Genomic DNA, 56460 nt, shown 5'->3' with positions numbered 1-56460 from the left:
GGCTCCGGGCCGAGGGTGCCCCGGAGGTCGCGGTGAACGTGAGCGCCTCGCGGTAGTCGGCCAGGTGCGTGGGCAGCTCCCCCGCCGAGGCCCACGCCGTGTGCCACGGAAGCCCCAGCCGCAGCCGGGCGCCCACCCCCTCCAGGACGGTCCCGGTGGCGTCCCTCCGGCTCCCGCCCAGCACGGCCACGGCCTCCCCGAGGGGCAGGCCGGCGTCCAGCATGGCGGCGGTGAGCTCCACGAGGACGCCGGCGGAGACGTCCGTGCCGTGCGGCCGGCGGGCGGCCGGCCCGGACGTCCTCCGGAGCCGGGCGCGGGACGGGAGCACGGCCAGCACCGCGGCGGCCAGCAGGAGCAGTCCGGCGGCGGGTGCCGCGAGGGCGGTCATCGCGCCCCCACCGCCTCGGCGCGGCCGATCAGCGTGCGCGTCCACACCCGTCCGAGGCCCGTGAGCACCGCACCGCCGACGAGGGCGGCCAGCCCCCAGGGGGTGGTGAGGAGCGTGCGCAGCGGATCGACGCCCATGAGCATGCCCAGCCCGATCCCGAGCACCGGGAGCCACGTCAGGATCCGGACGGTGGAGCGGGGGCCGGCCAGGGCGGTGCCGCGTGCCGCCTCGGCGTCCAGCTCCGCCTCGAGGGCGTCGGCGAGGCCGCCGAGCAGCGCCGCGAGGGGCGCGCCGGTGCGCTCCGAGACCTCCCAGCACAGGCAGAGCTCGGCCGTGGTGGCGGCCGCCCGCCGCTCCAGCGGACGGTGGCCGAGCGCCGGGGCGGGCACCGCCGCCAGAGCGGTCGAGACGCCCAGCCCCAGCCGGGCGGCGGCCGCCACGGAGGCGCACAGCGTCCCGAGGTGCCGGCCGGTGCCCGTGCAAGAGCCCCCGTCCCCGGCGGGAGCCGCTCCGTCGAAGGCGGCCGCCGGGGAGCGGCCCGCCTGCAGCAGCGCCGCCAGCCGGCGCAGCAGCGCGACCCACTCGGCGGCCTCCGCCGCGGCGTCGCGCCGGAACCGGGCCCGCCACGGGACCGCGGGAATCGCGCCGGCGTGGGCCCGCGCGACCGACCGGACACGGTGGACCGGCCCGGCGAGCAGCGCCGCCGCGCCCCCGGCGAGGCACAGGCAGAGAGCCAGGGGGAGGACCGCGGCGGTGCTCACGGCCGCTGCCCCGCGGGTTCCTCGCCGGCGGCAGGCACACGCCCGAGCAGGGCGCACAGCCCGTCCCAGCCGGGACCGCGGCGCACCCGGTCGCGGTCCCGGACCGCCGCGGGCACCGTGACGAGGGCGTCGGCGCGGTCCTCGAGCAGGGACACCGCCCGCACCTCCCGGCGTCCTCCCGCGCGCGCCACGTGCACGACCAGGTCGAGGGCGCTCGCGGCCTGCAGCGTGACGGCCTCCCGGCTCATCCCGGCCAGGGCGCCGAGGGCCGCGAGCCGGGCGGGGACCGCCTCCGCGGAGTTGGCGTGCACGGTGCCCGCCCCGGCGTGGCCGGTGTTCAGGGCCGTGAACAGCTCGCGGACCTCGGCGCCCCGGCACTCCCCCACCACGAGCCGGTCCGGCCGCATCCGCAGGGCCTGCCGGACGAGCTCCGCCAGGTCGATGCCGCCCGCGCCCTCGGTGTTGGCGTGGCGTGCCTGCAGGCCGACCACGTGGGGGTGCTCGGGGCGCAGCTCGGCGGCGTCCTCGATGAGCACGATCCGCTCGTGCTCGGGGACGCAGGAGAGCAGGGCGTTGAGCACGGTCGTCTTCCCCGCCCCGGTGGCGCCGCTGACCAGGAAGCCGGCGCCCGCGCGCACGGCGCCCACCAGCAGCTCGGCGGTGCCGGGGTCGACGGTCCCCGCGGCCACGAGGTCCGGCAGGGACAGGGTCCGCGTGCTCCGGAAGCGGACGGAGAGCAGGGTCCCTCCCGTGGAGACGGGCGGGAGCACGGCGTGCACCCGGTAGCCGGCGGCCGTCTGGACGTCCGCGCACGGGTGGGCGGCGTCGAGCCGCCGTCCCGCGGCGGTGACGAGGCGCACGGCCAGGGCGCGCACCTCGGCGTCGGAGCCGAAGGGGGACGGAACGCGCCGCACCCCGGACTCGGTCTCGAGCCACACCTGGTCCGGCCCGTTGACGTAGACGTCGGTGAGCCCGCGGTGCGGCAGCAGCGGCTCGAGCGGGCCGAGACCGGTCAGCTCGGCGCGCACGGCCTGCACCGCGCGCAGGGTGCCGGCGGCCCCGAGCACCCTGCCGCCGGCGCGCACGGCCTCGGCGATGTCGGCGTCCGTGACCGGACCGGGGGCGGACAGCAGCCGGTCCCGCACGTCGTCCAGCAGGGCGGGCGGCAGCGCGGGCGGCCGGCAGGGGAGCGCGGCGCTCACCGGGGGACCCCGACGGTCTCGAGCAGGTGCGCCACGTCCCGGGCGAGCCGGCGGGAGCGGCCCGCCTCGAGCAGGCGGCCCGTCTCGGCGGCCTCGGGCACCGCGCCGGAGAAGCGCACGGAGCCCGCGACCGGCAGACCGGTCGTGGCGGCGGCGAGGGCGTCGTCGACGTCGGCGACGTCGAGCCCCGCCGGGACCAGACGGGCCGTGGCGCCCGTCAGGAGGCCCGCGGCCCACCGGGCGGCCAGCACGCCGCGCACCGTCCGGGGCGTCAGCACGAGGACCTCGTCGCACAGGGCCGCGGTGTCCGCCGTGCCCGGCCCCGCCCGTCCCAGGTCCACGACGACGAGGGCCGCCGCCCGGCGCAGCGCCTCGAGCACGGCGGCGTACGGCGCGGCGGCCCCGTCCGGCAGGGAGCGGTCCCAGGACAGCCAGCGCAGCTGCCCCGTCCGGGCCAGGGCCGGCCACAGCTGCTCGGCGTGCACGGTCCCGGCGATCCGGAGCAGGTCCGGCCAGCGCAGACCGTCCTGGTCCTCGAGCCCCAGCAGGACGTCGATGCCGCAGCCCGCACGGTCCCCGTCCACGAGGACGGCCGGCCGGTCCTCGTGCGCGGCCCGGTCGGCGAGCCAGCACGCCAGCGTGGAGGCGCCGGCCCCGCCCACGGCGCCGAGCACGCCCAGCACCCGTCCCGTGCCCGCGGGGCCGGCCGACCCGCCCGGGCCGGCCGTGAGCAGGTCCGCGAGCCACCCGGCGGCGTCCGGCAGCACGGCCACGGCGCAGCCGCCGAGCTCGGCCGCACGGTCCCAGACCCCCGGGTCCTCGGGCCGGCCCACGAGCACCGTGCCGGGCCGGACCCGGCCCCGCACGGCGTGGCGCACGTCCACGAGGTCGACATCCGCGGTCGTGCCCGGCGGCGGCGCGCCGGGCGGGTCGGCCAGCAGGTCGGCGCCGGCGGCGGCGCAGACGCGCTCGACCGTGGCGCGCAGCCCGGCGTCGTCGCTGACGAGCCGCACGGTGCGGGCACGGGCTCCGGGGGCGGGCAGCGGAGGGGCCGGGGCGGGGAGGTGGGCGGCGGTGCTCATGGCCCCACTGTCGGGGCGGCCGGGGCCGGACCGTCGGGGGCCGGGGCGCCGCTGTGGACGGCGCACCGGGTCCCCGCGGGCCCGGGGGCGTGTGCAGTCCGGGCACCGGCCTAGCGTGACGGACCCGTGCAGGACAATGGGCGGATGCACATCGTGGTGGGACCAGCGCAGGACGGCGGCGGCGGGCACCGGGTCCAGCCCCTGACGGGCGCCGGCGCCCCGGACGGCCCCGGGATCGACGTGCCCGCCGGGGAGCTGGCGGCGTTCGTCACCGGGCGCGAGGAGACCGCCCGGCGGGACGGGTCCACCCCGCCGCGCTGGACCTGGGAGCGCACGGGCGCGGTCTATCCGCAGCTGCTGGCCGCCGGCGCCCGGGTGGAGCGCTGCCACGACCTGCGGCTGTGCCAGGCGATCCTGGCCACGGCCGCCACCGCCCACGGGTCCGGCGCCGAGGGCCCGCTGCCCTACGAGCCGGTGCTCGCCCCGCTGCCCGCCGACGAGGCCCCCGGGCTGCTCCCGCCGCCGTCCCCCGCCGAGGACCAGTCCAGCCTCTTCGACCTTCCCCGGGCCACGGGCCCCGGCACGGCGGTGCTGGTCGAGGAGCTGCGCGCGCAGCTCACCGCGGTGGCGGGCGCCGTGGACCCGCGCCGGCTGACCCTGCTCCTGGCCGCGGAGTCCCAGGGCGCGCTGATCGCCGCGGAGATGCAGCACGCCGGGGTGCCCTGGCGGGAGGACGTGCACCGGGCCCTGCTGGAAGACGCGCTGGGCCCCGAGCCGGCGCCCGGGGAGCGGCCCCCGCGGATGGAGGCGACCGTGGCCCGGCTGCGGGAGGCGCTGCACGCCCCGGGGCTGAACCCGGACTCCCCGCAGGAGCTGCTCAAGGCCATGCGGGCGGCGGGGATCGACGTGACGAGCACCCGGCAGTGGGAGCTCGTGGAGTGGGCGCGGGCCGTGCCCGGCCTGGCCGCCCGGCGCCAGGAGCTGATCGAGCCGGTCCTGGAGCACAAGAAGCAGGCTCGGCTGCTCAGCGCCAACGGGTGGCACTGGCTGGCCACGTGGGTGCGGGACGGCCGCTTCCGCCCGGAGTACGTGGTGGGCGGGGTGGTCACCGGACGCTGGTCGGCCCGCGGCGGGGGCGCCCTGCAGATCCCGCACGTGGTGCGGGACGCCGTGCGGGCGGACCCGGGGCGCGTGCTCGTGGTGGCCGACGCCGCCCAGCTCGAGCCGCGCGTGCTGGCGGCGCTGGCCCACGACGACGCCCTGGCCGCCGCGTCCCGCGGCCGCGACCTCTACCAGGCCATCGCGGACCTCGGCGAGGAGCGGGGCTCGGAGCTGACCGAGCGCCCGCAGGCGAAGGTCGCGATGCTGGGCGCGATGTACGGGGCCACCACCGGCCAGTCGGGCCGGCTCATGCCGCACCTGGCCCGGATGTTCCCCCGCGCCGTGGACTACGTGGAGCGGGCGGCGCGCGTGGGCGAGACGGGCGGGCAGGTGTGCACGCACCTGGGCCGCTGGTCCCCCCGGCCGGGCCCGGAGTGGGACGCGGCGCAGCGGGACACCGCCACCGCGGAGGCCGAGCGGCGCGCCGGGGCGATGGCCCGCGGCCAGGGCCGGTTCACCCGCAACTTCGTGGTCCAGGGCACGGCGGCCGAGTGGGCCGTGTGCTGGATGGGCGCCATCCGCTCGGCGCTGGCGCGGGAGGGCGTCGACGCGGAGCTCGTGTTCTTCCTGCACGACGAGGTCGTGCTGCACTGCGCACGGGAGGACGCCGAGCGGGCCGCCGAGCTGGTCCGCGGCTGCGCCGAGCAGGCGGCCCGGCTGGTGTTCGGGCGGATCCCCGTGGAGTTCCCCGTCAGCGTGGCCGTGGTGGAGTCCTACGCGGACGCGAAGTGAGCCGCCCTCGGCAGAGGACCCAGCAGAAGGCCCAGCACGGGACTCGGCAGAGGGGTCCGCAGAGGACGCAGCACGGGACTCAGCACAGGTCCTGGTAGGGGGCGCCCGTCACGTGCCGGCGCCACTCGTCCTCGGTGATGGGGTCGCCCCGGTTGCTGCAGATCGCCTCGACCGCGTCCTCGGTGTCGACCAGCCAGCTGCGCACCACGCCGTCGTCGCCGGTGGCGACCAGACGGTCCTCCACGAAGCGCACGTCGTTCATCCGGTCGCCGGCGGCGGACAGGGCCGCGTGGACCGCCAGGTCCGCGGCGCCCACGGTCCACATCCACACGAACTTGTCGCCGGAGGCGCCGGCCAGCAGGGTGCCGTCCTCGGAGAAGTGCAGTCCCTTGACGGAGGACAGGGCGTCCGAGGTCTCCGCCACCGGCCGGGGGGCGGCGGGATCCGCGACGTCCCAGAGGCGCACCCGGCCGCCCTCGGTGCCCACGGCCAGCAGCTCCGCCACCGGGGAGAACGCGATCGAGGTGGCGACGGAGTCGAGGGCCAGCTCCGCGGTGCGCCGCGGCGCGGCGGGGTCGGTGACGTCCCAGAGCTCCACGCCGTTGGCGTCGTCGGCGGCGGCCAGGAGCGTGCCGTCCGCGTCGAAGCGGGCGGCCTCCGTGCCGCCGAGCGGAATGCTCGCCACCCGCCGGACGGGTCCCTCCGGGGCGCGGCGCAGGAGGGCGATCTCGGTGCCGACCTCGGACCACGCCGCGATCGTGCCGCCGTCCGTCGTGACGTCGGCGCCGGTGACGCCCGCGCCGATGGCGTCGGCCCGCTCCGGCGCCTGCGGGCGCCCGTCCTCCAGGGGCCACACGAGGACGTCCCCGTCCTCCGTGCCCCCGGCCACGAACGAGGCGTCCGGGGCCACGGCCCCGGCGTACCAGAGGGCCTCCCCGGCGGGGGCCTCCGGGGGCGGCAGCGGCCGGGGGGACTCCTCCGTGACGTCGAAGAGGGAGACGATGTCGGGGCCGATGCCGACGGCGCTCAGCACGGTGTGCTCCCGGTCCACGGAGAGCTGGTAGACGGGTTCGCCCCGCCGTTCGATGACGGGTCCCCGCCGGTCCCAGGCGCGCGTGGTGCCGTCCTGGGAGGTGGTGAGCACCCGGTCGCCCACGCGCAGGGCGCTGGTGACCCGGGCGGCGGTGGGGAAGGAGTCCACGCGCGCGAGGTCGGAGAGCCGGTGCACGTAGGCGCTCTGGTCGAAGCTGGCGGCCACGACGTGCTCCCCGTCCGGGGTGAGGGCGACGTCGCTGATCCAGCTGCCGAAGTCCGTGATGGTCCCGGAGCGGGAGACCTGCTCCCCCTCGACGTCGTAGAGCCGCAGCTCGCGGGCGCTCAGCCCCGCGGCGAGGCGCGCGCCGTCGTCGCCGAGGTCCAGCGCCCGGACGACCCGCCCGGTCGGGACCGGGTCGAGGCGCTGCGTGCGGCGGCCGTCCGTGGCGTACCGGACGATCTCCCCGGACGTCCCGCCCGCGTACACCGTGCCGTCGGGCGCCGCCGCGAGGGCCAGGACGTCGGCGTCCTCCCCCAGCGCCAGGGGCGGCAGCCGCACGGGGGCGCGGGGGTCGTCGAGGGACCAGCGCAGCACCTCGCCGCGGGCCCCGGCGAGCAGCTGCCGGCCGTCGGGCGAGAGGACGAGCGCGTTGACCGGCGTCTCCGCGCCCACGGCGAGACCGCCCAGCCGGCGGGCCGGGCGGTCGGTGACGTCCCACAGGCTCACGTGCCCGCGCCCGCCCACCGCCGCGAGGACGCGGCCGTCCACCGCGCGGAGGTCCACGTCGCCGAGCCCGGGGGCGCCGTCGACCACGGCCAGGTCCTCCCGGTTCTCGTGCAGGCTGCTGCTGTCCCGCCACACGGACAGCCGGCCGTCCCCCGCGGCCCGGGCGACGACGGAGCCGTCGTCCAGCGCCGCGAGCCGGGACGCGCCGTCCGGGCCGAGCCACCGCTCCGGGGCGTTCACCGCGGTCGCGTCGATCAGGGCGGAGGTGCCCTCCCGCGTGGGGGCCATCCGGTAGGCCGCGAGGCTGAGCTGCGAGGCCAGGTTGGGCGACTCCCCGCGGATCCGTGAGGCCTCGAGCGCGGTCTGGCGGGAGAGCGCCTCGTCGCGGGCGGTCTCCGCGACGGTCTGGAAGCGCTCCGCCCGGAGGCCCAGGGCGCCCGCCACCACGGCCGCGCAGACGGCCAGCGCCAGCAGGACGAGGGCCACGTGGCCGCGCCGCTCGATCTCCCGGGCGCTGCGCTTCTGCCGCTCCAGGGCGTCCTCGTAGTGGCGTTCGCTCTCCTCCAGGTACTCGCGCTCGGCCGGGCTCAGCAGCGCCTGCTGGCGCGGGTCCCCGGTCCAGTCCCGGAAGGACGCGAGCTGGCCCAGCGGGATCAGCGCGAGCGGGTCCCGGTCGTTGGCCAGCCACATCTGCGTGGCGCGCTGCAGCTGCTGCCGGACGTAGAGGTCGCGGCGGCTGTCCTCGATCCAGCGGCTGAGCCGGGACCAGTGGTCCAGCAGGGTCTCGTGGCTGAGCTGGATCTCGTCCCGGTCGATGGTCAGCAGCCGGGCGCGGGCGAAGTCCTCGACCACCGCCGCCCCGCCCTCCGGCAGCTCCTCCCGGAGCACCGGGGTGCGCACGACCGTGGCGGAGGTCCCGGTGCCGACCACGCGCACCAGCCGCAGGAACACCGCCCGGGCCACCTCCCGCTCCCGCGGGCCCAGCCGGGCGTGCACCTCCTCGGCGCGGCGCTCCACGGCCTCCGTGATGCCGCCCGCCGCGTGGTAGTCGGCCACCGTCAGCTCCCGGGAGCGGGCGTGCTCCCAGGTCCCGAGCATCGCCTGGGAGAGCAGCGGGAGCAGGCCCACGCCGACCTCCGTGCCGCGGGGGGCGACGTCCCGCAGGACCACCTCCACCAGGTCCGGGGAGACGCGGGCGCCGACCGCGGCCGCGGGGCCCACCACGATCTGCTCGAGCTGCTCCCGGGTCAGCGCGCCGAGCAGCACCGGCCGCTCCAGGGCGGCGCGCAGCTCGGCGTGCCGGCTGGCCGTGCCGAAGAAGTCCGCCCGCAGGCCGACCACGACCACCCGGTCCCGGCTCGCCGCGGCGAGCCGGTCCAGGAAGCGCCCGGGCTCCTCGTCGTCCCGGGCGCCCGTCCAGAGCTCCTCGAGCTGGTCGACGACGAGCAGGTCCGGTGCCGTCCCGACGGCCTCCGCGAGCCGGTGCACGGGGTCGAGGCCCGGGGTGGTGGCCACGGCGCTCCATCCGTGCAGGGGCCCGCCCGCGGCCCGCAGCCGGCCGAGCAGTCCCGCGCCCAGCAGCGAGGACTTGCCTGCCCCGGAGGCCCCGACCACGGCCAGGATGCGGGGCCCGTCCGCGTCGGCGAGCCGGGCCACCCGCTCGTCGAGCACGGCGATCTCCGCGGCGCGGCCGAAGAAGTGCGCCTCGTCCTCGGGACGGTAGGAGCGCAGGCCCACGTACGGGGTGGAGTCCGGCCGGACGGGGGTGCGGGAGCGGTTGACGTCCGCCCACCACAGCTCGGCCGGGCGCTCGTCGGTCAGCCCGAGGGCGTCCAGCAGGGCCGTGAACTCCCCGCGCAGGGCCGGTCCGGGCAGGTGCGCCCCGCTGAGCCAGCCCTGGATGGTGCTGGCGGGGACCCGGCACGAGGCCGCCAGGGCGCGCACCGACAGGCCGCGGCGGCGGCGGGCGGCGCTGAGCTGCTCGGCGAGCCGGGGCCGTTCGGCGCCGGGTCGGGGCGAGGCCACCGGGAGCCTCCTGGGGGGTCGTGGACACGGGGGACCCTGGCATCGTAAGGCGGCTTGCCGGCGCACCGGCAATGTTGCGCGCCGGGGGCGTCATGGGCCCGGGACGTGCTAGAGCGGGGCGGGCCGGACCCGGCCTGCGTCCCAGGGCACGGCCCAGCCGAGCGCCGTGAGCACCCGGTCCAGGAGCACTCCGGTGAACCCCCAGACGGTCACGGTGGACGCGGTGCCGGCCACGGGGACCGTGAAGGCGGGCGAGCGGTAGGTCTGCCGCCCGCGCGTCACGGTGGCGGAGTGCCGGTTGGCCGGGTCGATGAGGTCCAGCACGGGGACGCGGAACACCAGGGAGGACTCGGCGTGGTCCACGACGTCCACCGGCGAGGACTCCCGCCACCAGCCCAGCACCGGGGTGACGAGGTGGTTGGAGACGGGCAGCGGCACCGGGGCGAGGGCGCCGAGCACCTCCACGCCCCGCGGGTCCAGCCCGGTCTCCTCCTCGGCCTCGCGGACGGCGGCGCGCACGTGGGCGGCGCTGACCTCTCCCCCGGGCACGGACAGCACCTCGTGCAGGTCCCCGTCCTCGGGGTCCAGCCGGCCGCCCGGGAAGGCCACCTGGCCGGGGTGGGAGCGCAGCGTCGCGGCCCGCTGGACGAGCAGGACGTCGAGGTCCCGCCCCACCCCCTCCCCGTGCTCGGCGGCGCGCGAGGGCAGGTCGTCGAGCGCCCCGAAGAGGATCAGCACGGCCGAGCGGCGGTAGTTCTCGTCGATCCTGCCGATCCGCCACGGCTCGCGGTCCTCCATCTGCAGCAGCCGGCCGTTGCGGGCCACCCGCAGCAGGTCCTGGTAGGCGTCGCCCGTGCGCCGTCCTCCCCGCCCGTCGGTGCCGCTCACGAGCTCAGGGGCCAGCCGTCGGCCTGCAGCTCGGCCCGGGTCCGGCCGGCGAGGAACAGCTCCAGCAGCTCCTCCCGGCCCGGGGCGAACTCGTACTTGAGCAGCGCCGCCGCCTGGGCCGTGTCCGTGGGTCCCTCGCCGTAGGACGGGCAGAGGTCCGCGACGGGGCACACCCCGCACGCGGGCCGCCGGGAGTGGCAGATGCGCCGCCCGTGGTAGACGAGCCGCTGGGACAGGTCGGTCCAGTCGCGGGGCTCGAACAGCGCGGCGACGTCCCGCTCGACCTTGACCGGGTCCTCCTCCTCCGTCCAGCCGAAGCGGCGGGCCAGCCGGCCGAAGTGGGTGTCCACGGTGATCCCCGGGATCCCGAACGCGTTGCCGAGCACCACGTTGGCGGTCTTGCGGCCCACCCCGGGCAGGGTGACAAGGTCCTCCAGCCGCCCGGGCACCTCGCCGTCGTGGTCGTCCACGATCTTCTGCGCGAGCGTCCGGATCGCCCGGGTCTTGGCCCGGTAGAAGCCGAGCGGGCGGATGATCTCCTCGATCTCCGCCTCGTCCGCCTCGGCCAGCGCCCGCGGCGTGGGACAGGCGGCGAACAGCCGCGGCGTGGTCGCGTTCACGCGCACGTCCGTCGTCTGGGCGGAGAGCACCGTGGCCACGAGCAGCTCGTACGGGGAGCGGAAGTCCAGCTCGGCGACCGCGTACGGATACGTCTCGGCGAGCACCGCGTTGATCCGGCGGGCCCGCCGCTTGCGCGCCAGCGGGGACTCCGGCGCGCCGGTCCGGCGGCGCCGTGCGGCACCGGCGCGCGCCTTGGCGGGGTCCACGACGCGCAGGTGGGCGGGCGGACGGGGCACAGCGGGGAGGACCATGCCCCGATTCTAGGCGGGGCGCCCGGAGCGCTTCCGTGACTCGGCGCGGCGTGGCCTCTGTGGAACCGGGTGCACCGATCGTCTAGGGTGAAAACGACACTATGTGAGCTGTGACACGGACGTCCGGTGCCTCCGGGAGTCCGTGCGCGGTGTGCCACGAGAAGGGAAGACCACATGGCTTCGGAGACCACACCTGTCGAGACCAAGACCTTTGCCCCGAGCCCCGAGTTCGCGGCCCAGGCCAATGCCACCGCGGAGCTGTACCGGCAGGCGGAGGAGGAGGGTGTCGACTTCTGGGGCCGCCAGGCACGGGAGCTGCTGAGCTGGAACAAGGAGTTCACCGAGGTCCTCGACTGGACCAACCCCCCGTTCGCGAAGTGGTTCCAGGACGGCACCCTCAACGCGTGCTACAACGCCGTGGACCGCCACGTGGAGGCCGGCAACGGGGACCGGGTGGCCATCCATTTCGAGGGCGAGCCCGGCGACAGCCGCAGCTACACCTACGCCCAGCTCAAGGACGAGGTGTCGAAGGCCGCCAACGCCATGGAGAGCCTCGGCGTGACCAAGGGCGACCGCGTGGCCCTCTACCTGCCGATGATCGCCGAGGCCGTCATCGCGATGCTGGCCTGCGCCCGCATCGGCGCGATCCACTCCGTGGTCTTCGGCGGGTTCTCCGCGGACGCGCTGCTGTCCCGCGTCGAGGACGGCGAGGCGAAGCTCGTGGTCACCGCGGACGGGACCTTCCGCCGCGGCAAGCCCTCCATGCTCAAGCCGGCCGTGGACGACGCCCTGTCCCGCGGCGGCTCCACCGTGGAGCACGTGCTCGTGGTCCGCCGCAACGAGGCCGACATCGAGATGACCGAGGGCCGGGACGTGTGGTGGCACGAGGCCGTCGAGGCCGCCTCCACGGAGCACACCCCGTCCGAGCAGGGCGCCGAGGACCCGCTGTTCGTGCTCTACACCTCGGGGACCACGGGCAAGCCCAAGGGCATCATGCACACCACGGGCGGCTACCTCACCCAGGGCGCGTTCACCCACAAGTACGTGTTCGACCTCAAGCCGGAGACGGACGTCTACTGGTGCACCGCCGACGTCGGGTGGGTCACCGGGCACTCCTACGTCGCCTACGCGCCCCTGGTCAACGGCTCCACCCAGGTGATCTACGAGGGCACCCCGGACTCCCCGCACCGCGGGCGCTTCTGGGAGATCGTGCAGAAGTACAAGGTGTCCATCATGTACACCTCCCCCACCGCGATCCGCACCATGATGAAGTGGGGCGAGGAGATCCCGGCGGAGTACGACCTCTCGTCCCTGCGGGTGCTCGGCACCGTGGGCGAGGCCATCAACCCCGAGGCGTGGACCTGGTTCCACCGGGTCATCGGCGGCGGCCGCTGCCCGATCGTCGACACGTGGTGGCAGACCGAGACCGGCGCCATCATGATCTCCCAGCTGCCGGGCGTGACGGTCGCCAAGCCGGGCTCCGCCCAGGTGCCGATGCCCGGCATCAAGGTCGACGTCGTGGACGACAACGGGCAGCCCGTGCCGAACGAGACCTCGGGCTTCCTCGTGCTGCGCGAGCCGTGGCCCGCGATGCTGCGCACCATCTGGGGCGACGACGACCGCTACGTGGACACCTACTGGTCCCGCTTCGGCGAGATGTACTTCGCCGGTGACGGCGCCAAGCGTGACGCCGACGGGGACGTGTGGATCCTCGGCCGTGTCGACGACGTCATGAACGTCTCCGGCCACCGCCTCTCCACCCCGGAGATCGAGTCCGCCCTGGTCTCCCACCCGTCCGTGGCGGAGGCCGCGGTGGTGGGCGCCACGGACGAGACCACCGGCCAGGCCGTGATCGCGTTCGTGATCCTCTCCGACCAGGCCGCGGCCGAGGACCGGGACAAGGCCGAGCTGTCCGAGGAGATGCGCGCCCACGTGGGCAAGGAGATCTCCCCGATCGCCAAGCCCAAGAAGGTGCTCATCGTCCCGGAGCTGCCCAAGACCCGGTCCGGGAAGATCATGCGCCGGCTGCTCAAGGACGTGGCCGAGGAGCGCGAGGTCGGCGACGTCTCGACCCTCGCGGACCAGACCGTGATGCAGCAGATCGTGGCCTCGCTCTCCCGGTAGTCCCGCGCGCCCCGCTCCGCAGCGCCCCCTCGCCCCTGCCGCGCGAGGGGGCGCTGCGGCGCCCGGGGGCCGGCCCGGTGCCCGGATGAGAGGATGCGGGCATGACCAGCACGCGCAGACCGATCTACGTCCTCAACGGCCCCAACCTCAACCTGCTCGGCGTCCGGCGCCCGGAGGTGTACGGCACCACGACGCTCGCGGACATCGAGGAGGCCGTGCGCGCCCGGGCCGCCGCGGGCGGCTGGGGCGTGGCGTTCCACCAGTCCAACCACGAGGGCGTCCTGGTGGACCTGATCCAGGAGGCCCGGACCGAGGGCGCGGCGATCATCATCAACCCGGCGGCGTTCACCCACTACTCGATCGCGATCCACGACGCGCTCGAGGCCGCGGAGCTGCCGGTGGTGGAGGTGCACCTGTCCAACGTGCACCGGCGCGAGCCGTTCCGGCACACCTCCTACGTGTCGCTGCAGGCGGACGCGGTGATCGCCGGGGCGGGCGCCCTCGGCTACGAGCTGGCGGTCGAGCACCTGCTGCGGACCCTCGAGGGCTAGGTCCTCAGGCCGCGCAGGCGCCGGAGTCCACGGCCCGGGTGCTGCCGCCGGTGGCGTCGAGCGCCCCGCGCAGCTCGTCGAGGGTCAGGGCGTAGCCGACCTGCCCCTCGAGGGCCTTGGCGAAGACGACGCCGACGACCGTGCCGTCCTGCGCCACGAGCGGGCCGCCGGAGTTGCCCTGCTGGACCTGCCCGGCCAGCTGGATGATCTCCATGGTCCCGCCGGTGCCCTGCACGGGGGCGAGCGCGGTGCCCTGCACGGTGGCGGGCCCGGCCGCGAACGGCCCGCCCAGCGGGTAGCCCATGAACGCGACCACGTCCCCGGCCGCGGGGTCCTCCCCGAGCGCCAGGGCGCGCAGCGGCAGGGACGGCGCGGAGAGGACGGCCAGGTCGGTGGCCGGGTCGAAGTAAACAACGTCGGCGGAGTGCACCTGGCCGTCCCGGGTCTGCACCACCGGTTCGTCCACCCCGGCCACCACGTGAGCGTTGGTCACCACCTGCCCGGCGGCGGTCACGAAGCCCGAGCCCGTCTGGTTCTGCCGGCACTCGACCGCCATGCCGTAGACCTGCACCACGGACTGCCCGGCCTCCTGGAAGGCGGGCGTGCTGACGCTCTCGTCGGGGGCCTCCTCGGCGGGGAACAGCAGGGCGTCCAGCTGACGGATGCCGGTGGCTCCGCCCACGGCGTTGCGCGCCTCGGTCACCGCCTCGCGCACGGGCCCGGGGGTGTTCTCGTCGATGGTGCGCAGCACGGTGGAGGACGCCACCTGCTGGGACAGGGTCGGGACGCCCAGCTGGCCGACGAGCGAGCCGAGCAGCGAGAGCACGAGCGCGGCGACGGCGACGTCCAGGGCCGCCCCGGCGATCCGGTTGAGCGCCCCCAGGCGCATCCGCTCGGTCACGGCGGACAGGGCGCGGCCCAGCACCCCGCCCAGCATCTGGCCCACCACCAGGAGGACGATCACGGTGACGAGCACGGCCCCCACCCGGTACTGCGGCTCCACCTGCGCGCTGACCCACGGAGCGGCCGAGAACGCCGCCACGCCGCCGAGCACGAGCCCGGCCAGGGAGAACAGGGAGTTGAAGAAGCCGCGGCTGAACCCGTAGAAGAGGTAGCCCAGCAGCACCACGGCCAGCAGGACGTCGAGCAGGTTGAAGGACGGGGACATCGGGTTCCTCTGCGGGTTCTGTGGGGCCGGCGGCCGGGGAGCGAGCCACCAGCATAGGGAGCCCGGCTGTGAGATGCGTGAGGCGTTCCTGTCGCCGCACCCGGCCCGCCACGCCCGTCCTTGGGAATCGCGCGCCGGAGACACTACAGTGAACGTCAGGTACGTTAGGTTGCTCACACACTGGTGCGGGCGACTCCCGCTGACATCGGCCGCCGCGGGCCACGGCCCGGCGGCGGCACTTCTTGAGGAGAACCATGGATATCGACGTCCTCCGCCGCGCTCCCCTGTTCGCGTCCCTGGACGACCAGGCGTTCGCCGCCCTCACCGAGGAGCTCACCGAGGTCGACCTCTCGCGCGGCTCCACGCTGTTCCACGAGGGCGACCCGGGCGACCAGCTCTACTTCATCATCTCGGGGAAGATCAAGCTCGGCCGCACAGCCCCGGACGGCCGCGAGAGCCTCGTGGCGATCATGGGCCCGGGCGAGCTGTTCGGCGAGATGGCCCTGTTCGACCCGAGCCCTCGGTCCACGTCCGCGACCGCCGTGTCCGAGACGCGCCTGGCCGGGCTCAAGCACGAGAACCTCAAGAAGGTCATCGAGCGCTCCCCCGACGTCTCGGCGCAGCTGCTGCAGGCCCTGGCCCGCCGGCTGCGGCGCACCAACGAGAGCCTCGCCGACCTCGTCTTCTCCGACGTGCCCGGCCGCGTGGCCAAGGCGCTGCTGGACCTGGCCGACCGGTTCGGCCGGCCCGCCACGGACGGCATCCTCGTGGCGCACGAGCTGACCCAGGAGGAGCTGGCGCAGCTCGTCGGCGCGTCCCGCGAGACGGTGAACAAGGCGCTGGCCGAGTTCGTCCAGCGCGGCTGGATCCGGCTCGAGGCGCGCGCCGTGGTGATCCTGGACCTGCAGCGGCTCAAGCAGCGCAGCCGCTGAGCCCCGCCCCACGGCAGCGGCCCGGTCGCCCTCGCGGGTGACCGGGCCGCTGCCGTGCCCGGTCCGGGTCACGGCGGGCGGACCGGGGCGGCCGGGACGAGGCCTCAGGAGAGGTCGAGGCGCAGCACGGGCCGGCCCTCGTGCACCTCGAGCACCGGGTTGCGGGCCACCACGGCCCGCTTCTTGGCGAGGAAGGCGATCGCCGAGGAGCACTCGGCGACGGACTCGAGCATGCACTGGACGCCCGGCGAGGAGAGGTCGTCGATCGTGCGGCCCACGGTGTCCTGCCGCCCCACGAGGTCCCCGAGCCAGCTGCCCTGGGGGTCGGCCACGGCCTGGGCGGCGTCCACCCACCGGCCCCAGACGCCCTTGGACTCCAGCACGGTCGGGGCCTGCCCGTCGGGGACCACCGCGGTGAAGTAGTGGATGTCGTAGCGGCGGTGGGCGAAGTCGGAGGTGACCCAGTGCGCGAGGGGCTTGAGCAGGTCGGAGCGCAGCACCAGGCGGCGCCGTCCCAGCACCTGGGCGAGGGACACGTCCCCCACCGCGAGCGCCTCCCGGGAGCGCATCCACTCGGCGCCCTCCACCGACTCGACGGTGCTCATCGAGTCCGCCCCCGCGAGCAGCACGCCGGCCTCCTCGAAGGCCTTGCGGACCGCGGCCACCACCGCGCGCCGGGCCCGGCCGAGGTCGCCCTCCATGCCGAGCTTGCGCGCCCAGTCCGAGGGGCTGGGGCCCGCCCAGTCGAGGGGGTCGTCGTCGTGGGACTCGAGGGTGCCGCCGGGGAAGCCCACGGTGCCGAGCGGGGAGTTGCCCGGCCGGTAGGTGAGGTAGGTCTCCACGCCGTGCTCGCCGTCCCGCACGAACACCACGGCGGCGGCCGGCGAGGGGGCGCTGCCCGGGATGCCGGCGCCGCGCTCGAGCCACGCCTGCGCGGCCTCGCGCTGGCCCTCCGGGATCTCGAACCAGCGCACCACGGGCAGGCGCCCCGTCCGCGGGGACGGGACCGGCGGTTCAGCGGAACTCGGCAACGAGCTCCACCTCGACCGGCGCGTCGAGCGGCAGGACCGCCACGCCCACCGCGGAGCGGGCGTGCACCCCCGCGTCGCCGAAGATCCGGCCCAGCAGCTCCGAGGCGCCGTTGATCACGCCGGGCTGGCCGGTGAAGCCGGGGTCGGAGGCGACGAAGCCCACGACCTTGACGACCCGGACCACCCGGTCCAGGTCCCCGACGGCCTCCTTGACCGCGGCCACGGCGTTGAGGGCGGCGCGGGCCGCGAGCTCGTGGGCGTCCTCCGGGGAGACGGTGCCCGCCGCCCCGGACGCGGACACCTTGCCGGTGGCGGGCAGCTGCCCGTCCACGAAGGGCAGCTGGCCCGAGGTGTGCACCCACGAGCCGGTGACCACGGCGGGCACGTAGGCGGCCACGGGGGCCGCGACCGCCGGGAGCTCGAGGCCGAGCTCGGCGATGCGGGTTTCGACGGCGGAGCCGTTGCGCATGGAAGTCCTCCGGGGTTCTCGGGGGCGGCGGCGTCGGGCCGTCAGCCCTTGGGGCGCTTGAAGTAGGCGATGGGGTTGGTCTGGACGGGCGCGTTCACGTTGCCGGCCGGGACGTCGGCGGGGGTGGAGCCGGGCAGCACGGTGACGAGCTCCCACCCGTCGTCGCCCCAGTTGTCGAGGATCTGCTTGGTGGCGTGGATCATGAGCGGCACGGTGGCGTATTCCCAGGTAGTCATGGCCCCAGCGTAGCCACGAACGCCCGGACGCGCTCCGCCGTGACGGGCGGCACACAGGCCGCGGCCGGGTTCGCGCTTGTAGACTGTCCGAATGGCTTCCCGCAAGTACCCTGCCGCGCAGGCACCGTCGGCCCTGGGCAACGTCGTCGCGTTCATCGCCACGAGCATCGTTGCCGGCATCGTGGCCGCCGGTCTCCTGGTCCCCCCCGCAGCCGCCACGGGCCTCGCCGCGAACGCCTCCATCGGGTGGTTCAAGGACCTCCCGGCCCAGATGGAGGCGGGGCCGATGTCGCGCGCCTCCACCGTGGTGTCCCGGGACGGGACGGAGATCGCCACGTTCTACGCGCAGAACCGCACCCCCGTGAGCCTGGACGAGATCTCCCCGCACATGGAGGCCGCGATCCTCGCCATCGAGGACCGCGACTTCTACGAGCACGGCGGCGTGGACCTCGGCGGCATACTGCGCGCCCTGGGCAACAACATCATCCGCCCGGACGCCCGCCAGGGCGCGTCGACCATCACGCAGCAGTACGTGAACAACCTGCTCATCGACTCGCAGGTGCGGGCCGGTGAGGAGGCCACGACCATCGGCGCCGACAAGGGCTACACGGACAAGATCAAGGAGATCAAGCTCGCCCTGTCCATGGAGCAGGAGCTGAGCAAGGACCAGATCCTCGAGGGCTACCTCAACATGGTGCTCTTCGGCGGGCAGAACTACGGCGTGGAGGCGGCGGCCCAGTACTACTGGGGCATCCCCGCGTCCGAGCTGAGCATCGCCCAGTCCGCCGTGCTGGCCGGAATGGTGCAGTCCCCCAACTACTACGACCCCGCCGCGAACCCGGAGGCCGCCACGGAGCGGCGCAACATCGTGCTGGACACGATGCTCACCACCGGCGCGATCACCCCGGAGGAGCACGCGGCCGCGGCCGCCGAGCCGATCGAGGTGGACCTCAATCCCACGAACTCCGGGTGCACGGCCGCCGAGATCGCCCCCTACTTCTGCGACTACGTGGAGAACTCCATCCTCCAGGACTCGGCGTTCGGCGAGACCCCCGAGGAGCGGCTCAAGACCCTGCAGCTCGGCGGGCTCACCATCACCACCACGCTCGACATCGAGGCCCAGCGCGCGGCCCAGGAGGCGGTCAACGAGACCCAGCCCCGGGACGACAACCCGGACAACGTCTCCACCGCGCTCGTCTCCCTCGAGCCCTCCAACGGGGACATCGTGGCGATGGCGCAGAACACCTACTACTCCACGGCGGAGGGCGACTCCAACACCACGTACAACTTCAACGTGGACTCGTGGATGGGCGGGGCCGGCGGCTTCCAGGTCGGCTCGACGTACAAGCCGCTGACCTACGCTGCCTGGCTCGACGCCGGCAACGGCGCCGAGGACGAGATCGACGCCACCCGGACCAAGTGGCCCGCCGACCACCGGTGGGACGCGTCCTGCCTGGAGCGCGGCTACAAGATCGAGCCCGGCAACAACGGCGAGGGCTTCGAGATCCAGAACGCGGAGCCCGGCTACACCCGGGAGATGGAGGCCGACTTCGGCCTGTACAACTCGATCAACACCGCGATCTACGCGATGGCGGAGGACCTCGACCTGTGCGACATCGGCGAGATCTCCGAGTCGCTGGGCATCGTCAACGGCAAGAACGGCGAGCCCGTGGACACCACGGTCCTGGCGTCCCTGCTGGGCGGTTCCGTGGACATCTCCCCGATGACCATGGCCCGGGCCTACTCCGCGTTCGCCAACCGCGGCGAGATGTGCGAGCCGCGCGCCCTCGAGCGGGTCGTGGACTACACGGGCAAGGAGTACGACATCCCCGAGACGTCCTGCGAGCGCGTCATCAGCGAGGACGTGGCCGACGGCGTGAACTTCGCGCTCAACCAGACCCTGATCCGCGGCTCGGGCTGGCAGCGGGAGATCGGCCTGCCGGGCGCCTCCGCGGCCAAGACGGGCACCACGGACAACTCGACCCAGACCTGGATGGTGGGCTACACCCAGGGCCTGGCCACCGCGTCGTGGGTCGGCAACTACGAGTTCGGCTCCCGGTCCCTGAACGGGCTGTCCATCGGCGGCGAGCGCACCGAGGGCGACGACTGGGTGGACGGCTCCACCTACGCCGGCGGCCAGTGGCAGCGGTTCATGCGCGAGGTGGCGCGGGACTACGACACGGACAAGTTCGAGGAGCCCGACGACGACGTGCTCGAGGGCCGCAACGGCACCTCGGAGCCCGGCTGATCCCGGCAGCGTCGATGGATCCCGTGCACACCCCCCGGAGCACGCCCGCGCCCGCCCTGCGGACCGCCGCCGCCGTGACGGCCGCCGGTGCCGCCACGGCGGCGGGCCTCGGCGCGTGGGGCGTCGTCGTCGAACGCCGCCGCTTCCAGCTGCGCACGGAGCGGCTCCGGCTGCTGCCCCAGGGCAGCGCGCCGCTGCGGATCCTGCACCTGTCCGACCTGCACGTGTGGCCGGGCCAGCGCGCGGTGCGCCGGTTCGTGCACTCGCTCGCGGACCTGGAGCCGGACCTCGTGGTGGACACCGGGGACAACCTCTCCCACCCCGGGGCCCTGCCGTGGCTGCTGGACGTCCTCGAGCCGCTGTTCCGCTTCCCCGGGGCCTACGTTCCCGGGTCCAACTGCTACTTCGCGCCGCGGCCCAAGAACCCGTTCCGCTACCTGTGGCGCGACACCTCCGGGGAGGGGCGGGACGAGGCGCCCCGGCTGCCCACCCAGGACATGCACGACGCGTTCGACGCCGCCGGCTGGACGCCGCTGATCAACCGCGCCGCGCGGATGGAGGTCGCGGGCCTGACCCTGGACCTCTCCGGGGTGGACGACCCGCACCTGGGCTACGACCGGCACCCCGGCTTCGGGGACCCCGCGACGGCGGACCTGCGCCTCGGGGTGGCCCACGCCCCCTACCTGCGGACCCTGGACCGCTTCGCGGCGGACGGCGCGCAGCTGGTGCTGGCGGGGCACACGCACGGCGGGCAGGTCTGCCTGCCGGGCGGGCGGGCGCTGGTCAGCAACTGCGACCTCGAGCCGGAGCGCTGCAAGGGGCTCATCACCCAGGGCGGGGTGCCGGTCAACGTCTCGGCGGGGCTGGGCACGTCCCGCTTCGCCCCGATCCGGCTGTTCTGCCCGCCGGAGGCCGTGCTGCTGACGCTCACGGACTGAGCGGGCCCCCGGTCTCCGCGCGCGCCGCGGCCCCGGGACCGCCGCGCGGCACCAGGGCGTCGAGCACGGCGGGCAGGCGGGTGACGCCGTCGGAGCCGCAGAAGTGCCCGGCCCCGGGCACCACCCGCACGGGGGCGCCGAGGCGCTCGGCGAGTGCCTCGGTGGCGGCCGCCGGCACGGTCGGGTCGTCGTCGGAGCGCAGCACCAGCCGGCGCCGGGCGTGCGCGCGCACCGCGGAGACGTCCACGTCCTCGGCGAGGAACCCGTCCAGCAGCGGCACGGACCCGAGCGGTCCCGTGAAGCCGGCCACGAGCACCAGCCCGCCCAGCTCCCAGGGCCGGGGCAGGCCGGCGAGGTGGCGCAGGAGGGTGACGCAGCCGAGGCTGTGACCGACCAGGTGGGTGTGCCGGTCCGGCACCCCCACCGCGCGCGCCACGGCGGCCAGCCACGCCCCGGCCTCCGGGAAGGACGGCTCCGGGAGCTCCACGACGTCCGTCCGCACGCCCTCGGCGGTCAGCCGGTCGCGCAGCCACGGGAACCAGTGCTGGTCGGGCGCGGCGTCGTAGCCGTGCACCACCACGACCCTCCGGACGTCCGGCTCCGGGCGGTTCACCCGGAGATCTCGGGGACCGCCACGATGATCCGGTGGTTGGTCTCGTCGCACAGGTACATCTCGACCGTCCCCTCGGGGACGGGCCCGCCCTCGGGCCACTGGTCCTCAGGGATCTGGCGCAGGGGTCCGCCGCAGGAGGGGCAGATGGGGTCCATGGTGGTCTCCTCCGGGAGTCGGTTCCAGGGCGCTCCGGCCCGTGGCCCGAGCTTCCCCCATATCGGCGCCGCCCACAATCCCCCCGCCCCCGTGCGGGGCGGGGGGCGTGGTCGCGGGCGGTTCCGCCGGACGGGAGCCGCGCGCGGACCTGAGGTCCTACCATAAGATGTGGCACGGACCACACCGGCCGCACCGACTCCCCGTCAGGAGACCCCATGACCGCCCCGAGCACCCGCCGCTCCCCCGACCCCGCCCCCGTTCCCGCGGAGCTGCTGGAGGAGCTCCGGAGCAGCTGCGGCCGCGACGCAGTGGTGACCTCGGAGCTCGAGCACCGCGCCCTGGCCCACGACGCCTCGCACTACCTGCTCCAGCCCGCCGCCGTGGTGCGCCCGCGCTCGGCCGCGGACATGGGCGGGCTCTTCCGGACGGCGGCCCGCCACGGCCTGGGCCTGACCTTCCGCTCCGGCGGGACCTCGCTGTCCGGGCAGTCCGTGACGGACCAGGTGCTGGTCGACGTCCGCCGGAACTTCCGGGAGATCGAGGTGCTGGACGGCGGCCGGCGGGTCCGCGTCCAGCCGGGGGCCACGGTCCGGCAGGTCAACGCCCGGCTGGCCCCGCACGGGCGCCGGCTGGGGCCGGACCCGGCGAGCGAGGCCGCGTGCACGATCGGCGGCGTGGTGGCCAACAACTCCTCGGGCATGGCGTGCGGGACCGAGGCGAACACGTACCGGACGCTCGAGTCCATGGTGTTCGTCCTGCCCTCCGGAACCCGGGTGGACACCGCGGACCCCGACGCCGATCGGCGGCTGCGGGAGCTCGAGCCCGGTCTGCACGAGGGCCTGCTGCGGCTGCGGGACCGGGTGCGCGGCAACCCCGGCTCGGTGCGCACGGTCCAGCGGCAGTTCTCGATGAAGAACACCATGGGCTACGGCCTCAACTCCTTCCTGGACCACGACGAGCCGGCGCGGATCCTCGAGCACCTGATGGTCGGCAGCGAGGGCACCCTGGGCTTCGTGGCCGAGGCCGTCTTCCGCACGGTGGAGATCCTGCCGTTCGCCGCCACCGGGCTGCTGGTGTTCCCGGACCTCGCCGCGGCCACCCGGACCGTCCCCGCGCTGGTGGCGGCCCGCTCCGCCACGGTCGAGCTGCTCGACGCCACGTCCCTGAAGGTCTCCCAGCGCACGGGCCTGGCCCCGGCGCAGATCCTGGACGTCGACGTCCGCGGCCACGCCGCGCTGCTCGTCGAGTACCAGGGCCGCACGCGCGAGGAGGAGCAGGAGCTCTCCGCGGGCGCCGCGCAGCTGTTCCGCACCCTGGACCTCGCGGCGCCGCCCGCCCTGACGGACGACCGGTCCGCGCGCGCCGCGCTGTGGACCGTGCGCAAGGGCCTCTACACCACGGTGGCGGGGGCCCGGCCGAGCGGGTCGAACGCGCTGCTCGAGGACGTCGTCGTCCCCGTCGCGGAGCTCGGCGAGACGTGCGAGCAGCTCACGGAGCTCTTCGACGCCCACGGCTACCGGGACTCCGTGATCTTCGGGCACGCCAAGGACGGCAACGTGCACTTCATGCTCAACGAGCAGTTCGACCGCCCGGACCTGCTGGCCCGCTACGAGCGCTTCACCGAGGACATGGTGGCCCTGGTCCTCGACCACCACGGCTCGCTCAAGGCCGAGCACGGCACGGGGCGCAACATGGCGCCGTTCGTGCGACGGCAGTACGGGGACGAGCTCCACGGCGTCATGGTGGCGCTCAAGCGGCTCGTGGACCCGGGCGCGCTGCTGAACCCGGGCGTGCTGCTCAACGAGGACCCCGCCGTCTACGTGCGGGACCTCAAGACCGCCCCCACGGTGGAGCAGGAGGTGGACCGGTGCGTGGAGTGCGGCTACTGCGAGCCGGTCTGTCCCTCGAAGGACCTCACCCTCACGCCGCGGCAGCGCATCGTGGGCCGCCGGGAGATCGCGGCGGCCGAGGAGCGCGGGGACGCCGAGCTCGCCGCCCGGCTGCGCACCGAGTACGACTACGAGGGCCTGCAGACCTGCGCGGTGGACGGGATGTGCGTGACGGCCTGCCCCGTGCTGATCAACACGGGGGACCTCGTGCGCCGGCTGCGCGCCGAGGACCACAGCCGGGTCGCGGACGCCGGCTGGGGCGCGGCGGCGCGGGCGTGGGGGGCGACGACGACGGGGGCGGGCCTCGGCCTGACCGCCGCCAAGGCCCTGCCCACCGTGCTGCCGGCCACCGCGACCGCCGCGGCCCGGGCCGTGCTGGGCGCCGAGCACGTGCCGCAGTACAAGGACGCACTGCCCGCCGGCGGCCCGCCCCGTCCGCGGCGGCAGGACCCGGCCGCGGAGGCCGTGTTCTTCCCGGCGTGCATCAACGCGATGTTCGGCACGGCCGCCCGGTCCGGGGACGGCGAGGCCCTGACCGCCTCCGAGGCGTTCCTCGCCCTGTGCGACCGCGCGGGAGTGCATGTGACGGTCCCCGAGGGCATCGGGAACCTGTGCTGCGGGACGCCGTGGAAGTCCAAGGGCCTGCCCACGGGGTACGCCACGATGTCGGAGCGGACGCTGGCGGGGCTGTGGGCCGCGACCCGCCAGGGCGAGCTGCCGGTCGTCTGCGACGCCGCGTCCTGCACCGAGGGCCTGGAGACCATGGCCGAGCTGGCGGCGGCGTCCAGCGAGTACCACGCGCTGCGGTTCGTGGACGCGGTGGAGTTCGTGGCGGACCGGGTGCTGGGGCGGCTGACCGTGAGCCGGCCGATCGGGTCGATGGCCCTGCACCCCACGTGCTCGAGCGTGCACCTGGGCGCCACCGGTGCCTTCGAGACCCTGGCCCGGGCGATCAGCGGCGACGTGGTGGTGCCGGCGGACTGGGGCTGCTGCGGCTACGCCGGGGACCGCGGCATGCTGCACCCCGAGCTCACGGCCTCGGCCACCGCCGCGGAGGCCCGTGAGGTGACCGGGCGCCGCTTCGACGCCTACGCGTCGCTCAACCGCACGTGCGAGCAGGGCCTGACGGAGGCCACCGGGCACCCGTACCGGCACGTGCTCGAGCACCTGGAGGAGGCGACCCGCTGACCGCCCCCTTCGGTAGGTTGTGCCCAACCAAGTTGTGCCCAACTGAAAGCTGTGCCACCATGAGGGCATGGACGCAGACCTCCGGCTCGACGCGCAGCTGTGCTTCGCGCTCTACGCCGCCTCCCGGGCCACGACCGCGGCCTACCGCGAGCCGCTGGCGGAGCTCGGCCTGACCTATCCGCAGTACCTCGCGCTGCTCGCGCTGTGGGAGGAGGACGGCCAGACCGTCTCGGCGCTCGGCTCCCGCCTGCGCCTGGACAGCGGCACCCTCTCCCCGCTGCTGAAGCGGATGGAGACCGGCGGCCTGCTCGAGCGCCGCCGGGGCCACGACGACGAACGGCGGGTCACCGTCCACCTCACCCCGGCCGGCCACCGGTTGCGCGAGCGCGCCCCGGCCGTGCAGCGGCGGGTCCTGGAGGCCTCGGGGCTGACCGCCGCCGAGATGACGACGCTGCGCGATCTGGCCCGCAGGATCGGCGCCCCCGCCGACGAGGACAGCACGACCACCACTCGTACCCACAGCACCGACATCCAGGAGTGACCAGCATGGACACCGTCTACACCGCCGAGGCCCTCGCCACCGGCTCCGGCCGCAACGGCCGCACCCGCACCACCGACGGCCGGATCGACCTGGGCCTGGCCGTCCCGCAGGAGATGGGCGGCTCCGGGGACGGCGCGAACCCCGAGCAGCTCTTCGCCGCCGGCTACGCGGCGTGCTTCCACTCCGCCCTGCAGATGGTGGCCCGGCAGGAGAAGGTCCGGCTCGGCGACTCCAGCGTCGGCGCCCGCGTGGGCATCGGCGGCAACGGCCAGGGCGGCTTCGGCCTCGAGGTCACCCTGGAGGTCGTGCTCCCCGACCTCGACCAGGACACCGCGCAGTCGCTGGCCGAGAGGGCCCACCAGGTGTGCCCGTACTCGAACGCCACCCGCGGCAACGTCGACGTCCGCGTGACCGTCGCCGAGGACTGATCCCCCGTCCCCCTTTCTTCCCCGCACCTCTCGTCCCCTCAGGAGAACCGATGACCCCGCCCACCAGCACCCGCCAGATCGTGCTCGCCTCCCGCCCCGACGGCGCCCCCGTGCCCGAGAACTTCCGGCTCGAGGAGGTCGCACTGCCCGAGCCCGGCCCCGGGCAGGTCGTGGTCGCCAACCGCTGGATGTCCGTGGACCCGTACATGCGCGGCCGGATGAACGACGTGAAGTCCTACGTCCCGCCGTTCCAGGTGGACCGCCCGCTCGACGGCGGCGCCGTGGGCGAGGTCGTCGCCTCGTCCGCCCCCGAGCTGCCCGTGGGCGCCACGGTGCTGCACGGGGCCGGGTGGCGCGAGCACGCGCTGCTCGACGCCGGCTCCGCCACCGTGGTGGACCCCGCGCTGGCCCCCGGTTCCGCCTACCTCGGGGTGCTCGGCATGCCGGGGCTCACGGCGTACGCCGGGCTCATGGCGGCCGCGCGGTTCCGGCCCGGGGACACGGTGTTCGTCTCCGGCGCCGCCGGGGCCGTCGGCTCGCTGGTCGGCCAGATCGCACGGCTCAGCGGGGCCGAGCGCGTGGTGGGCAGCGCCGGCTCGCCGGAGAAGGTCGCCCGCCTGCTGGAGCTCGGCTTCGACGCCGCCTTCGACTACCACGACGGCCCGGTCCTCCCCCAGCTGCGGCGCGCGGCGCCCGAGGGCATCGACGTGTACTTCGACAACGTGGGCGGCGAGCACCTGGAAGCCGCGATCTCCGCGCTGAACACCCACGGCCGGGTGTGCCTGTGCGGGGCGATCTCGCAGTACAACGCGACCGAGCCCCCGGCCGCGCCGCGCAACCTGGCGCTGGCGATCGGCAAGCAGCTGAGCCTGCAGGGCTTCCTGGTGAGCGGTCACCAGGACCTGGGCCCGGAGTTCCGCGAGAGGATGGCCGGCTGGCTGGCCGCCGGCGAGATCGTCTGGGACGAGACCGTCCGCGAGGGCCTCGACGACGCCCCGCAGGCGTTCATCGACCTGCTCGCCGGCGCCAACACCGGGAAGATGGTGGTCCGGCTCTGAGGCCGGCGCCGGCTCAGCCGTTGTCGGCGAGCCGGCCCAGGGGGCTGTTCTCGAAGTCGTCCAGCAGGGCCTGCGGGTCCGCGTAGACGGCCACGGCCCCGGCCTCGCGCAGCTCCGTCTCGCTGATCCCGCCGCTCGTCAGGCACACGGCGTCGAGGCCGAGCTGCCACGCGGACTCGACGTCCCAGCGGGCGTCCCCCACCACGATCGCGTCCTCGGGGCGCAGGTTCCCCGCCTCCAGCGCCGCGGCGAAGATGTCGGGGGCGGGCTTGCTCTGCTCGGCGTCGGTGGCGGTGGTGACCGCCGCGAGCAGGTCGTCGGAGCCGAGGGCCTCCCGCATGGCGGCGACCTCGGTGACGTTCGACGACGACGCCAGCACCACCACGAGGCCGGCGTCGGCGCAGCGGCGCAGCAGCTCCGCGGCGCCCCGGGTGGGCTTGAGCCCCGGCCAGTGCACGGAGAACAGGGCCCCGTGGGCGGCGCCGATGGCGTCGTCCTCGTCCCGGTCCCGGTCGGCGGGCAGCAGCTCGTCGATCAGCTGCTCCGAGCCCATGCCGATGAGCCGGTGGATGCGGTGCATGGGGACGTCGTGGCCGGCCTGGTTGAAGGCGTGCCACCAGGCGACGGTGTGCAGGTAGCTCGAGTCGATGAGGGTGCCGTCGACGTCGAACAGGACGCCGCGCCGTGCCGGCGCGGAGGGGTCGGGGGTCCGGGGAGCAGTCATGGCCCCACCCTTCCACCCGCCGGGCGGGTGATCAATCTGTCGCGGGGCCGCGGCGGCGGCGCACGAGGAGGACCGCCAGCGCACCGAGCAGGCCGACGGCGAGCAGACCCGCGACCGCCGGGCCGAGCGCTCCTCCGCCCACCGCGTCGGTGTCCGCCGCCGCGTCGTCCCCGGTGCCGGCCGCGGCGCCGTCGCCCGCCTCCGCCGTGCTGTCCGCGCCGGCGGCCGGGGTCTCCTCCGCGCCGGTGTCCCCGGTCAGCTCGGCGAGGTCCAGGGCGTGGACCCTGCCGTCCTGGCCGGGCACCAGCAGCACGTCGTCGACGACGACGGGCCCGGCGGGGGCCAGCGGCTCGTCGGAGAGCTGCCGGCTGCCCGCGAGCGCCCCCGTGCCGGTGTCGACGGCGCCGATCTCCCCCTGGGTGGTCGTGTACACCACGTGCCCGTCGACCACCACGGGCGGCGCCTTGACGGGCCCGGAGTCGTGGGACCACCGCTCCTCGCCCGTCTCGAGGTCCAGGGCGTAGAGCTTCCGGGTAGTGGGGCTGCCCACGTAGACCACGCCGTCCGCGATCACCGGGGCCCCGGACTTGTTGTTGGGCACGAACGGGCCGTCGCCCAGGTGCACCTCCCAGAGCACCTCGCCGGTGTCGGCGGAGAGTCCGTGGGCCCAGTGCTCGAGCTGCTGCGCCGGCACGATGTCCCGGTGCGAGGTCGTGACCACGACGCCCTCGGAGACCGCCGGCGGGACGTCGTCGAGGCCCGACTTGACGTCCGGCATCGCGGTGGCCCAGGTCAGCTCCCGGGCGTCCATGTCGTAGCCGATCACCTTCGGCCCGCCGTCGAACGCCCCGGCGTAGAGCATGCCCTCGGCGGCGGCCGGGGCGGACATGCTCATGACCGCCCCGACGTCCACCCTCTCGAGCCCCTCCCCCGTCGCGGCGTCGATCACGTGCAGGTGCCGGTCCCCGGTCGCGGCGTGGATCCGGCCGTCGTGCAGCACGGGGGTCGGCATGACGTGGCCGTCCACGGGATACGCCCACTTCTGCTCGCCCGTCCCGGCGTCCAGCGCGAGCACCCCGCCGGGGCCGTCACCGCGCAGCCCGTCCCCGCGCTCCTGGCCGCGGTCCCCGTAGCCGACGTAGACGGTGCCCTCGGAGACGAGCATCTCGGAGTGGATCCAGTTCGGGGCCTGGGCCTGCCAGAGCTGCTCACCGGTCGCGAGGTCGAAGGCGTGCAGGGTGCCGCTGCCGTGGGTGCCCACGTAGAGCCGGTCCCCCACGACCACGGGCGTGGCACGGACCTCGTCGGGCAGCTCGAAGCCGTCCTCGGCGGGGACCGCCGAGCCGTCGGTCTCGATCACGGGGTTCTTCTCGGGGGTGAGCCGGTACTGCGTCCACTCCTGCGGGGAGTCCACCGGGGCCTCGGCCGCCGCGGCGGGGCCGGTGCCCGTCAGGAGGACGGCGCAGGTCAGCACGGCACAGGTGTTCCGGAGGGGAGTCATCCCTCCAGTGTGGAACGCCGGCCGCTCCCGACGACAGCGAAGTTGCGGAGGAAAACCACGGCGCGGGCCGCTCTCACTGCTCGTCCGGCACCGTGGCGGCGCTGTGCGGGCCGTCGCCCTGGTCCACGGTCGCGGGACCGAGCGGGAGCTGGGCCTCCCGCTGCTGCCCGGTCCCGTCCGTGCCGGTGAGCTCTCCGGTGGAGGCGGCGAAGCGCGTGATCACGGCGGCCGCCGCGTCGGTCATCTCGTCGAGTCCCCGGACGTCGACGTTGGCCAGGTCGTCGCACGCGCCGTGGTAGCAGAAGTCGTAGGCGACCCCGGCCCGGCCGCCGAAGAGCGCGGCCTGCTCCGCGGTCTTGATCCCCTCGGCGCCGGTGAAGAGCCCGCCGGAGGGAACGCCCTCGGCGATGAACGGCCCGTAGTCGCTGCGGCCGCTGAACTCGGTCTCGCCCGAGGCCAGGCCCACGGAGCCGAAGTGCTCGTGGAAGGCCGCCTCGATCGCGGCCGAGCCCTCCGGGGCGGTGACGGGTCCCTCGGGGCCCTGCACGGGCGGGAACGCGGAGTGGTCGCCGTCGTAGACGAAGCGCCCGTAGTTCGGGGAGCCGATCATGTCGAAGTTCAGGTACAGCGCGATGCTCTCCAGTGCGGCGGGATCGTTCGCCTTGAGGTCCGCGACGTAGTGCTCGGAGCCGCGCAGACCGAACTCCTCCGCGCCCCACCAGGCGAAGCGCACGCGGTTCGCGGTCTCCGTGTCCGCGAGCGCCTCGGCGACGGCCAGGATCCCCGCGGAGCCCGAGCCGTTGTCGTTGATCCCCGCGCCCTCGGGCACGCTGTCCAGGTGGGCGCCGACCATCACCGTGTTCCCGGGGTCGCCCGTGCTCGTCTCGGCGAGGACGTTGAAGGTGCGGCGGTTCTCGGAGACCGTCTGCGCCGTCACGGTCACCTCGGCCCCGCCCAGCAGGGCGGTCCCGGCGGCGTGGCTGAGCCCGACCACCGGCAGGGTCGTGGCACCGGGCTCCCCCAGCGTGCCGGCGACCACGCCCTCCTCCCCGGGCAGGCCCGTGTTGAAGATCAGCACGGCGGAGGCCCCGGCCGCCTGCGCGTTGGCGGCCTTCACGCCGAAGGTGCACGTGCCGCGCTGGAGCAGCGCGATGTTGCCCGCGGTGAAGCCGGCGAAGTCCTCGGTCTCGCAGCCGCTGGTGCTCGCCTCCCGGGCGCCGGTGGTGTCCACGGCCTGCACCGGGGCGGTCACCGTGCCGGAGCCGGAGTAGACCATCACGGCCGCCTCCTCGGCGGTCAGGGTGCGCGGGACACCGCCCGGCCCGGGCACGGCGACGGTCGTCGGGACGACCTCCTGGAAGAAGGGGAAGTCGAAGCCCTGCACCCGCGGGGCGTAGCCGGCGGCCCGCAGCCGGCCGGCCACGTAGTCCACGCTGCCCCGGTGGCCGGGCGTGCCCGAGGCCCGGTTGCCGCTGTTGGCGTAGGCGACGGCCTGGAACACCTCGAGGTGCTCCAGCACCTGCTCCGGCGGCACGTCCACGGCGGGCCCGGCGGCCGTGCCGGCGTCGTCGTCCGGTCCCGGGGGCGCCGCGACGGCGCTCGGCACCGCAAAGGCCAGGGTCCCGGCCAGGGCGGCGGCCACGGTCCAACGGCGGGGTGTGCGGTGCGGCATGGGTCCTCCCGGGGCCGGGGGCCGATCGGGGGCTCGACCGTGTCCGTGATCGGCTCCGCCGGACGGGTGGAGCGCTGCGCACAGGATCTCAGCTCCAGGTCAGAGGCACAATGGCCGGACCGCTTTTGGGAAAGGGAACGGCTCCGCCCCGGTCCTGGAACACCGGGGCGGGGCCGTCAGGCGGTGGCCTCGTCGCGGCCGGGGACCCGGACCGGGCCTGCCGCACGGAGGTTTCCTCCCTGCGGTCCCTTCACTGCGCCTGCCGCTCCTCGGCGGCGTTGCTCGGGCCGTGGCCCTGGTCCACCGTGGCGGCCGGGATCGGTCCCACGGCGGTGCGCAGCCGCTGCCCCTCCTCCTCGAGGTCCAGGGCGGAGTCGGCGAAGCGCCGGACCACGGCGGAGGCGGCCGCGGTCATCTCGTCCAGCGTCCGGAGGTCGATGTTGCTGAGGTCGTCGCACGCCGCGTGGTAGCAGAAGTCGTAGCCGATGCCGGCCCGGCCGCCGAACAGGGCGGCCTGCTCCACGGTCTTGATCCCCTCGGCGCCGGTGAAGAGCCCGCCGGAGGGCACGCCGACCTCGATGAAGGGCCCGTAGTCGCTGCGGCCGCTGAACTCGGTCTCGCCCGAGGCGAGCCCCACGGAGCCGAAGTGCTCGTGGAAGGCCGCCTCGATCGCGGCGGATCCCGCCGGGGCGGGCACCGAGCCGTCCTCCGGGCCGAACGCCGAGGCGTCGCCGTCGTAGACGAAGCGGCCGTGGTTCGGGGAGCCGATCATGTCGAAGTTCAGGTACAGGGCCACCTTCTCCAGCGTCGCGGCGTCGTTGGCCTTGAGGTCCGTGACGTAGTGCCGGGACCCGAGCAGGCCGAGCTCCTCGGCACCCCACCAGGCGAAGCGCACGGCGTTGGCGGTCTCCGTGCCCGCGAGCGCCTCGGCGACGGCCAGGATCCCCGCGGACCCGGAGGCGTTGTCGTTGATCCCCGGTCCCTCCGGGACGCTGTCCAGGTGGGCGCCCACCATGACCGTGCGCTCCGGGTCCCCCGTGCTCGTCTCGGCGAGGACGTTGAAGGTCTCCCGGCTCTCCGAGACGGTCTGGGTGCTCACCGTCACCTCGCCCCCGCCGAGCAGCGCCCTGCCGGCGGCGTGGCTGAGGCCGACCACGGGGATCGTCGCCGCCCCCGGTGCCCCGAGCGTCCCGGTGACCACGCCCTCCTCCCCGGGCAGACCCGTGTTGAAGATCAGCACCGCGGAAGCACCGGCGGCCGCCGCGTGGGCGGCCTTCGTCCCGAAGGCGCACGTGCCCCGCTGGAGCAGCGCGATGTTCCCCGGCACGAAGTCGGCGAAGTCCCCGGCCTCGCACCCGCTGGTGCTCGCGGCCGGCTCTCCGGCGGTCCCCACGGCCTGCACCGTGGCGGTCACGGTGCCGGAGCCGGAGTAGGTCATGACCGCGACGTCCTCCGCTGACAGCTGCCGGCCGCCCGCGCTGACCGTGGCCGGACCGGTCGCCTGGAAGAAGGGGAACTCGAAGCTCTGCACCCGCGGCGCGTAGCCGGCGGCCCGCAGCCGGCCGACCACGTAGTCCACGCTGCCCCGGTAACCGGGCGTGCCCGAGGCCCGGTTGCCGCTGTTGGCGTTGGCGATGGCCTGGAACACCTCGAGGTGCTCCAGCACCTTGTCGGAGGGCACCTCTGCCGCGGTCACCGGGACCACTCCGCGGCGGTCGGCGCTGCGGCGGCGGCCACGTCGTCGTTCGTCGGGGCGCCGGCGATCGGGAGTCCGGCGCGCTCGGCGCCGGTGCTGAACGGTGTGCAGGCCGCTGCGGCGGCCACGGTCCGGTGGTGATGGGTGCGGTGGCGCATGGGATCTCCCTCGGCAGGGGCCGATCGGGGGCTCGACCCGGACAGCGGCTTCATCGAGCTGATGGAGCGATGTGCACAGAATCCCAGCTGCCGGTCGGCGGCACAACGACCGGACGGATTGTGGCGGACGGAGCGGCCCCGCCCCCGGCGCGAATTGCCGGGGGCGGGGCCGTGGAGCATCCGTGCGCGGGAGCCGTCAGGCGGCCGCCTTGTCGTGGCCGTGGCCGTGGCCGCGACCGTGCTCGGAGTGCGGGCCGTGGCCGCGGTCGTGGCCCTTGGGGTGGCCGACGGCGCCCTTGCCCTTCTGCTTGTAGGGTTCGCCCTCGCCGTTGACGTCGTGCGTGGACATCGCGTACCGGAGGACGACGGCGGCGGCGGCGTCGGACATCTCCTCCATGCCCTGGAGGTCGACGTTCGTGATGTCGTCGCACGCGGAGTGGTAGCAGGAGTCGTAGGCGACGCCCGCCTGGCCGCCGAACAGCGCGGCCTGCTCCTCGGTCTTCACGCCCTCGGCGCCCGTGAACAGACCGCCGGAGGGCACGCCGACCTCGATGAAGGGCCCGTAGTCGCTGCGGCCGCTGAACTCGGTCTCGCCCGAGGCCAGCCCCACGGAGGCGAAGTGCTCGTGGAACGCCGCCTCGATCGCACCGGAGCCCGCGGGGACGTTCGTGTCACCGGGGTCGAAGGTCGAGGCGTCGCCGTCGTAGACGAAGCGCCCGTAGTTCGGGGACCCGATCATGTCGAAGTTCAGATACAGCGCGATGTCCTCGAGCGCGCCGGGGTCGTTCGCCTGCAGATCGGCCACGTAGTGCTCGGCGCCCAGCAGGCCGAGCTCCTCCGCGCCCCACCAGGCGAAGCGGACGTTGTTCTCGGTCTTCGTCTTGGCCATGGCCTCCGCGATGGCGAGGATGCCCGCCGACCCGGTGCCGTTGTCGCTGATGCCGGCGCCCTCGAGCACGCCGTCCAGGTGCGCGCCGACCACCACCGTGTTCCCGGGGTCGCCCGTGCCGGTCTCGGCGAGGACGTTGTAGGTGGTGCGGGTCGCCGAGACGGTGTCCGTGGTGACCGTGACCTCCGTGGCGTCCAGCAGGTCCACGCCGGCCTGGTGGCTGAGCCCCACCGTCGTCAGGGTGGTCGCCTCCGGGGATCCGAGGGTGCCGTTGAGGAGTCCCTCGCTGCCGGGCGCCCCGCTGTTGAAGATCAGCACGGCGCTCGCGCCGGCGGCCTCCGCGTTGGCGGCCTTGACCGCGAAGGAGCAGGCGCCCCGCTGGATCAGGGCGACGCTGCCCGGCACGAAGTCCGCGAAGTCCGCGGCCTCGCAGCCGCTGGTCGAGGCGCCCGCGGTGCCGTCGGTGTCCACGGCCTGGACCGGGGCGGTGACCGATCCGGTGCCGGAGTAGGTCATCACGGCGACGTCCTCGGCGGCGAGCTGCGTGCCGTCCGCGCTGACCGTGGCCGGGCTGACCTCCTGGAAGTACGGGAAGGTGAACTCCTGGACCTCCGGGGTGTAGCCGGCGGCCTGCAGCTTCTGGACGACGTAGTCGACGCTGGCCTGGTAGCCGGAGGTGCCCGAGGCGCGGTTGCCGTCGTTGGCCTCCGCGATTGTTTGGAAGGCGCTCAGGTGCTGCACGAGCTTCTGCTGGGAGACGGCCTGGGTGATCTTGTGGGTGGTGTTGTTGTTGCTGTTGTCGCGGGTGGGGGCCGCGACGGCACTGGTCGCCGTGAGGGTCAGGGCGCCGGCCAGGGCGGCCGAGGTGATCCAGTGACTGGGCGTGCGGACGGGCATGGAACCTCCAGGTGAGCGGCGGCCGGGAGGTGACCCGGCCGTGACGCGGTTCACAGTCATCGAGGGATGACTCGGATTTGCTTATGCTCACAAATGGGTTACTGGGCAGTCAATAACTTTTGTCCACTGATCGCCCCACAGCCCTGGTCGCCCGGGCTCACCGGCGCACGCGGGCGCCGCGCCGCGCGGCGACCACCACCCCGCCGGCCACCGCGGCGACCACGCCCAGGACCACGAGGGCCGTGAGCACCGGCCGGAGCTCCTCGAGCGCGCTGCGGCGAGGCCACCCGTCCGGGGGACGCAGCGGCGCCCCGTCGTCGATCGTGGACGACGCGAAGCCCAGGACGACCGCGGCCGTGGCGTCGCTCATCTCCTCGAGGACCTGGAGGTCGACGTTGTCCATGTCGTCGCAGGCGGAGTGGTAGCAGGGGTCGTAGTCCGCGCCGGCCTCGCCGCCGTACCGCTCCGCCTGCTGCCGCGTCTTCTCGCCCGTGTCGCCGGTGAAGAGCCCGCCCGCGGGGATCCCGGCCTCGGCGAACACGAGGTGGTCGCTCCCGTCGTCGAGCGGCACCTCCTCCGCGGCCATCGCCACGGACTCGAAGTAGCCCCTGAACGCCACCTCGATGGCCTCCGACCCGGCCGGGGCCTCGACGGAGTCGTCGTGCCGGCCGCCCCCGGACGTGTCGCCGTCGTAGACGAAGCGCCCGTAGTTCGGAGAGCCGATCATGTCGAGGTTCAGGTACAGCGCGATGTCGTCCAACGCCGCGGGGTCGTTGGCCCGGAGGTCGGAGACGTAGTGGTCGGCACCGTTGTAGTCGACCTCCTCCGCACCCCACCAGGCGAAGCGCACCCTGTTCCGCGTGTCGGTGCCGGCCAGGGCCTCGGCGACGGCGAGGACGCCCGCGGCGCCGGAGCCGTTGTCGTTGAGACCGGGGCTCTCCCGCACGCTGTCCAGGTGCGCACCGAGCATCCACGGTGCCGGCCGGGTCCCCCGTGGCCGTGTCCGCCAGGACGTTGTACGTGACACGAGGGCCCGTGGCCGCGTCCCCGCCGTACCCGTGGTCATGCTCGTCGTCGTACGGGACCGTGAAGACCTGCACCCGGGGGTGATAGCCGGCGGCCCGCAGCCGCTCGACGACGTGGTCGACACTCGCCCGGTAGCCGGCGGTGCCGACGGCGCGGTTGCCACCGTGGGCGTCCGCGGCGTCCTGGAAGGCCCGCAGGTGGCCCTCCAGCTGCTCGGCGGTGACGGCCCGGGTGATCTCCTCCGTCGTGGCGGCGCCGTCGCGCCCTGCCGGAAGGGCCGCGGCGGAGCCACTGGCGGTCAGCAATAGGACCGCCGCCGGCGCGGCCAGGACGAGCCCTGTGCTGGACGCTCGTCGATCCACGGCCCCTCCCCCGGGACACGGCGCCGTGCCTGCCCGGACCGGACGTCCCCTGACGCCCTCCCGTGAACCGACGGTGCTCTGTGCTCAGGCAAGCACGGGCCGGCCTCCCGGTCAACGGTCCGCGGAAGGATCTCGTGCTCCGGTGCAACACGGCCGCGAGGCCTCGATTTCCCACGCGCGGGACGGGATGGCTATGATGAAGCAGTTGTTTCCGGTCGAGGCCGGACGCTTCACGGGATGTGGCGCAGCTTGGTAGCGCGCGTCGTTCGGGACGACGAGGTCGCAGGTTCAAATCCTGTCATCCCGACCAATGTGATGTCTCAGGACATCGGCAAGGCCCGAACCCACGGATGTGGGTTCGGGCCTTTTGTCATGCCCGGGGGCCAGACCTCCGCCTGTCCGTGCTCCGGGGCAGTGCAGGCTTCCGACGGAATGACGGAGACAGGAGTCGGTCCGGCAGACCCTGTCCGCTACTGGCGCCGCCAGAGCCGTCGGCGTCCGGGACGCAGAACAGGAGCACACTCGTAGATTTCACCGTCGTCGCCCTGCATCTGAGCATTCAAGATGCCCGCGAGTCGCGTCACCCGATCTGCTACATCCTGATCCGGTGGGAAAGGCGTAAGAGTGATCTGGCCTTCGACAACGTGGGCTGAGATCAGGTCCGCAACCTCCTCCCCTGACATGGAACGCCCCAGCTGGAATGCGTCCGCACCGTCTGGACGGAGAGCAAGGCCCACCTGGTGGCAGGCAGCGACCAGCTCGATCGAGGTGATCGGATGCACGGGGGCTTCTGACCAGTCACTAGCTCTGGTGAGGTGCAGGTCGTAGCTCATCAGCAAATTCTAGGCACGGCTCGGGTGGGTGTCTTCGCAATAACGCTGATGCGATGGGGCTATTCACCCAAAGAACGACGAGCACGATCCCGGAACATCGTAGGTCTGCCAGGTCTCGTAGCGGTTGCGTCAGAACTGCTTCATTGCCGTGAGCACCACGGGGCCCATGATCATCAGGAGGAGCACCGGCAGGATGAGCAGCATAAGCGGAACGGTGATCTTCACGGGGATCTTCATGGCCTGCTCCTCCGCACGCTGCTTGCGCTTCATGCGCATCTCCGCCGCCTGAGTCCGGAGGACCGAGCTGATCGAGATGCCGTAGGCGTCGGCCTGGACAACGGCGCGGGTGAAGCTGCGGAGGTCCGGCACGTTGGTCCGCTCCTCCAGCGCGAGATAGGCGTCCTTGCGGGGCATCCCGACGCGCATGTCTCCGAGGGTGCGCTGGAGCTCTTCGGCCAGCGGACCCTTGCCGTTCTCTCCCGCCCGGGACATCGCGGACTCGAAACCGAGGCCGGCCTCGACCGCGATCATCATCTGGTCCAGTGTGTCGGGCAGTTCCAGCCCGATGGCCCGTTGCCGCTCGATACCCCGGCTGTAGAGAAGCAGGTCGGGGACGAAGTACGCGACCGCCGTGACCACGATCGCAAGGGCGAGCATCCGACCCCCAGCATTGCCGGCCAAGAGAAGCAGTCCCAGGAGCGCACCGACGCCCGCCAGGAGCGGCTTGGCGACGAGCAGTCGCGAGAGGGGCCACGCCGCCGGTCGCCCGGCGAGGGCGTGCAACCGGTCCAGCCGCGCCGCGCCCTTCGCCGTCGTCAGGCGCTGCAGACTGCCGAAGGAGGGCCGAACAGGCCCACCAGCAGCGGTCACCTCGGCGGCAAAGCCACGAGTCAGGTTGTCCCGTACCTGACGGACGGAGGCGCCGGCGGTACTGAACACCGCCCACAGTGCCAGGGCCAGGGCCGCGCCGGAGGCCACTGCGGCGAGGGTGAGTGTCGGGGCCACGGATTCTCTCCTGGAACTCGGACGGAACGGTCGGGATCAGAACTTGAAGCTGACGATCTTGCGCATCCACAGTGCGCCCACGGTCAGCATGGTGAAGGCCAGGAAGAGAATGCCGTAGCCGATGACGCTCTCGAACAGAGGCCGGATGAATGCGGGGTTCATCACGGTCATGATTCCGGGAATGATGATGGGAAGGGCGATGAGGATGTAGGCGGACATCTTCCCTTCGGCGCTCAATGCCCTGACCTGGCGTCGGATCTGGTTGCGCTCCCGGATGGTGTGACCGACCTGGTCGAGCACCTCGGCGAGGTCACCACCCACCTCACGGTGGATGCCGATGGCCTGAGACACCCAACTGAAGTCCTCGCTGGCCATCCGTTCTGCCGTCTCGTTGAGGGCCGAGTTGAGATCGCGGCCGAGACGGGTCTGGTTGACCACCCGGGCGAGTTCCGCGGTTGTCGGCGCCTGCGCCTCTCGCGAGACGGCGTCGACGGCGCGAAGGAGACTGTGGCCGGCGCGGAGGCTGCCCGCGAAAAGTTGCAGGGTGTCGTCCAGCTGGTCTGCAAAGGCCTTCTGCCGGCGGCCCACAGCGACGGACAGGAAGATCTTCGCTCCCACCGGTGCCAGGACGAGAGCCAGCAGCGCGAGCACCGGCCCACCGGTCAGGAAACCCAGCAGACCGGCCACCAACCCCGCCATGCCGACGAGCACCAGGAAGTCCGCTGGTGACATGCGGATCCCGGCCCGGTCCAGAGCATCCGCGATCGACCGGGTCCACCCATGGCGGTTGAGCGTGTCGGTGATTGCACTGGTGGTGATGCCGGTGACGCGACTGAGCACGGACGGCGGAGCCTCGTCGACGCGTGGCGGCCGTCGACGGTGCACCGGCAGCCGAGGGGTGGAGTCGCTGAAGGTGATGAACAGCAGCAGCAGGACGGCCACCAGGCACAGGACGGTTCCGAGCACGACGACCATCAGCGCACCCTCCCCGGTGTCGGTGCCGGCGGTGCCTCGAAGACCTTGGGCGAGACATGGATGCCGAAATCCTCGAAGCGGTCGACGAACCGGGGGCGCACACCGGTGGGGATCGCCTTGCCCAGGAACCGTCCGTTGGCGTCCACGCCAGCGCTGTAGTCGAAGACGAAGGCGTCCTGAAGAGTGACAATCTCACCCTCCATGCCCTGCACCTCGGTGATGTGGGTAACGCGCCGGGTGCCGTCGCGCAGTCGCGTCAGCTGGACCACGACATCGATGGCCGAGGCGATCTGTTCACGCACAGCACGCAGGGGAAGGTCCATACCAGCCATGAGCACGAGCGTCTCCAGGCGTGCGATGACGTCCCGCGGCGAGTTCGCGTGGATGGTGGACAGCGACCCGTCATGACCGGTGTTCATGGCCTGGAGCATGTCGAGCGCCTCGCCACCACGGCACTCACCCACGACGATCCGGTCCGGGCGCATGCGCAGTGAGTTCTTGACGAGGTCGCGGATGCTGATCTCGCCCTTGCCCTCGATGTTCGCGGGACGGCTCTCGAGCCGCACCACGTGCTCTTGCTGGAGCTGCAGCTCGACGGCATCCTCAATGGTGATGATCCGCTCGTCGTGCGGAATGAACGAGGACATCACGTTGAGCAGGGTGGTCTTGCCCGTGCCCGTGCCTCCCGAGATGAGAATGTTCAGGTGCGCCTTGACGCAGGCGTTCAGCAGTTCCGCCATCTCGGGGGACATCGACCCGAACCGCACGAGGTCGGCGACCTTGAGCGGGTCGGCGGCGAACTTGCGGATGGTGAGCGACGAGCCGTTGACCGCCAGCGGCGGAATGACGGCGTTGACGCGGGAGCCGTCCTCCAGACGGGCGTCCACCAGCGGCGAGGACTCGTCGATGCGGCGTCCCACCTTGGAGACGATCTTCTCGATGACCTGCCGGAGGTGCTCCTCGGACTTGAACTGGGCTTTGCTGAGGCCGACCCGACCGCCCTGCTCGATGAAGATGTGGTCCGGCCCGTTGACCATGATCTCCGTGACGGAGTCGTCGTCCAGGAACCGTTGCAGCGGCCCGAAACCGAGCACGTCGTCGCTGATTTCCCGGACCAGGCGCTGTCGCTCCTCAGTGGTGAGCGGCACCCGCTCGGCGTCGACGATCTGGGTGAGCTCCTCCCGGGCGTACACCTGCAGGGAGGCCTCGGTCAGTCCTGAATCGTTGAGCCGACTGCCGATGCGCTCGAACAGTGCCTCGGCCACACGGTCCTTGAGCGCGCCGAGGGCGTCGGACGCAGAGGCCACCGCTATCGGGGCAGAGCCAGTCTCCACGACGAAGGTCGACACGAAGTCCTCGGTCTCGTCCTCTGCCTCTAGGTTATCTAGGACGGGCTCGGGAACTGGCGGAGTTGTGACTCCGCGAGCGGCGTCCAGGCGTTGCGAGAGCTTCACTGGAGCACCGCCCGTCGATGCACGGCCTTGCGGGGCGTGGTGGAACGAGCGGGGTCGAAGCGGGCCACGAGCTGGTTGAGAGCCTTGGCGGCCTTGTCGCGAGATGCCTCTTGCAGGATCGGCTCCCCCTTGTTGGTGGAGTAGGTCACCGCCTTGGAGCGGGGCACCACCACGTCCACCGGGGTCCGAACAGTCGCCTCGATGTCCTGGACGCTCAGTCCACTGGCACGATCCGCCATGTTGACCACGATGTGGCGGGAACCGGGGAGCATCTGCAGCTCGGTGAGGACGTCGACCTCCTTGCGGAGCCCGCGGACGCCGGGCACATCCATGCCCGAGATGAAGACGACATCGGTCGCCGCCTCCAGCGCAGCGAGCGTGTGCTCGCCGAGACCAGGCGCCGTGTCGACGACTACGAACTGGAACTCGCTCGCGAGCTGCTCCAGCATGTGCCCGATCTGGCCGGCGTTGATCAGATCCGCCTCGGCCGGTGACTCCGGAGTGCAGAGCGCGTAGATGGACGCGTGATGAACGCTGAGGAAGGCCTTGAGGACCATCGTGTCCTGCGCGGCCGCGCCCGTCACCGCGTCGGTGAGCGTGTGCTCGGGCGTGAGGTTGAGCACCGCGGCGACGTCCCCGAACTGCACATCCAGGTCCACGAGGACGGTGGACATGGGCGCCAGCTTGCCGAGGCCGATGGCCAGGTTGGTGGCCACCGTGGTCTTGCCGACCCCGCCCTTCGGCGAGGTCACCGCGATCACCCGGCCGCCCAGACGGGACGGCGCAGCATCCAGTGACGGGTCCGGCACCAGCCCACGACGCCGACTGTCGGCGGTGTGGCAGGCCCGTTCGAGCAGCACACGAATGACGTCAGCATCTGCCTGCGGTTCGAGGATGTCCCGGACGCCCGAACGCATGGCGGCCATAGCCAGCGTAGGATCGGCCTCCGCAACGAGGACCAGGCTGATCTCGGGGTGCTGGACGTCGAAGACGGACGCCAGTCGGAGTGCGTCGCTGGGGTCCACGCCGGGCCCCAGGAGGAGGACCGCCGGCAACTCACCGACCACCCGGCGCAGCAGTTCATCGGGGGTGTCCGGGACCTGCACGTTGTAGACGGTCTGGACCGAACCGGGGACGCGGCCTGCAATGGCCGTCTGCACCCGCTGCTCGAACGTCACATCGGAGGTGACGAGTAAAAATCTGCTCATTTGAAGAAGTCCTCCATGCTGGCTCCGTCGTCGTTCCACTTCGCGTCCTCCGGCTGCTTGGACAGCCAGATGGTGCCGAACTCCGCCGCGAAAACGGTCTTCTCCGAATCCGCACCGTCTTGGGCCAGTGTGACGAGCATGGCTCCTTCGGGGACAGGCGGCGTGTCAGCGGCGCCCTCCTCCTCGCTTGTCTCGGCGGCCGCGGGAGCGCCCTGCACACTGGTGACCAGTACCCGATGGAACACCATCTCGGTGGCGGGCTTATCGCCGGGCCCCTTCTCGAAGGATGCGAAGAGTCCCACGAAGTCGCCGGCCTTCAGCTGGCCACCGACCACACGATCTGCGTTGACCTGGACAGTGACCTCCTGGAGCCCCTTGGGCACCGCCACCCGGCCCGGCTCCTGAAGGGAGTTGAGTGACACGAGACGGCTGCCCAGCACCTGCTCCCCTGGCGCGAGTGCCACAGAAGTCACACGGCCCTCATATTCCTTGAGATCCACGACCGCATCATCGAGAACAGCAGAAGCGGGGAGTGTCTGTTTCCGAAGATTCTTGGAGAGTTCCTCGACAGAGGTCTCGGCCGCGACCGCGGTCTCGACCACAAGGACATCCTTGGTCTCTGTACCCTCGAGGGCACGCGCGTCCGCGGCCCTGACATAGCCGGAGACCAGCATGGCTCCGACCAGAGCGAGGACCACTGCCACGACGGCGGCGATGACACGAACTTTCACGAATCTGTCTTTCTACTCGGTCAGAGAAATGATCGACGTTCCCAGATCGGGACCGCCCGAGGTGAACTCGTCATCCAGCGTGGTGAACGAGATGAACTCGCCGATGATGCCGTTGCAACTGCCGGTGCACGATGGACCCGGGCCGGTGTTGTTGACGGAGTTGCCCGGAAAGCGCCACCCGTCGATGCGGAAGGTCGCCCATCCGTAGATGTGGTAGGTCGCCCCGCTGCCCGTCCCGGTTTTGTCGTCGTACAGCGGCAGGATGGCCGTCTGTCCCACGAGCGATGGCTTCAGGACTGTCGTCGAGCAGGTGCCGGGGATGCTCGCACCTGTACTGCTGAGCACATCCATCCCGATGCTCATCTCGGTCTCGCACGTGCCGGAGGCGGTGCTCAGCCAGGAGAAGCCGCCGGGCAATGTCTGTCCGGACGGGCTGACACTGGAACAGGGGTGTGTCCCAGATCCGTGAGTCGGAATTACTTGGGTCCCACCGTCCAGCATGCCGTCTATCACGCACTTGGCGAAGGCCAGCGGAAGCATAGCCGGCCCACCGGCCGGGCTGCCCCACGCGGCGGTCGACGTCGCCGACACGGTCTCCTCGTTGATTCCCAGCAGGGGCGCGAACATGAGCGCGAGAGAGCCGGCCCCACCGCTGTCCCGGGTCGTCGCTCGGACCCGGACCGAGGTCGGGGTGGGGAACGTCGGCGGGTCGACGTTCGCCGCGCTGTCCTTGGCGTTCGAGTTGGCGAAACTCTGTGCAGTGGTGCTGGGAGTACCGCAGCTGCCGACCGCACAGTCCTGGGCAATGGCGAGGGCTGCCGCGTCGCTTCCGTTCTGCAGCTCCGCCCGTTCGGCGTATAGGGCGCCCACGTCGATGACCAGAGCTGCGATGCCGAGCAGAACGACCAGGGAGAGTGCGATGATCACGGAAATTCCCCCCTGCTCTCCGAGCCGCAACCGATGAGTCACCCCCCGCATTGCATGGCCGCCGTTCCTCGGATGTTGACTCCGGCACCGAAGAACCCGGTGACGAAGGTGTGGTTGTGCTGGATCGTGACCGTGGCAGTGCTGCCCGCTGTGCAGGTGGCGGGTGCCACCGTGATCTCCCCGGCAGTCAGCGCCGGGAACAACGACGGTGACGCCGCCATGGCCGTCGCGCGTGCGGCCGCCGCATCGTTCTGGACGGCCATGGTCCGCACGGCCTCGCGTGCCGCGTGTGTAACGGAGATCTGCGAGTTGAACGCGAACCCCATTTCGACGATCCCCAGAAGTATGGTCAAAAGGAGCGGGATGGCGAGTGCGAACTCCACGGCCACGGCTCCTCGTTCGGAACGAAAACGGCTCATGGTCCCCTCCTTCGAGCCGGAACGTGCCACGCCGCGGCGCCCCCGCAGGGGACGCCGCGGCGCGTGGTGGGCCCTGAGATCAGGGAAGCTGGGCGATGATGCCCTCCATCATGGTCACGAACGGACCGCCGAGCAGAGCGATCGCACCGACCAGGACGATGGCCACGAGGCCGATCAGCAAGCCGTACTCGACGGCGGTCGCGCCCTTCTCCTCGCCGGAGAGGCGGGCCTTGGCGTCACCGAAGATGGTCTGGAGGGTGATGAAGAGAGGCAGCATGAGAAAGCTCCTAAGCAAAGCAGAGAAATGGTGGAGTGGGTCTTCAGCTGATTCCAGCACTGCCTGCGAGAGGCTCCCCGTACCGGGCTACTGACCTGTAATGAGAATAGACTTTGCTCCAGCAAAGTCACAAGCATTCAGACACATGCACTTTGGGGGACGTCAAACAGGGACGTAATGCCTAGTGGGCGACTGTATTCATTCGAATGGAAGCTCCGGTTCGCGCTCTTGTCCCCCGAACGGCGTCAGTAGAGACCCGGCAGCAGGTACTCCCGCGCCAGGAGCTCCCCCCAGACGACGGCCACCAGGGCACCGGCGAGCATCGACGGACCGAACGGGACGTCGCTGCGCAGGCCGCCGCGACGGGACGCCAGCACGGTGAAACCCACCACCATGCCGACCACGGAGGCCAGCACCGCCCCGACGAAGAGAGTCCCCCAGCCCTGGAAGCCGACGAACAGCCCCAGCACCGCGGCGAGTTTCACGTCCCCCATGCCGAGCCCGGCCGGCGAGATGAGCGCGAGTACGAGGTAGAGGACGAACAGCACGAAGGCGCCCAGCACAGCGCGCAGCAGCGCGCTCCAGGCGTTCTCCCCGGTGGCGGCGATCGCGAGGAGCACGAAGCCGATGCCGAGCGCCGGCAGGACCACGGCGTTGGGGAGCAGATGGTGGCGCAGGTCGATCACCGAGAGCACCACGGCGAGCGCGGCGAAGAACAGATACGCCGGGAGCTGCCAGCTGAACCCGAAGAACGCGGCCACGAGGACGAAGAGCGCCGCCGTGGCGACCGCCAGCAGTGGACGAGAGGGCGCAGTGGCGGGTTCGTCCGTGACAGGGCTGTACCGCAGGACGACGCGGGGCAAGAACGAGCCCACGACAGCGCCGACGAGACCGGCGGTCAGCACCAAGAAAAGTGGTGCTGGTCCGAGCATGGGCTCCACGCGAGAGTTCCTCCGGCTTGTGGGCGCTTCGACTGACGCCCGGATGAATGATTGTCCCCCATTCGGGGTCCCTGTACGGGACAGAGACTAGCCGAGCGGACGACCCCTTCAGTGTTCAAGCACGTCAGTCAGCATTTCCCGAAACTGCGAGTTTCGGGTCGAGACATTTCCGGACCGAGATCAGCAGCATTGCCATTCACAAGAATTCGAGATTGACGATCCAGCTCGATCGAGCATCGGCAGTGGTGTTTCGAGGGAACCAAAGTTCGTGAATGGACCACCGGAATCAGTTGACGAGCCAGGCCAGCAGCGGCGGGACGAGCACGCACCCGAGCGCCATGACCACGACGACTGATCCCAGCACCAACTGCTCCCGGCGTGCCGCGGCGGCACCGGCGAGCTCCAGCGGCGGACGGGGGCCGAACTCCCAGTCGAGGGCTTCCTGCTCCCACCGGGTGCCGGCCAGCTCGTCGGCGCCGCTCAGCAGGCGCAGACGCTCGGAGGTGTCACCGTGATCGCGTGCGCCGAGCGGGGGCAGCGCCCAGGTGTGCCGCAAGCCCTGCAGGAGTGAGAGCACCGCCTCGAGCGGTTTGTTCTCGAGGTAGCTGCGCTGGGTCCAGGCCACCTTCGCCCGCTCGAGCGGAAGGCCGAGCGCCATCTCGGCCCCGTCCCTGCCGACGACGTAGGCCACCCGGTGCGCTCGCCGGCGGGACGTCCCGGGCGGACCCTCCGGTGCCGTGATCTGCCGGACGTGCACCCAGTGGAACGCCGCCACGACGCGGGGGCGCGCGCCGCGGCCCAGGAACAGGACGCCGTTGCGCTCGACCACCACGGTGACGAGCCGGGGAAGACCAGCGTGCCGAGCACTGACGAAGAGGTCCGGGCGCAGCGACCGCAGGGCGCGCAGGAACGGCGCGTCCCGCCGGCCCTGCAGCACCGTGTACATGCTGAGCCCCTCGGCGGCCCGGAAGAAGGCCTGCGCCCGGGATTCGAGCAGTGCGGCCAGGGCAGCGCCGGCGACGGCTCCCATCAGGCCGGCGAGAACGATGAGCCTGCCCGAGAGCTCCAGGGAGACCGCCCGAGCCGACCACCAGAAGACCGAGATGGCAACGATCGCCAGCGCCGTCGACAGCTGAGTCCGGTGCTCGCGCACCCACAGAGTCCAGCCCCTGTGGGACAGGTGGTTCTGTTCGGCCTCGCCGGCGGTCCGGGGCCGACCGGGCCGACCGGAGACGACGAAGGACGTCCGCGCCGCGTCCGCCCGCCCCGCGGTGGGCGGGGGCTGCCGCCGGGCGGCGTCCCCGGTCGGTCCCCAGGAGGTGTACGCACTGCTCAGCTCCGACAGCCGGTCCCGAAGTTTCGAGAGCTCGGTCCGCAGGCGGTCGCCGTCGAGGTCGGTGGGCGAGATCCCGTAGGCGTCCAGCCGCCCGCGCGCCGCCAGGGTCACCAGCCTGTCGGGTTCTGGCCGGGACCGCAGGAGGTGCCGGGCGAAGGGAGTGGTCATGAAGTGGCAGGCGTCGAGGGCGTCTGCGTAGGCGTCCATTCCCGAGTAGCCCATGGACGCGGTGATGTGGGCGGAGGTCCTGCTGAGCTGCACGGTGGCGAGGGACGCCGCGATGTCGAGCAGCAGGAACACGCTCGCCGCCCCGTACTCCGCGAACCCCGTCTCCGCGAGACTCTCCTGCGAAGGCAGTCCCAGGGCCTCCTGGACCCCGCGCACGGACCGGTCGAACATCGTGGTGCCGTGGGCCATCCGGATCTCCCGGAAGACCAGCGTGTCCAGCAGCCGGGCCCGGATCTGTGGGACCGGCGTGCTCGGTCGGTAGCGGGAGGCGGGAAACGCCGCGGCGTAGCGCGTGCCGAGAAAGGCCGCGAGGCCACCGTGGGCTCCCCCGCCCGGCCTGGTCATCATGCTGTCCGGGCGGGCGAGCTCCAGCTCGATCTCCCGCAGCGTCCGGAGGTCGAGCTCCCCGAGGAACGCGAGGGCGTGCTCCAGCTCCTGGGCGCCCTCCGCTCCGTCCCGCGCGTCGGTGCGGGCCACGCCCCTCAGCCGTTCCAGCACCGGGGTGCGCTCTGCCGTCTCATCGCCGTCCATGGGGGTCCCTGCTCCTCGGCGCACCGGGCCGGACGCCTGGCGACAAGGTGTTTCCAGACGCAAACTACACCGGGTTGCCGCCGTCCGGAGATCACCAGGACGTGAGCACGGACAGCGCCGTCCGCAGGCCGTGCTCCGTCCGCACCTCACGACCCACCCGCTCGGCGGCGGAACGGCACCCCAGGGCCTCGTCGATCGCCGCGGTGAGCCGCTCCACGGTCAGCTTCTTCTGCGGGATCGGCGCGGCCGCGAGCCCGAGCCCGTGGAGCTGCCGGCCCCAGAACGGCTGGTCGGCGAGGAACGGCACCACCACATGCGGGACGCCGGCGCGGGCCACCGTGTGCACGGTCCCGGCCCCGCCGTGGTGGACGGCGAGCGCCGCACCGGGCAGCACCGCGTCGAGCGGCAGGGATGGCACGGCCAGCACGTCGTCGCCCCGGAGGTCGTCCGGCAGGGCGAGCCCGCCCCATCCGGTGAGCAGGAGAGTGCGCAGCCCGTGGGTCCGGGCGCTCTCCACCACGGCCCTCCCCCGGGCCTGCGGGTCCCCGGAGGCCATGGAACCGAACGTCGCCACCAGGTACGACCCGCCCCGGAAGAACTCGAGCACGTCCGGATCGAGCACCGGCACCGGGCCGTCGGAGTGCCAGGACCCGGTGAGGTGCACCGAGGCCGGCCAGTCGGCCGGGCGCGGCAGCAGCTGCGGACTGATCGGCAGCAGGGTTGCGGCCGCGGCGGACACGGAGGCCGGCACGCCACCGGGCAGCTGGGCGCACGCCCGTTCGATGTCGCGGCGGAACATTCGTTCGGCACCGCGAGCCACCGCATAGGTCGCGCGGTTGAACCGGCCGAGGTCCCGGTTCAGCACGCCGGGCGCCGGGAACTGCCGGGTGGGCGTGAGCACGGGCACGGCCTCCACCACCACGTGCGGAACGCCCAGGGCGTCCGCCGCCGCCGGCGCCGTGAGCACCTTGGCGTGGCGGACCACGACGTCCGGCTCGAAGGCGAGGGTCTCCCGCACCGCGGCGGCCAGCATCCGGCGCATGCCGGGGCCCACCTCGGTGCGGAAGTGCCGCACGGCCGTCCACGGCGAGATCCCGTGCGTCTGGACCAGCCGGTGGAAGTCCACCTCGAGACCGACGGTGTCGAGGCCGGACAGGTCCACCCCGGAGTTCTCGGGCACGCCCAGCCGGACCTCGTGCCCGTGCTCGGAGGCGAAACGGGCCAGGGCGGCGAACGGCTCCACATCCCCGCGGGTGCCGGAGGTCAGCAGCATCATCCTCATGGAGTCAGTGTGCTCCTGAAGCGTCCGGCCCGCAGGCAGCTCAGGAGGCTGGCGCGGTGCAGCCCTCCTCGGGGCCCCAGCGCAGCCAGCCGGGCAGGTCGGCCGTGAAGGCGTCCCGCACGGCGGGAGTGTTGGTGGTGGTCCAGTCCACGGGTCCGTCGATCTCCACCTCGTGCTTGTCCCACTCGAACCAGCTGATCATCTTCAGCTGCGGGAAGTTCTCCGGGATCGACTCGTCGAAGACCTGGCCCCACCACGCCTGCTTGATCGCCAGCTCGTCGGCGCCGCCCTCGGCCGGGTTGTACAGAGCGGCGGTCTCCGGGACGGCCACGGGCTTTCCCCGCCGCTGCCCGTACTCGGCGTAGAAGTCGGCCACGGCGCGGTCGTCGCCTCCCGCCCCGGCGTAGGTGCCCGTGAGCTGCTGCAGGAACTTGCCGTCCTCCGGCAGCTCGTTCTCGCCCCACGGGTGAGCGGAGCCCCAGTGGTACAGGGACATGCCCACCCAGTCCACGGCGTCGTCGCCCGGGTAGTACGGGGCGTACGCGTCGTCGGCCATGGTCAGCACGCCGTCCCCGTCGGTGTCGAGGACCGCGAAGTCGGCGGTACCGGGCTCAGCCTCGTACTGCCCACCGGCGAACGGGTAGCCACCTCCGTAGTTCGGCGCCCACATCATCGCCGAGCCAGGTGCCTGCTCGTGCACCCCGTCTGCCACCCGCCGGTAGGCCTCCACGTAGGCGGTGGGCTGCTGGCCCCAGGCGTACCAGGAGCCGTTCATCTCGTGGGCGAAGCGCACGATAACCGGCACTCCGGAGGCGTTGACCTCCGCCAGATCGGCCGCCAGCTCCTGCGCGGCCTCCTCGGTCACCTCGGACAGCCCGCCCTCGGGCTCGAGGGTCAGCAGCATCATCTGGCCGTCGGCGCGGATCTGATCGGCCGCCATGCGCAGGTAGCCGGCCCCCTGCTCGTCGTAGGGGAAGCCGGTGAAGGAGACGGACACGGCCGGCTTGTGCTCCAGCCGCTCGGCGTAGTCGGCCAGCGAGCGGTCCTCCCAGTCGAGGTTCACGCCGTAGAGGGCACCGGTCTCGGGCTCCAGCTGGGACCGGTCCAGAACGGTGCACTCCGGAGGCGCGGCAACTTGAGTCTCCTCCGCCGACTCGGAGGAAATCTGCGCCGCGAGGGTGCCCCCGCCCAGGGCGAGGGTGGCGACGAACACGACGGCGACGAGCGAGGATTCCTTCACTCCGTCAGCTTAGGAAGAGCTCGATAGGAATACATGGAAATGAGCGTCCGGCGGCGCGGTCCATGACGGACGACGACGACGCCCCGCCCGCCGCGCCGGCCGGTCAGCCCGGCCGGCTTAGGGCCCGTCGTCGAGATCGGGGCGGTCGTCGGTGTCGCCGGCCTGGCGCCGGCGGTAGGCGGTCATGTTGGTGCGGTTGGCGCAGCGCTGGCTGCAGAAGCGCTTGGAGCGGTTGCGGGAGAGGTCCAGGAGCACCCCGTCGCAGTCCTCGGCCCCGCACTCGCGCAGCCGGTCCGTCTCGTCGGCACGGATCACGTCCACGAGCGCGAACGCCGTCTCCAGGCGCAGGCGGGCAGCCAGGGGGGCGTGCGAGGGCGAAGCGTGCAGGTGCCAGTCCTTGCCGTCGTGCCGGGCGAGGTGGGGGGCGAGCTCGGTCGTGTCGAGCACGGCGTTGACCGCGTCCACCATGGCGTCCCGGTCCAGGGCCCAGACCCGCCGCAGTTCGCGGCGCACCTCGCGCACCTCGGCCAGCTCCTGCTCGTCGCGGTCGAAGCGTCCCGACCAGCCGTGCTCCTCCAGGAGGACCCGCAGCTGGTCGGTGGTCACCAGCTCGTCCTCCCCGGAGCGCGACGCTCCCGGCGCGGTGTTCATGAGCGCCACGTCGGACTCGAGCACGTCTTCAGTGTCATAGGCAAAATGCACTTGACTACTTATCCTCTCCACGACTAGCGTGAGTGTCGTCAACAGTTTAGACCCTTACGCGACGATGGTCGCGAGAAGGAGTTCCTCATGGTCGGCGGACTCTACCTCCTGGCGCTGCTCTTCGTGTTCGCCACCGTGGGCCGGCAGTCCGTCCCGCGGCGGGAGCGCACGGCCCTGCGCAGCTGGACGCTCCGGGACGTGTACTACAACGTGCGGCGCGGGCTGATGGTGCTCGGCGAGCACGGGCCGTCCTACCCCGCCCTGGACAGCACGGAACGGCCGGCGGCGCAGCGCACCCGCTGAGCGACACGAGATCGGCCGGAGGCCCCGGCAGGTCTCGGCTCCGGGCAGCCCGAGGTCCCCGCGCCATGACGGGTCGGTAGCTCAGGACGGGGCCCCCGGTCAGAGCGCAACCTTCTCGAACATGGCCGCCGTGCCGATGCCGCCGGCGGAGCTGATCATCGCCAGCAGCAGGCTCCCCGGCGGCAGTGCCCGCGAACGGGCGAGCAGACGCACCACGGACACTGCCCCGGAGGCGCCGTAGGCGTGGCCCAGGGCCAGGGCGCCGCCCTCGGCGTTGAGCACCCTCTCGTCGAGGCCGAGCAGGTCGGTGCAGGCCAGGACCTGCCCGGCGAAGGCCTCGTTGAACTCGACCGCCGCCAGCCGGTCCACGGGCACGCCCTGCGCCGTCAGCAGCTGCCGGGCGGCCACGGCGGCCCCGATGCCCAGGCGCGCCGGATCCACCCCGACCGTGGCCGCGCCGCGGAAGGCCAGTCCGGCCGGAACACCCAGGCCCTGCGCCGTGGCAGGGTCGGTGACGAGGACGGCGGCCGCCCCATCGGCGTCGCCGCAGGAGTTGCCGGCCGTGACCGTCCCGCCGGCCTCGAACACGCCAGGGAAGCGCGCCAGCAGCCGCGCGGTCAGCGCCGGCCGCGGGCCGTTGTCGGCCTGCACTTCCCCAGCCGGTCCGGCCACCGGCACGAGCTCGTCCTCGAACGCTCCCGCTTCCGCGGCGGCCAGGGCCCGCCGGTGGCTGCGCAGCGCATAGGCGTCCTGCCGCTCCCGGCCGATCCCGTGCTCGAGCGCGACAGTCTCGGCGGCCGCACCCATGTCCGGGTCGCCCAGGTGCTCCGGAGCGAACTGGGCGCGGCGGTAGAACTCGACTCCCCCGTCCTGGCGTCGTCGTCCGCGCAGCGGTGCGGTGCTGATGCTCTCCGCCCCGCCGGCGAGGAAGGCCCGGCCGGCCCCGGCCTGGGCGAGCCGGCAGGCCAGCACCACGGCGTCCAGGCCCGAACCGCACTGCCGATCCACCGTGAGGCCCGGCACGGACAGCGGCAGACCGGCCTCCAGCGCCGCGAGCCGGGCGGGATTGCCCCCGGCGCCCACGGCGTTGCCGACCACCACGTCCGCCAGGTGCTCAGGATCCAGCCCGGAGTCCGCCAGCAGGGACCGGAGCACCGGGGCCAGCAGCCGGTGGACGGGCACGCCGTCGAGCAGGGTCCCGGCCCGGGCCAGGGGCGTGCGCCGGCCCAGCACCAGCACGGGGGCATCAGCCGAGGGGACGGGCACGGGGGTCTCCTTCGAGAATCCAGTCGCGGAGCAGCGAGCGGCTGAGCTTGCCGGCCGCGGTGAGGGGCAGCTCCTGCAGCTCCAGGTACTGCTGCGGGCGCTTGGCCGGCGCCAGGCGCCTCGCCAGCCCGGCGCGGAGCCGGAGCCGGTCCGGTCCGCCGGGGCGGACGGGGAGGATCCCGGCCACGATCCGCTGACCGCGGGCGTCGTCGGGAAGCCCCACCACGACGACGCCGGCCACTCCCGCCACCACGGCCAGGGCCGCCTCGACCTCGTGCGGATAGACGTTGTGCCCGCCGCTGTTGATCATCTCCGCGGCCCTGCCCAGCACGTGCAGCCCGCCGTCGCGCAGGACGCCCCGGTCCCGCACGGTGGCCATGCCGCCGAGCCGGCCGAAGGCCCGGCCGTCGTCGCCCCAGAGATAGCCGTCGCAGACTAGCTCCGAACGGACGGCGACGGTCCCGGCCGTCCCCTCCGGCAGCGGGGCGCCGTCGTCGTCGAGGACGGCGAGCTCCACCCCCGGGAACGCGGTGCCCACGGCGGTGCCGGCGTCGCTGGCAGCCTCGGGGACGGCCTCGCCCGCCGGGTGGCAGCGGGCAGCGACGAAGCCGAGCTCCGCGGCGCCGTAGTACTCCCATATCATGGCGCGCGGCGCCCAGCGGCGGGCCGCCGCCAGCGTGCCGGGGTCCAGCTTCTGCCCGGCGCACACGATCGTGCTCACCCCGCTCGCGTCGGCACCGCCGGCCGGGCCGCGCTCGGCGAGGACCCGCAGCATCGTGGGCACGAGCACCAGACGGGTGACGCCGTGCCCGCTGATCGCGGCGCGGGCGGCCGCCACGTCGAAGCGCGGCAGGGTGACGAACGTGGCTCCGGCGTGCAGGCACTCCGACAGGGCGTAAAGGTTCAGGCTCGCCGAGAGCGGGCCGGGGGCCAGCACCCGGTCCTGCGGTGCCAGGCCGAAGTGCTCGGCGGAGGCCTCGAAGGAGTGCAGCCAGGAGCCGCGGCTGCGGCGGAAGCCCTTGGGCAGGGCCGTGGTGCCGGAGGTCAGGCCGATGAGGAAGGCCGAGGCGGGGTCGCCGTCGCGCAGCCGCGCCGGGGCCGGGTGCTCGGAGAGCCGGTCCGCGCAGCGCTCCTGCACCCGCTCGGCCACCTCCTCCGGCCAGGACGGGTCGAGGACGGCGCACTCGCGCTCCTCGGCCACGCCCGCGGCCACCGGACGGCGAAGTCGGTGCCGTTGCCCTGCCGCAGGACGCCCGTGGCCTCGCCGGAGGCCGCCAGGGCCGAGGCCTGCGCCCGCAGCTCGCTCCAGCTCAGCTCCTCGCCTCCGCAGACGACGGCGGGCTCGTCCGGGCGCTCGTCGGCCCAGCGGTTCAGGCGGTCCAGGAAGGGCATGTCCTCGTCCTCGTCGGTGGTCCCACGGTGCGAATGCGGTGCTGAGCCGTGCGCAGGGTGTCGCGATCGCAGCAGCGGGCGGCGCTCCCCCGGCGGTCAGCGGCCGGCGGCCGGCACCCCGCCGAGGAGACGGCGGTAGCTGCGGTGGACATTGATCGCGGCCAGGGTCGCCACGACCGCCTTGAGGAGGTCCCCGGGAACGAACACGAGCGAGCCCAGGGCGGAGGTGGCCAGCGGCAGCCCGGTGACCACGGCCGTCCACGGCACGCCGAAGGCGTAGATGACCACGATGCCACCGAGGACCACGCTGAGCAGCACGGCGGCGAAGCGGGCCGTGCGGCCGGTGCGCCGGATCGCCCAGTACTTGACCAGCAGGCCGATGACCAGTGCCGCGGGGATCCAGCCGACCAGGTAGCCGCCGGTCGGGCCCAGGAACGCCCCGAGCCCGCCCCGGCCCCCGGCCAGCAGCGGCAGTCCGGCCAGCACGAGGGCGTGCAGGACGACGACGGAGAGCATGCCGCGCACCGGCCCGAGCAGCGCGCCGGCGAGCATCACCCCGAGGGTCTGCAGGGTGATGGGCACCGGGACGATCCCGACCGTGATCGGCGGCACGAGACCCAGGGCGGCGATCAGGGCTGCGAACACCGCCACGAGCACCGTGTTCTGGGTGCTCTGGGAGGTGTCGGCGGTCCGGGAGGTCGTGGTGGTCGGGGTCCTGGTGGTCATGAGGTCCTTCGGGTCGGGGCCGGGCCGGTGGGCCCGGCCGCTGGGAGACAGCGGACGGGACAGGTCAGTCGGGCGCGACCGCGGCGCGACGCGGGGGCGGCGCGGAGTCGTAGCAGCGGGCGTCGAGGGCGGCGGCGATCTGCTGGGCCGACTCCAGGGTGCGCACCAGCAGCGGCACCAGCACGGCGAGCGGGCTGTTGTGCAGGCCGCGGGCGAACTGGGCCTCGCGGACCTCGAGGTACTGGCCGCGGATCTGCGGGATGAACCGGATCGTCATCGACAGGGCCAGGCTCATCTGGGCCGGGTTCAGCCCGAGGTGCCGGGTCGGGGCCAGCAGCCGCTCGAACAGGGAGAGCATCTCGCCGAACGTGGTGGACAGGCTCACGGCCCAGGCGAACAGGCACAGGCTCAGCAGCCGCAGGGCCGCCACGGACGCGGCCTCCCAGGTGGTGCTGAACCCCAGGGTGACGAAGACGATCCCGACGATGAGCACCAGCCCCGCCAGCATCCGGACCAGGCGGGCGAATGGGGTGCGGGTCAGCACCGCGGCGGCCACGGCCAGGACGAACACCGCGACCTGGACTCCCAGGTCCGTCACGGCGTAGATGCCGAGGCTGGCCGCGAACAGGAACGCGAACTTCCACCCGGCCGGGATCCGGGTCAGCGGCCCGATGCGCTGCGGACCGGTCACCGGTCGCAGATCCCGCAGTAGAACTCCACGGCCGGCTCCGGGGCGCCGTCGAAGGCGATCCGGCCCTCGTGCACCACCAGGACCCGCTGGTAGTTCTCGATCAGGTCCAGGTCGTGGGTGACCACGACCGCGCGCTGGTCGAGGCCGTCGATGGTGGCCTGCAGCCGGCGCCGGTTGCGCCGGTCGAGCATGGTGGTCGGCTCGTCGAAGACGATCGTGGACGGCTCCATGACCAGCACCGAGGCCAGGGCCACCAGCTGCTTCTCGCCCCCGGACAGGGCGTGGGACTCCCGCTCGCGCAGGTGGCCGATGCCCAGCCGCTCCAGGACTCCGTCGACCCGCGCGGTGAGCTCGGCCCCGCGCAGGCCCAGGTTCTTCGCCCCGAAGGCGAGGTCCTCGTCCACGAGGGGCATCACGATCTGGTTCTCCGGATTCTGGAACACGAAGCCGACCTGGCGCCGGATGAGCTTGGCGTCCTTCGCGGTGGACAGCCCGTCCACGTGGACCGTGCCGCGGGTGGGCAGCAGCAGGCCGTTGAGCAGGCGCACCAGGGTGGACTTGCCCGAGCCGTTGAGCCCGATCACCGCGATGCGGTGCTCGTCCAGGGACAGGTCCAGGTCCGTCAGGACGTCGTGGCCCTCCCGGGTGACGGTGACCCCGCTCAGCCGGATGCCCGAGCGCTGCGTGCCCGGCGCCGACGGTGCGGCAGGCTCGCCCCGGCGCGGCCGGTTGCGGAGCGGGTGCTTGATCGACACCGTGGACGCCTTCCTCTCCTCGTCGTGCGCGCCGGTCCCCGGACGTCGCCGTGCCCCGGTGCCGCTCGGAGGCACAGCCCACCGGCCCGGGACGTCCCGGATCCGAGGGGCACGGGGCCGATGGGGCTCAGTCCCGGGGTCCCGGCTCGAAGTACAGGTCGGCGTGCAGGGCGCACCCGGGGTTGAACCGTGCCGCGCACCGCGGGCACCCGTCCGCCGCCAGGTAGGCGCGGACGGAGAGCTCGTGTCCGCACACCCCGCAGAGCACGGCCTCGGCGTCGTGGTCCTCGGCCGGCCACTGCGCCGCCGGGTGGCCGGCGGTCTCCTCGTGGCACAAGTGACAAGGATAGTACTCCCGGCAGCACCAGAACTTGATCGCGATCACATCCAGCGGCGTCCGGTAGTGCACGCACCGCGTCTGCTCGTCCACCGGACGTCCCAGGATCCGTCGCATCGCTGCTCCTCTCGCGGGGTCCGCGCCCGGCTCCTCCCTCGGGCGCCCGGCCGGAGGTTTCTCGTCCGACAGCGACCACTGTACGGAGCGAGGACCGCACGGAGCAGGGACCGCACTCATCGGGCACTGAACGGAGCAGGGCCCACTCGGAGCGGGAACCGCACGGAGCAGCAGGTGCACGGCCCCGAACCGCCGCACGGGTGGGGGCCGGAGCTCAGCCGAGCAGGATCACGTCGAGCGTCCGGGGCCCGTGCACGCCCTCCACGCGCTCGAGCTCTATGTCCGAGGTCGCGGAGGGCCCGGAGATCATCGTGACCGGGGCCGTGGGCTCCACCCGGGCCAGGGCCTCGGGGATCAGCTCGACCACCGTGTCCAGCGGCACCACGCAGATGTGGTGGTCGGGGACCAGGCTGATCGCCCGGCGGCCCTCGTCGGGACGGCCGGTGAGGAAGATCGTGCCGGTCTCGGCGCAGGAGACGGTCGAGGAGGTCACCACGGCGTCCACGGCATTGAGCTCCCGCACCCCCAGCGCGGACGCGGCCCGGGCATCGCCGGGGTCCGCCAGCGCCCGGCGGGCGGCGGTGTCCTCGGGCAGCCAAGACAGGTCGAGGCCGGCGGGGACCACGTAGCGGGCCGAGGCGCCCAGCAGCTCGGCGATCCTGCCCGGCAGGGACTCGGGGGTCTCATGGTGCACGGCGGCCCGGTAGTCGACCAGCCGGTCCTCGAGCATCTCGACGACCTCCTCGCGCGGACGCTCCGAGGCCCGGCGGTAGCGGCGCTCCGCGGGCGCGGGCGCCGGGGTGTCGTGCAGGGCGCCGCGGATCCGATTCAGGATCTCGGTCTTCGCGTCGGTCATCGCTCTCCCCCGTCGTGCTGCGTGTTCTCCCGGGCCGCGTCCTGCGGGCCGCGGGCGGTCCCGTCCGGGGCGCCGTCGGACGTGGTGCCGGCTGTGGCGCCGTCGGACGTGGTCCCGGCCGTCGCACCGGGGGCGCCGGACGGGGTGCCGTCGGAGACGGCGCCGCCGTCGGCGGCCACCCGCTGCGCGGTCTCGCCGGCGTGCTGGGCCCACCAGTTGCGGAAGGACTCCTTGGGCGGGGCGGGGATGTCCCGCTCGTCGGTCCATCCCCCGGCGGTTCCGGGCAGCCAGCTGATCGCCCGGTCCCTGCCGGCGACGGCCCGGCCCAGCGGCAGCGCCTTCTCGGCGAGCGCCATGCGCCTGCCGGAGGACATCACGAAGGAGGCCCCCTTCATCATGAGGTCCATCTCGGACGGGGCCTGCGGCAGGCGCCGGGTCCGGGCGGGTGCCGCGGCGGCGCCGTCGTCGGAGCGCTCGCCGTGCCGGGTGCGCACGTCCTCGTCGCGCAGGTGCACAAGGATCTCGGGGATGTTGATCTTCACCGGGCAGACGTCGTAGCA

53 protein-coding genes and 1 tRNA gene (1 of these 54 only partly in view) are annotated in these 56460 nt (G+C 73.3%); 12 read left to right on the top strand and 42 right to left on the bottom strand.

The genetic code is table 11. From position 1 onward, the window contains the following. The 4 genes in view from AVL61_RS00430 to ssd are tightly spaced (each overlapping or abutting the next) and all read right to left on the bottom strand, a layout consistent with a single transcriptional unit that may run on beyond the window. On the bottom strand, window positions 1-388 hold the 5' portion of the coding sequence (locus AVL61_RS00430) for a type II secretion system F family protein (RefSeq protein ID WP_058872405.1). 173 nt of this gene lie to the left of the window's left edge; the window shows 388 of its 561 coding nt (coding positions 1-388); the start codon lies at window positions 386-388; its stop codon lies beyond the left edge, outside the window. Beyond that, complete coding sequence (locus AVL61_RS00425; protein WP_058872404.1) at window positions 385-1149, bottom strand: type II secretion system F family protein; 765 nt, start codon at window positions 1147-1149, stop codon at window positions 385-387. The genes AVL61_RS00430 and AVL61_RS00425 overlap by 4 nt, the downstream gene beginning before the upstream one ends. Next, window positions 1146-2351 (bottom strand): TadA family conjugal transfer-associated ATPase, encoded by a 1206-nt coding sequence (locus AVL61_RS00420; RefSeq protein ID WP_058872403.1) that lies wholly within the window; start codon window positions 2349-2351, stop codon window positions 1146-1148. Before AVL61_RS00420 ends, AVL61_RS00425 begins: the two co-directional genes overlap by 4 nt. Further along, window positions 2348-3433 carry a septum site-determining protein Ssd gene (gene ssd / locus AVL61_RS00415; protein WP_058872402.1) on the bottom strand — a complete coding sequence of 362 codons (1086 nt, stop codon included), beginning with the start codon at window positions 3431-3433 and terminating at the stop codon, window positions 2348-2350. Before ssd ends, AVL61_RS00420 begins: the two co-directional genes overlap by 4 nt. A 144-nt stretch (window positions 3434-3577) precedes the next feature. On the opposite strand from ssd, the gene AVL61_RS00410 reads away from it, so the two are divergent. After that, window positions 3578-5326 carry a bifunctional 3'-5' exonuclease/DNA polymerase gene (locus AVL61_RS00410; RefSeq protein WP_058872401.1) on the top strand — a complete coding sequence of 583 codons (1749 nt, stop codon included), beginning with the start codon at window positions 3578-3580 and terminating at the stop codon, window positions 5324-5326. A 79-nt stretch (window positions 5327-5405) separates the two neighbouring features. On the opposite strand, the gene AVL61_RS00405 is transcribed toward AVL61_RS00410, so the two are convergent. The 3 genes from AVL61_RS00405 to nth form a co-directional block, all read right to left on the bottom strand. Continuing rightward, window positions 5406-9113, bottom strand: a complete 3708-nt coding sequence (locus AVL61_RS00405) for an nSTAND1 domain-containing NTPase (RefSeq protein ID WP_058872400.1) — start codon at window positions 9111-9113, stop codon at window positions 5406-5408. A gap of 108 nt (window positions 9114-9221) precedes the next feature. Beyond that, entirely contained in the window at window positions 9222-9911 is a 690-nt protein-coding gene (locus tag AVL61_RS00400; RefSeq protein WP_157571242.1) for an NUDIX hydrolase, read from the bottom strand. Window positions 9912-9997: 86 nt separating this feature from the next. Beyond that, window positions 9998-10873, bottom strand: a complete 876-nt coding sequence (nth, locus tag AVL61_RS00395; protein WP_058872398.1) for an endonuclease III — start codon at window positions 10871-10873, stop codon at window positions 9998-10000. Between the two features lie 174 nt (window positions 10874-11047). Here nth and acs point away from each other — a divergent pair, with 174 nt between their 5' ends. Next, entirely contained in the window at window positions 11048-12997 is a 1950-nt protein-coding gene (gene acs / locus AVL61_RS00390) for an acetate--CoA ligase (RefSeq protein WP_058872397.1), read from the top strand. Window positions 12998-13098: 101 nt separating this feature from the next. Further along, window positions 13099-13548, top strand: coding sequence for a type II 3-dehydroquinate dehydratase (gene aroQ / locus AVL61_RS00385; protein ID WP_058872396.1), 450 nt, complete (start codon window positions 13099-13101; stop codon window positions 13546-13548). A gap of 4 nt (window positions 13549-13552) precedes the next feature. On the opposite strand, the gene AVL61_RS00380 is transcribed toward aroQ, so the two are convergent. Continuing rightward, complete coding sequence (locus AVL61_RS00380; protein ID WP_058872395.1) at window positions 13553-14716, bottom strand: MarP family serine protease; 1164 nt, start codon at window positions 14714-14716, stop codon at window positions 13553-13555. A gap of 254 nt (window positions 14717-14970) precedes the next feature. Here AVL61_RS00380 and AVL61_RS00375 point away from each other — a divergent pair, with 254 nt between their 5' ends. Further along, window positions 14971-15648: a Crp/Fnr family transcriptional regulator gene (locus AVL61_RS00375; protein ID WP_017832519.1), complete on the top strand. Its 678-nt coding sequence runs from the start codon at window positions 14971-14973 to the stop codon at window positions 15646-15648. A 104-nt stretch (window positions 15649-15752) separates the two neighbouring features. On the opposite strand, the gene AVL61_RS00370 is transcribed toward AVL61_RS00375, so the two are convergent. From AVL61_RS00370 to AVL61_RS00360, 3 genes are read right to left on the bottom strand one after another with little or no spacing between them, the layout of a single operon-like run. Next, a complete protein-coding gene (locus tag AVL61_RS00370) occupies window positions 15753-16679 on the bottom strand; it encodes an NUDIX hydrolase (RefSeq protein ID WP_231738220.1) in 927 nt (308 codons plus the stop codon). Then, complete coding sequence (locus AVL61_RS00365; RefSeq protein ID WP_058872394.1) at window positions 16663-17148, bottom strand: RidA family protein; 486 nt, start codon at window positions 17146-17148, stop codon at window positions 16663-16665. The genes AVL61_RS00370 and AVL61_RS00365 overlap by 17 nt, the downstream gene beginning before the upstream one ends. Before the next feature lie 41 nt (window positions 17149-17189). Continuing rightward, window positions 17190-17384 carry a DUF4177 domain-containing protein gene (locus AVL61_RS00360; protein ID WP_031282517.1) on the bottom strand — a complete coding sequence of 65 codons (195 nt, stop codon included), beginning with the start codon at window positions 17382-17384 and terminating at the stop codon, window positions 17190-17192. A 91-nt stretch (window positions 17385-17475) separates the two neighbouring features. Here AVL61_RS00360 and AVL61_RS00355 point away from each other — a divergent pair, with 91 nt between their 5' ends. Beyond that, window positions 17476-19632 (top strand): transglycosylase domain-containing protein, encoded by a 2157-nt coding sequence (locus tag AVL61_RS00355; protein ID WP_058872393.1) that lies wholly within the window; start codon window positions 17476-17478, stop codon window positions 19630-19632. A 14-nt stretch (window positions 19633-19646) separates the two neighbouring features. After that, the gene (locus AVL61_RS00350; protein WP_058872392.1) at window positions 19647-20570 is read left to right on the top strand and encodes a metallophosphoesterase; all 924 of its coding nucleotides are present in this window, start codon (window positions 19647-19649) and stop codon (window positions 20568-20570) included. Here AVL61_RS00350 and AVL61_RS00345 read toward each other — a convergent pair. Both AVL61_RS00345 and AVL61_RS18100 read right to left on the bottom strand, forming a co-directional pair. After that, window positions 20560-21183: an RBBP9/YdeN family alpha/beta hydrolase gene (locus tag AVL61_RS00345; protein ID WP_058872391.1), complete on the bottom strand. Its 624-nt coding sequence runs from the start codon at window positions 21181-21183 to the stop codon at window positions 20560-20562. The genes AVL61_RS00350 and AVL61_RS00345 overlap by 11 nt on opposite strands. Then, a complete protein-coding gene (locus AVL61_RS18100; protein ID WP_197412603.1) occupies window positions 21180-21338 on the bottom strand; it encodes a hypothetical protein in 159 nt (52 codons plus the stop codon). Before AVL61_RS18100 ends, AVL61_RS00345 begins: the two co-directional genes overlap by 4 nt. Before the next feature lie 216 nt (window positions 21339-21554). On the opposite strand from AVL61_RS18100, the gene AVL61_RS00340 reads away from it, so the two are divergent. The 4 genes from AVL61_RS00340 (at window position 21555) to AVL61_RS00325 (ending at window position 26443) form a co-directional block, all read left to right on the top strand. Beyond that, a complete protein-coding gene (locus AVL61_RS00340) occupies window positions 21555-24416 on the top strand; it encodes an FAD-binding and (Fe-S)-binding domain-containing protein (RefSeq protein ID WP_058872390.1) in 2862 nt (953 codons plus the stop codon). 67 nt (window positions 24417-24483) lie between these two features. Continuing rightward, complete coding sequence (locus tag AVL61_RS00335) at window positions 24484-24957, top strand: MarR family winged helix-turn-helix transcriptional regulator (protein ID WP_058872389.1); 474 nt, start codon at window positions 24484-24486, stop codon at window positions 24955-24957. Window positions 24958-24962: 5 nt separating this feature from the next. Further along, on the top strand, window positions 24963-25385 hold the full coding sequence (locus AVL61_RS00330; RefSeq protein WP_058872388.1) for an organic hydroperoxide resistance protein: 423 nt from the start codon (window positions 24963-24965) through the stop codon (window positions 25383-25385). Between the two features lie 50 nt (window positions 25386-25435). Beyond that, the gene (locus AVL61_RS00325) at window positions 25436-26443 is read left to right on the top strand and encodes an NADP-dependent oxidoreductase (protein WP_058872387.1); all 1008 of its coding nucleotides are present in this window, start codon (window positions 25436-25438) and stop codon (window positions 26441-26443) included. 13 nt (window positions 26444-26456) lie between these two features. Here the strand turns inward: AVL61_RS00325 and AVL61_RS00320 are convergent, their stop codons facing one another. The 7 genes from AVL61_RS00320 to AVL61_RS00295 all read right to left on the bottom strand — a co-directional run bounded on the left by AVL61_RS00320 (window position 26457) and on the right by AVL61_RS00295 (window position 34926). Then, entirely contained in the window at window positions 26457-27167 is a 711-nt protein-coding gene (locus AVL61_RS00320) for an HAD family hydrolase (RefSeq protein ID WP_058872386.1), read from the bottom strand. Between the two features lie 31 nt (window positions 27168-27198). Continuing rightward, window positions 27199-28668, bottom strand: a complete 1470-nt coding sequence (locus tag AVL61_RS00315) for an outer membrane protein assembly factor BamB family protein (protein ID WP_058872385.1) — start codon at window positions 28666-28668, stop codon at window positions 27199-27201. A gap of 73 nt (window positions 28669-28741) precedes the next feature. After that, a complete protein-coding gene (locus AVL61_RS00310) occupies window positions 28742-30340 on the bottom strand; it encodes a M28 family peptidase (RefSeq protein WP_082696862.1) in 1599 nt (532 codons plus the stop codon). A gap of 250 nt (window positions 30341-30590) precedes the next feature. Then, window positions 30591-32036 (bottom strand): M28 family peptidase, encoded by a 1446-nt coding sequence (locus tag AVL61_RS00305; RefSeq protein WP_231738219.1) that lies wholly within the window; start codon window positions 32034-32036, stop codon window positions 30591-30593. Next, the gene (locus AVL61_RS17695) at window positions 32033-32194 is read right to left on the bottom strand and encodes a hypothetical protein (RefSeq protein WP_157571234.1); all 162 of its coding nucleotides are present in this window, start codon (window positions 32192-32194) and stop codon (window positions 32033-32035) included. Before AVL61_RS17695 ends, AVL61_RS00305 begins: the two co-directional genes overlap by 4 nt. A gap of 196 nt (window positions 32195-32390) precedes the next feature. Next, a complete protein-coding gene (locus AVL61_RS00300) occupies window positions 32391-33980 on the bottom strand; it encodes a M20/M25/M40 family metallo-hydrolase (protein WP_058872383.1) in 1590 nt (529 codons plus the stop codon). 157 nt (window positions 33981-34137) lie between these two features. Next, the gene (locus tag AVL61_RS00295; protein ID WP_231738218.1) at window positions 34138-34926 is read right to left on the bottom strand and encodes a M28 family peptidase; all 789 of its coding nucleotides are present in this window, start codon (window positions 34924-34926) and stop codon (window positions 34138-34140) included. Window positions 34927-35601: 675 nt separating this feature from the next. Between AVL61_RS00295 and AVL61_RS00285 the strand changes: the two genes are divergently transcribed. After that, window positions 35602-35678 (top strand) — tRNA-Pro (locus tag AVL61_RS00285). Between the two features lie 160 nt (window positions 35679-35838). Here the strand turns inward: AVL61_RS00285 and AVL61_RS17690 are convergent. The 14 genes from AVL61_RS17690 to AVL61_RS00220 form a co-directional block, all read right to left on the bottom strand. After that, window positions 35839-36201: a hypothetical protein gene (locus AVL61_RS17690; protein ID WP_157571233.1), complete on the bottom strand. Its 363-nt coding sequence runs from the start codon at window positions 36199-36201 to the stop codon at window positions 35839-35841. Between the two features lie 129 nt (window positions 36202-36330). Continuing rightward, window positions 36331-37206, bottom strand: a complete 876-nt coding sequence (locus AVL61_RS00280; RefSeq protein ID WP_058872380.1) for a type II secretion system F family protein — start codon at window positions 37204-37206, stop codon at window positions 36331-36333. A gap of 36 nt (window positions 37207-37242) precedes the next feature. After that, on the bottom strand, window positions 37243-38181 hold the full coding sequence (locus tag AVL61_RS00275) for a type II secretion system F family protein (RefSeq protein WP_058872379.1): 939 nt from the start codon (window positions 38179-38181) through the stop codon (window positions 37243-37245). Beyond that, window positions 38181-39635 (bottom strand): TadA family conjugal transfer-associated ATPase, encoded by a 1455-nt coding sequence (locus AVL61_RS00270; protein WP_082696860.1) that lies wholly within the window; start codon window positions 39633-39635, stop codon window positions 38181-38183. Before AVL61_RS00270 ends, AVL61_RS00275 begins: the two co-directional genes overlap by 1 nt. Next, entirely contained in the window at window positions 39632-40843 is a 1212-nt protein-coding gene (locus AVL61_RS00265; protein WP_058872377.1) for a CpaE/TadZ family protein, read from the bottom strand. The genes AVL61_RS00270 and AVL61_RS00265 overlap by 4 nt, the downstream gene beginning before the upstream one ends. Further along, window positions 40840-41574, bottom strand: a complete 735-nt coding sequence (gene cpaB / locus AVL61_RS00260) for a Flp pilus assembly protein CpaB (RefSeq protein WP_058872376.1) — start codon at window positions 41572-41574, stop codon at window positions 40840-40842. Before cpaB ends, AVL61_RS00265 begins: the two co-directional genes overlap by 4 nt. 12 nt (window positions 41575-41586) lie before the next feature. After that, complete coding sequence (locus AVL61_RS00255; RefSeq protein WP_231738217.1) at window positions 41587-42501, bottom strand: Tad domain-containing protein; 915 nt, start codon at window positions 42499-42501, stop codon at window positions 41587-41589. Between the two features lie 38 nt (window positions 42502-42539). Next, a complete protein-coding gene (locus tag AVL61_RS00250) occupies window positions 42540-42920 on the bottom strand; it encodes a TadE/TadG family type IV pilus assembly protein (RefSeq protein ID WP_058872374.1) in 381 nt (126 codons plus the stop codon). Window positions 42921-42999: 79 nt separating this feature from the next. After that, window positions 43000-43197: a Flp family type IVb pilin gene (locus AVL61_RS00245; RefSeq protein ID WP_058872373.1), complete on the bottom strand. Its 198-nt coding sequence runs from the start codon at window positions 43195-43197 to the stop codon at window positions 43000-43002. A 245-nt stretch (window positions 43198-43442) separates the two neighbouring features. Further along, the gene (locus tag AVL61_RS00240) at window positions 43443-44129 is read right to left on the bottom strand and encodes a prepilin peptidase (protein WP_231738238.1); all 687 of its coding nucleotides are present in this window, start codon (window positions 44127-44129) and stop codon (window positions 43443-43445) included. 295 nt (window positions 44130-44424) lie between these two features. Beyond that, window positions 44425-46233: a hypothetical protein gene (locus tag AVL61_RS00235; protein ID WP_058872371.1), complete on the bottom strand. Its 1809-nt coding sequence runs from the start codon at window positions 46231-46233 to the stop codon at window positions 44425-44427. A 91-nt stretch (window positions 46234-46324) separates the two neighbouring features. After that, window positions 46325-47515, bottom strand: a complete 1191-nt coding sequence (locus AVL61_RS00230) for a glycosyltransferase (RefSeq protein ID WP_058872370.1) — start codon at window positions 47513-47515, stop codon at window positions 46325-46327. 40 nt (window positions 47516-47555) lie between these two features. Then, window positions 47556-48755: a glycoside hydrolase family 26 protein gene (locus tag AVL61_RS00225; protein ID WP_058872369.1), complete on the bottom strand. Its 1200-nt coding sequence runs from the start codon at window positions 48753-48755 to the stop codon at window positions 47556-47558. A 117-nt stretch (window positions 48756-48872) separates the two neighbouring features. Beyond that, window positions 48873-49457 (bottom strand): CGNR zinc finger domain-containing protein, encoded by a 585-nt coding sequence (locus AVL61_RS00220; RefSeq protein ID WP_231738216.1) that lies wholly within the window; start codon window positions 49455-49457, stop codon window positions 48873-48875. Window positions 49458-49544: 87 nt separating this feature from the next. On the opposite strand from AVL61_RS00220, the gene AVL61_RS00215 reads away from it, so the two are divergent. After that, window positions 49545-49760, top strand: coding sequence for a hypothetical protein (locus AVL61_RS00215; protein WP_058872368.1), 216 nt, complete (start codon window positions 49545-49547; stop codon window positions 49758-49760). 99 nt (window positions 49761-49859) lie between these two features. Here the strand turns inward: AVL61_RS00215 and AVL61_RS00210 are convergent, their stop codons facing one another. The 8 genes from AVL61_RS00210 to AVL61_RS00175 form a co-directional block, all read right to left on the bottom strand. Then, entirely contained in the window at window positions 49860-51026 is a 1167-nt protein-coding gene (locus tag AVL61_RS00210; RefSeq protein WP_058872367.1) for a thiolase family protein, read from the bottom strand. Further along, window positions 51007-52227, bottom strand: a complete 1221-nt coding sequence (locus tag AVL61_RS00205; RefSeq protein WP_331457089.1) for a class I adenylate-forming enzyme family protein — start codon at window positions 52225-52227, stop codon at window positions 51007-51009. Before AVL61_RS00205 ends, AVL61_RS00210 begins: the two co-directional genes overlap by 20 nt. A gap of 287 nt (window positions 52228-52514) precedes the next feature. Then, entirely contained in the window at window positions 52515-53144 is a 630-nt protein-coding gene (locus AVL61_RS00200; protein ID WP_058872366.1) for a biotin transporter BioY, read from the bottom strand. A gap of 64 nt (window positions 53145-53208) precedes the next feature. Beyond that, entirely contained in the window at window positions 53209-53835 is a 627-nt protein-coding gene (locus AVL61_RS00195; protein ID WP_058872365.1) for an energy-coupling factor transporter transmembrane component T family protein, read from the bottom strand. Then, window positions 53832-54590: an energy-coupling factor ABC transporter ATP-binding protein gene (locus AVL61_RS00190; protein ID WP_082696858.1), complete on the bottom strand. Its 759-nt coding sequence runs from the start codon at window positions 54588-54590 to the stop codon at window positions 53832-53834. Before AVL61_RS00190 ends, AVL61_RS00195 begins: the two co-directional genes overlap by 4 nt. 127 nt (window positions 54591-54717) lie before the next feature. Further along, on the bottom strand, window positions 54718-55044 hold the full coding sequence (locus tag AVL61_RS00185; protein WP_058872364.1) for a CHY zinc finger protein: 327 nt from the start codon (window positions 55042-55044) through the stop codon (window positions 54718-54720). 214 nt (window positions 55045-55258) lie between these two features. Further along, the gene (locus tag AVL61_RS00180) at window positions 55259-55900 is read right to left on the bottom strand and encodes a LutC/YkgG family protein (protein ID WP_058872363.1); all 642 of its coding nucleotides are present in this window, start codon (window positions 55898-55900) and stop codon (window positions 55259-55261) included. Beyond that, on the bottom strand, window positions 55897-56460 hold a 564-nt coding region (locus tag AVL61_RS00175; RefSeq protein WP_157571232.1), incomplete at its 5' end, for a lactate utilisation protein LutB domain-containing protein. The genes AVL61_RS00180 and AVL61_RS00175, both read right to left, overlap by 4 nt.

The sequence above is a fragment of the Kocuria rosea subsp. polaris genome (genome assembly GCF_001483755.1).
Lineage (GTDB): Bacteria > Actinomycetota > Actinomycetes > Actinomycetales > Micrococcaceae > Kocuria > Kocuria cellulosilytica.
This window is presented reverse-complemented; position numbering and strand designations above follow the sequence as displayed.

Bases quoted from the DNA above. Each gene is read 5' to 3' on its own strand.
- AVL61_RS17690 (WP_157571233.1), bottom strand. From the start codon at position 36,201: ATGAGCTACGACCTGCACCTCACCAGAGCTAGTGACTGGTCAGAAGCC.
- AVL61_RS00365 (WP_058872394.1), bottom strand. From the start codon at position 17,148: ATGCGCAACGGCTCCGCCGTCGAAACCCGCATCGCCGAGCTCGGCCTC.
- AVL61_RS00185 (WP_058872364.1), bottom strand. From the start codon at position 55,044: ATGCGACGGATCCTGGGACGTCCGGTGGACGAGCAGACGCGGTGCGTG.
- aroQ (WP_058872396.1), top strand. From the start codon at position 13,099: ATGACCAGCACGCGCAGACCGATCTACGTCCTCAACGGCCCCAACCTC.
- AVL61_RS00340 (WP_058872390.1), top strand. From the start codon at position 21,555: ATGACCGCCCCGAGCACCCGCCGCTCCCCCGACCCCGCCCCCGTTCCC.
- AVL61_RS00275 (WP_058872379.1), bottom strand. From the start codon at position 38,181: ATGGTCGTCGTGCTCGGAACCGTCCTGTGCCTGGTGGCCGTCCTGCTG.
- AVL61_RS00335 (WP_058872389.1), top strand. From the start codon at position 24,484: ATGGACGCAGACCTCCGGCTCGACGCGCAGCTGTGCTTCGCGCTCTAC.
- AVL61_RS00250 (WP_058872374.1), bottom strand. From the start codon at position 42,920: ATGAGCCGTTTTCGTTCCGAACGAGGAGCCGTGGCCGTGGAGTTCGCA.
- AVL61_RS00380 (WP_058872395.1), bottom strand. From the start codon at position 14,716: ATGTCCCCGTCCTTCAACCTGCTCGACGTCCTGCTGGCCGTGGTGCTG.
- AVL61_RS00180 (WP_058872363.1), bottom strand. From the start codon at position 55,900: ATGACCGACGCGAAGACCGAGATCCTGAATCGGATCCGCGGCGCCCTG.
- AVL61_RS00245 (WP_058872373.1), bottom strand. From the start codon at position 43,197: ATGCTGCCTCTCTTCATCACCCTCCAGACCATCTTCGGTGACGCCAAG.
- acs (WP_058872397.1), top strand. From the start codon at position 11,048: ATGGCTTCGGAGACCACACCTGTCGAGACCAAGACCTTTGCCCCGAGC.
- AVL61_RS00265 (WP_058872377.1), bottom strand. From the start codon at position 40,843: ATGAGCAGATTTTTACTCGTCACCTCCGATGTGACGTTCGAGCAGCGG.
- AVL61_RS00240 (WP_231738238.1), bottom strand. From the start codon at position 44,129: ATGCTCGGACCAGCACCACTTTTCTTGGTGCTGACCGCCGGTCTCGTC.
- AVL61_RS00360 (WP_031282517.1), bottom strand. From the start codon at position 17,384: ATGACTACCTGGGAATACGCCACCGTGCCGCTCATGATCCACGCCACC.
- AVL61_RS00400 (WP_157571242.1), bottom strand. From the start codon at position 9,911: ATGGAGGACCGCGAGCCGTGGCGGATCGGCAGGATCGACGAGAACTAC.
- nth (WP_058872398.1), bottom strand. From the start codon at position 10,873: ATGGTCCTCCCCGCTGTGCCCCGTCCGCCCGCCCACCTGCGCGTCGTG.
- AVL61_RS00375 (WP_017832519.1), top strand. From the start codon at position 14,971: ATGGATATCGACGTCCTCCGCCGCGCTCCCCTGTTCGCGTCCCTGGAC.
- AVL61_RS00320 (WP_058872386.1), bottom strand. From the start codon at position 27,167: ATGACTGCTCCCCGGACCCCCGACCCCTCCGCGCCGGCACGGCGCGGC.
- AVL61_RS00410 (WP_058872401.1), top strand. From the start codon at position 3,578: ATGCACATCGTGGTGGGACCAGCGCAGGACGGCGGCGGCGGGCACCGG.
- AVL61_RS00330 (WP_058872388.1), top strand. From the start codon at position 24,963: ATGGACACCGTCTACACCGCCGAGGCCCTCGCCACCGGCTCCGGCCGC.
- AVL61_RS00230 (WP_058872370.1), bottom strand. From the start codon at position 47,515: ATGAGGATGATGCTGCTGACCTCCGGCACCCGCGGGGATGTGGAGCCG.
- AVL61_RS00355 (WP_058872393.1), top strand. From the start codon at position 17,476: ATGGCTTCCCGCAAGTACCCTGCCGCGCAGGCACCGTCGGCCCTGGGC.
- AVL61_RS17695 (WP_157571234.1), bottom strand. From the start codon at position 32,194: ATGCGCCACCGCACCCATCACCACCGGACCGTGGCCGCCGCAGCGGCC.
- AVL61_RS00315 (WP_058872385.1), bottom strand. From the start codon at position 28,668: ATGACTCCCCTCCGGAACACCTGTGCCGTGCTGACCTGCGCCGTCCTC.
- AVL61_RS00200 (WP_058872366.1), bottom strand. From the start codon at position 53,144: ATGACCACCAGGACCCCGACCACCACGACCTCCCGGACCGCCGACACC.
- AVL61_RS00350 (WP_058872392.1), top strand. From the start codon at position 19,647: ATGGATCCCGTGCACACCCCCCGGAGCACGCCCGCGCCCGCCCTGCGG.
- AVL61_RS18100 (WP_197412603.1), bottom strand. From the start codon at position 21,338: ATGGACCCCATCTGCCCCTCCTGCGGCGGACCCCTGCGCCAGATCCCT.
- AVL61_RS00325 (WP_058872387.1), top strand. From the start codon at position 25,436: ATGACCCCGCCCACCAGCACCCGCCAGATCGTGCTCGCCTCCCGCCCC.
- ssd (WP_058872402.1), bottom strand. From the start codon at position 3,433: ATGAGCACCGCCGCCCACCTCCCCGCCCCGGCCCCTCCGCTGCCCGCC.
- AVL61_RS00215 (WP_058872368.1), top strand. From the start codon at position 49,545: ATGGTCGGCGGACTCTACCTCCTGGCGCTGCTCTTCGTGTTCGCCACC.
- AVL61_RS00235 (WP_058872371.1), bottom strand. From the start codon at position 46,233: ATGGACGGCGATGAGACGGCAGAGCGCACCCCGGTGCTGGAACGGCTG.
- AVL61_RS00310 (WP_082696862.1), bottom strand. From the start codon at position 30,340: ATGCCGCACCGCACACCCCGCCGTTGGACCGTGGCCGCCGCCCTGGCC.
- AVL61_RS00300 (WP_058872383.1), bottom strand. From the start codon at position 33,980: ATGCCCGTCCGCACGCCCAGTCACTGGATCACCTCGGCCGCCCTGGCC.